Below are 57671 nucleotides of genomic sequence, written 5' to 3'. Positions count from 1 at the left end.
TACCCAGGACGTGTAGATTCTCCACCTACATCGATAATTTTTGCTCCTTCAGCCACCATTTTTTTCGCTTGAGTAACAGCAGCCTCCACATTGTTATACTTTCCTCCATCAGAGAAAGAGTCTGGGGTAACATTTAGAATCCCCATAACAAATGTTTCTTGTCTATAGTCTAATGTAATACCATTAATCGTTAATGGTTTCGTATATTTTTCTAGCATGTAAACGCTCCTTCTATCCTTGTTCCACTTCTTGAACAAATGCGCTATGCAAAATGGTATAAATAGGTCCTTTATTGCCTAAAAATCGCTGGTTCGCCAAGCTACTAATAGGCACAAGTTCTTGTACTGAATTGGTAATGAAGCATTCCGTACTTTGTAGTAAATCCTCTTTTGTATAAAAGCCTTCCTGTACATCAAGGTTTAGCGCACTAGCCTTTTCTATAACCCATGCACGAATAATTCCTGGTAAAATACCTGTCTCCAAAGAAGGCGTATATAGTATATCATTTTTTATCCAAAATATATTTGATGTCACACCTTCAGCTACATAGCCTGATTCTGTTAAAAAGAAACCTTCTTGTTGAGCCAGTGATGGCATTTCAAAGCGACCAAGCACGTTATTGCCGTAATGGTGCGATTTAACACGAAATGCTTGTTCAGGTGTATTGCGAGGTATGGTAAGCCATTGTGCAAACTTTTCAGTACCACGCGGTGTGTCTTGAAGTTCCTTGCGAAAAATGATGATATTAGGTTGTCTATATTCTGTTGGCTGTAATCCAATATTATGTTCACCCGCAGATACATTTAAACGGAAGTAACCATCCTGACCGCCAGCAAGTTGATTTAGTTGTTGCACAGCCTCAAGTAATACACTTTCAGGATAGTTTAAATGAATGTGATATTGTGATAAAGCATGCTGTAATCTTTCCATATGTGCTTCCCAGTAAAATACCTGACCACCATATGTTCGGAACGTTTCAAAAAATCCTAATCCATATAAAAATCCATGATCAAATGGCGAAATTCTCAGATCCTGGGCCGCCATATAGTTTCCGTTCATCCAGCACTGCATCTATTTCACTCCTTCTATATACATTTCTATAAATTGGCGAAGAAGTTGTTTCCCTTGCTCTGTCATAATGGATTCCGGATGATATTGTACACCCTCAATAGGATATTCCTTATGACGTAAACCCATAATTTCTCCTTCTTCTGTCCAAGCTGTTACTTCTAGGCACGCTGGTAATGTCTTCTTTTCTACAATAAGAGAATGATAGCGAGTTGCTTGGAATGGATTTGGCATGCCTTTATGCAAACCTACTTCGGCATGCAGCACGGGTGAAGTCTTCCCATGCATTAAACGTTCCGCTTGTATGACTTGGCCACCAAACACCTGTGCAAGCGCCTGATGTCCAAGACAAACCCCTAAAATTGGAATATTTCCCGCGAAATATTTAATAATGTTCAGGCTTTCTCCCGCCTCATTTGGACTACATGGCCCTGGAGAAATAACAATCATATCTGGCGCAAGTTGTTCTATTTCTTCTACTGTAATAACATCATTACGTTTTACTACTATGTCATGACCAAATTCACCCAAATATTGGACGATGTTATAAATAAATGAATCATAGTTATCGATCATCAAAATCATATTACTCGCTCCTCTGCCATTGCCTTTGCCTGCCACATTGCTTTCGCTTTATTTAAAGATTCCTGATACTCTCTTTCCGGAACAGAGTCAATGACAATGCCTGCTCCAGCTTGAATATGCGCAACCCCATCTTTTACAAACGCTGTACGGATTACAATATTAAACTCCATATCACCTGTAAAGCCTAGCCAGCCGATTGAGCCTGTATATAAACCACGTCGTACAGGCTCTAATTCTTCAATAATTTCCATAGTGCGGATCTTTGGCGCTCCTGTAATTGTCCCACCTGGAAACATTGCACGAATAACATCTGCATTCGTTTTACCTTCTGCTATTTCTCCACGCACATTCGAAACGATATGCATAACATGTGAATAGCGCTCAATGACCATAAACTCATCCACTTCTACTGTTCCATAGGTGGATACGCGTCCTAGATCATTGCGCTCTAAATCCACTAACATTACATGCTCAGCACGCTCTTTATCATTATCAATTAATTCTTGAGCCAACGCTAAATCTTCCTCTTCGGACTTTCCTCTTGGTCGAGTGCCTGCGATTGGTCTCGTCGACAACTCATTGCCTTGACGCTTGACTAGTAACTCTGGCGATCCCGAAACAACGGAAAAATCAGGTGCTTCAATATAAGCCATATATGGTGACGGATTAAACGCTCGTAGTGCCTCATAGACATCTATTGCAGGTGCATTGAGTTTCTTAGACTGACGAACAGATAAATTCACCTGAAAGACATCACCTTGCGCGATATACGTTTGTATTTTTTTAACCGCTGCCTCAAAATCGTCGCCTGCAAATGAAACAAGCAACTCATTTTCATCATTCTTAACTTCTGTAGCAGTTGTTTTCTCAAATTTGCGCGCATCTAATCCAGCCTGTGCTGCAACCTGCCAGATGTTAGCCCATTCTTCCAAATTAACCTCATTTTCTTCTAACTTCATAAGTGTCACTGTATTCGTTTGCACATCATGTACTGCCCAGCAATCAAAGATATAATAATAGATATCTGGCACTTGTAAATCATCTGTTGCCGTATTAGGAAGCTCCTCAATTTTACGAGCGTAATCATACGACACAAAACCAATAGCCCCTCCCTGAAAAACAGGTAGCTCTGTATTATAAGAAACCTGATACTCCGCCACAAGCTCTTCTAGTAAATCAAGGGACTCACCTTGTAAAACTTCCTGTCGGCCATTTCTCCAATTTACGAAAAGCCCACCCTCTACTGATCGTGCGGTAGCTAATGGATTCCACGCAGCTATTGAAAAATGTCCACCACGTCCACTCTCTAAAAACACATGCGCTTGCTGCGTCTCTGTCTGCCTTTTATAGCTATAAAAAAATGAATCTGCATCCATCGTTAATGTTCTTGTACGTATTGTTTTCAAGTTATTTTCCCCTTTAAACATATGATGTGATTCCATCTTAACTTGATTATTACATAGAAGCGAATATTTTTATAATTTTCATAGTGCCATAGTTTTCACACTAAAAAAGGGCCCCTTTATAAAGGAGCCCTTACATAAAAAATTGAATTAGTCTTCAAATTGATATAAAGGTGTTGATAGATAACGCTCACCATTAGAAGGCACAATAGCAAGGACATTCGAACCCTTACCTAAACGTTTTGCCGCTTCAATTGCTGCATAGATTGCAGCACCAGATGAAATACCACATAGGATTCCTTCTTCACGTGCTACTTTACGTGCTACTTCAAAAGCAACCTCATTTTCAACAGGGAATACTGAAGAATAGACTTCCGTATCTAAAACTGCTGGTACAAATCCAGCGCCAATTCCTTGTATTTTATGAGGACCTGGTTGACCACCAGAAAGAACTGGTGAATCCTTTGGTTCAACTGCAATTATTTCAATGTTTGGATACTTTTCTTTTAAGACCGCACCCGCACCAGTAATTGTACCACCTGTGCCAACACCAGCTACAAAAGCATCAAGTGTTAAGCCATCAAATGCTTCTACAATTTCTGGGCCTGTTGTTAAACGGTGAATTACCGCGTTCGCAGGATTTGTAAATTGTTGTGGTAGGAAGTAGCCATGTTCTTCAGATAGTTCTTCCGCTTTAGCAATTGCACCTTTCATACCTGCTGGACCAGGCGTTAATACAAGCTCTGCACCATAAGCACGCAATAAATTACGACGCTCTAAGCTCATTGTTTCTGGCATAACTAAAATGGCTTTATAACCTTTGGCAGCGGCAATCATTGCAAGACCAATACCTGTATTACCAGATGTCGGCTCAATAATTGTACCACCAGGTTTTAATGTCCCGTCTTTTTCCGCCGCTTCGATCATTGCTAAAGCCAGACGGTCTTTCACTGAGCTTCCTGGATTAAAATATTCTAATTTTACATACACAGTACCTTCATTTTCACTTGTTGCATGGTTTAATTTTACAATTGGTGTTTTACCAACTAATTCAGCTACCGAGTTTGCTAATCTACTCATTTACTAATCCACTCCCAATCCCTACTATTTTTATAGGTTTTACTTATTTTGTATTTTATCAATTTTTCCATTCGATTGTCAATAAAATAAAACTATTATTTTCAGAATATTTATCATTGCTTTGAAAAGGAAAAATCTTATGCTCACTAAAGAAAAAGAACCTGCATTTATTGGGTAATTCACTACGAATGCCTGTAAGTTTGATCAGACTCATTGTACCCCGCAAAACCTGCAGACTCTTTTCATGTATTATTTTTCTTTTTTAGTCTCTCCATAATACCAAGTAGCATCAAATTCAGACCAAAATGCTTCTGGCGTTACAGATTGCGGTAATTGCTCTAAAGCTAATTCTCGCTCAATATGTTCTTTCACATCGTCATATGTAAAGGATTGTCCTTCTAATACCTCTTGTACTTGAACAATGCCATAATGACCATTATCTAACTTAAAGGCTTTACTTACCTCATTTGCCTTTAGTGATTTTACAGTATTAATAATTGCAGGGTCTACATTTTCCTGATTTTCTGTAAGGAAACCAATATCCCCTCCTAAACTCGCTGAGGCACTATCAACAGAAATTTCTCGTGCCAGCACTGTAAAGTCAGAGCCATTTTTCAATTCACCCAGTGCCTCATCAGCAGCTTTTTTTGAATCGACCTCAATAAAATTCGTACGATAGCTTGTTTTTGTATTATATAAGCCTTGATTTTCTTCATAATACTTTTCAACGTTTTCTTCCTCTATCACTACATCTTTCGTGAGTACCTTATCCAATATAAGCTGTGATCGAATCTTTTGGCGTAGTTGCTCTGCCGAAAGATTTTGCATGGCTGTATCAAACTTATCTTGAGCAGATCGCATTAACGCTAATTCAAGATCAATTTCTTTATCAGTAACTTTAATTTTATATGTTTTTGCAGCTTTTTCCATTACCGTTTCATTTACTAAATTTTGGAGTGTTTCTTTACCATATCGTTCTTCCATAGCAATCATCCACTCTTGGCGTGTGATAACATCCCCGTCAATGGCAGCGACTTGTTCGTCGCTACCAATTTCCTGACCTTTGTTCGGGATCAACCAACTAATGAACCATAATATATTTCCTAATAACAATACGGCTATGACAGCTAAAGCAGGCTTTGTCTTTAAACGACGTTGCAATAAAGGAGTTTGGTTTGGTGTTACATTGGTTGAAGGTCGACGATTACGCGTTGAGCTCATCGATAAACCCTTCTAGCTCATCTTTAGAAAAGCTATATGTCTCTAAGCAGAAGTGACATTGTGCCTCTGCACCGCCGTCCTCATCAATCATTTCTCTAATTTCTGCTGTTCCTAGACCTAAAATTGCCGCACCAAACCGCTCTTTTGAACATTGACATTTAAATTCAACTGGCATGGAATCTAAAATTTGTAGATGTCCATTTCCTAATACAGCTTCTAAAATTTGCTCTGGTGTAAAGCCTTTTTCAATCATTTTTGAAACAGGCTCTATTGTAGCAAGGTGTTGCTCAATTTCAGTTATCGTTTCTTCCTCACAGCCTGGCATTAATTGAAGTATAAATCCGCCGGCTGCAAGAATAGTGTTGTCTGGATTAACTAATACGCCTAAACCTACAGATGATGGTACTTGCTCAGATGTAGCAAAATAATAAGTAAAATCTTCAGCAATTTCGCCAGAAACAATTGGTGTTTGTCCTGAAAACATATCTCTTAAACCAAGGTCTTTAACAATCGTAAGAGCACCTTCTGTTCCAACACCTGCTCGAACATCTAGCTTACCTTGCTCGTTTAAATCAAAGTGTACATGAGGGTTTGTCACAAATCCACGCACTTCTCCATGTGCATTACTATCAATTACCATTGGGCCAATTGGACCGTTGCCCTCAATTTTAATAGTGATTTTCTCTTCACCTTTTAGCATGGCTCCCATCATAACAGCCGCTGTCATTGATCGACCTAAAGCTGCCGATACAACTGGCCATGTATCGTGACGGCGTTGCACTTCTCCTACTGTGGCTGTTGTACGTGCTGCAAACACACGAACCTGTCCATTAAATCCTAAACCTCTTACTAAATAATCACTCATAAATGGAATGTCCCTCATTTCCTATTGGTTACGTTTATAGAGCTTATATAAACCCTTTAATGTTAAAAATGGATCTACAACATCTATAATTTGTGTCTCCCCTGCGATTAGATTTGCTAATCCACCTGTAGCAATAACTAATGGCTCCTCTTTACTTTGTGCTTTTATACGATTAACAATGCCCTCAACTTGCCCGACAAAGCCATAAAAAATTCCCGCCTGCATGGCAGAAACGGTCGTTTTCCCCACGATATGTGTAGGTCGAACGATTTCAATACGCGGCAATCTTGCAGCCTGTGTATAAAGAGCCTCTGTAGAAATAGTGATGCCTGGCGCAATAGCTCCACCCATGTAATCGCCCTTTTCGTTCAAATAACAAAAGGTTGTTGCTGTCCCAAAATCAACGATGATACAAGGAGCCTTATATAAATCTAGAGCTGCTATGGCATTCACTATACGATCAGACCCAACCTCACGTGGATTTTCGTATTTAATATTTAAACCTGTTTTCACACCTGGTCCTACTACCAAAGGCTTTTTTCGAAAATACTTCTGACACATCGCCTCTAGTGAAAACATAATTGGTGGCACAACTGAGGATATAATAATGCCTGTTATTTGTTCAAATGAAATGCCTGCATGATTAAAAAAAGAAAGAACTTGCATAGCATATTCATCTTCTGTTTTATGGAGATCCGTCACCATACGCCAATGGAAGGCTAATTGATCGTTGTCATCATAGACACCTAATACAATATTTGAATTCCCTGCATCTAAAACTAAAATCAAAAATGACACCTCCCATATCGTCATTGTAACTTTGGCAATCCCCATATTACAATATTCTCTCTAACTTGAATGAGGATAAAACACTTTAGAAAATGATACCATACTTTTTATCTTGATTCAGCAGATGTTGTTTGTACTGTAGAGATAGTCTTAGGTACAACACCTTCTACTACAGGTGGAGATCAATACCTATATTGTTTGTCAAAATCAATTGAAAATGTTATCAATCTTCTTTAAAAAGAGGCCCCCTAAATATGGTAGCCTCTCTTAGAAATCATTTAAAATTAAATTTTTCTGGATCTGGACCACAACGTAGTCCATCGTTCATTGCATCTAACTGTGTCATTTCCTGCTCAGTTAACGTAAAGTCAAAAACAGCTAGGTTTTCAGCCATACGTGCAGGTGTCATCGTTTTTGGAATCGTAACAACATCATGTTGCACATCATAGCGTAATACAATCTGTGCTGGCGTTTTGCCATATTTAGATGCTAGCTCTTGAATCAATGCCTCTTCCAGTAGTGAACCATTCATCAACGGAGACCATGCCTCCACCTGTATGCCCTTATCCTTACAGTAGGCACGTACTTCCTCCTGTATTAAATGCGGATGGAATTCAATTTGATTTATAACAGGGACGACAGTCGTTTCCTTCAAAAGGCTTTCCAAATGGTGTACATGGAAATTACTAACACCAATTGAACGTACTCGACCATCTTGATAAATCTTTTCTAGTGCTTTATAAACTTCAATATAATTTTGGTCTATTCCAGGCCAATGTACTAAATATAAATCCAAATAGTCTAATCCAATTTTTTCTAGACTGCTGTCATATGCCGCGAGTGTTTCTTCATAGGAAAGTCCATCGTTCCAAACTTTTGATGTTATAAATAATTCTTCTCGAGTTACTAAGCCTTCTTCAATGGCTGCACGTATTCCTCGTCCAACACTTTCTTCGTTGCGATATACTTGTGCTGTATCAATACTACGATAGCCTTTTGCTATAGCTGTTTTGACTGCTTCAGCTAGGTCATCTCCTTCGGGTACTCGAAAGACACCATAACCAACCAAAGGCATTTTAAGACCATTATTTAATATAACATTTCCCATGTGTGTACACTCCTATCTGTTTTGGCTAACAAATACTACATCTCTCTAAATGGCAGAGTTGTATGCAGCTTGTCTTTTTACTACTCTATCCTAATGCTTATTAGTAAGAAAAGGCAAAGAAAAAGACTGCTTACTGTACTAGTAAACAGTCTTCCCTATTTTTAATCACGTTTTTCATCGATACCCTTAGGTGCATCATTCGGTTCTTTACGTTCTTTTGCTAAATCCAAAGTTGTTGGATTTGACTCTTTACTTAGTAGTTCTTTTTCAACAACTGGTTCGCCAATAGTATCTAATGTAGGCTTTGCTTCAATCTTTGGAGTGTTCTCCTCAATTTTTTCTGCAGCCTCTGGTTCTGGTAACACACCATGGTCACGTAAATGCTCAATTTCCTGTGCATTTAATGTTTCTTTTTCCATTAGTGTATTGGCAATTAAATCAAGCAGGTGACGATTTTCCGTAAGGATACGCTTAGTACGCTCATATTGTGTATCAATAATTTTTTGCATTTCTTTATCAATTTCATAGGCTATTGAATCAGAATAGTTCTGGTCAGAATTAAAGTCGCGGCCAAGGAATACATTACCACCTTGACTTGAGCCAAATTGCATAGCTCCAAGATTCTCACTCATTCCGTATTCAGTAACCATAGCACGGGCAATGCTTGTAACCTTTTGGAAATCGTTATGTGCTCCAGTAGAAACTTCACCAAGAACAATTTCTTCAGCTACACGGCCACCTAGAAGACCTGCAATACGATCTAAAAGCTCTTGCTTTGTCGTAAAGAAGCGCTCTTCCTTCGGTAACATAATCGCATATCCACCCGCTTGCCCACGAGGAACAATTGTTACTTTGTGTACTGTATCAGCCTCATCTAGCTCAAGACCAACGACTACGTGGCCAGCTTCATGGAAGGATACCAGTTTCTTCTCTTTAGCAGAATATACGCGACTTGCTTTTGCAGGACCAGCGATTACTCGGTCTGATGCTTCATCAATATCTGCCATATTTATAGTGCGCTTACTTTTTCGAGCCGCTACAAGCGCCGCTTCGTTGAGTAGATTTTCTAAATCCGCACCTGAGAAACCTGGCGTACGTTGAGCAACAGCCGCTAAATCAACTGTATCTGCTAAAGGCTTATTACGTGCATGTACTTTAAGAATTGCCTCACGTCCTTTTACATCAGGATGCCCTACTGTAATTTGGCGGTCAAAACGACCTGGACGTAATAATGCTTTATCTAAAATATCCGGGCGGTTTGTAGCAGCAATGATAATAATTCCTTCATTGGCACCGAAACCATCCATTTCAACTAATAACTGGTTTAATGTTTGCTCACGCTCATCATGGCCTCCACCGAGACCAGCACCACGTTGACGACCTACTGCATCAATCTCATCGATAAAGATGATACATGGAGCATTTTTCTTAGCATTTTCAAATAGATCCCGGACACGAGAAGCACCAACACCGACAAACATTTCTACGAAGTCAGAACCTGAGATAGAGAAGAATGGAACACCTGCTTCACCTGCTACTGCTCGTGCAAGTAATGTTTTACCTGTACCTGGAGGACCTACAAGTAAGATACCCTTTGGAATACGGGCACCAATTTCAGTGAATTTGCGGTGGTCTTTTAAGAATTCTACCACTTCAACAAGTTCCGCTTTTTCTTCATCAGCACCTGCTACATCTGTAAAACGTACTTTTTTCTTTTGATCATCATACAGTTTAGCTTTACTTTTACCAAAGCTCATCACTTTATTACCGCCACCCTGAGATTGACTCATTAGGAAGAAGAATAAGAAAATGATGATAATGAAAGGAATAATTCCTGTAAAGAATTGAATCCATCCACTTGTTTCTGGTGCTGCTAAAAAACTAATATTACTATTTTTATCCTTAGCAGCTTCATCGATGCGGTCCATTAAAGATTGGTTTTCACGAGGGATGTTTGTAGTAAAACTTTCCCCTTTTTCATACCCCTTCAATGTTCCTTCAACGACGTAAACTGATTTATCAGGTTGAATTGTAGCACTTGTTATTTCTTTCTTATCTAGAGCTTCTTGAAACTCATGATAAGTTAATTCTTTCGTTGGTGAGTTTCCACCATTGAAAGTACCAAAAATACCGATAATCACTAGGAAAATCAGTAAATAGAATATGGTATATCGAAATATTCGATTCATCTCCAGCCTCCTCATTACAAACAGAAAAATTATAAGTAAAATCTTAACATATCATGATTTCATCATACAACGAAAAGCCCTACTTAAAAAATGTTTCGTTCACTTATTGCCGTTATCACAACAGTTTTTAGGCCATCTTTATATGTCCCAGCGTAATTGTACCTGTTCCTCGGGCTCGATATAGCTAAACATTGTGTCAAGATTTTGAATTATGTTAAACATAACTAAAATACGTGACTTGCGCTGGAGACCTTTACTTTTCATAGCTGGTCTTTTCTATCTTAGAAAGAATATACCTCAGGCTTCAAAATACCAATATAAGGTAAGTTACGATATTTTTCAGCGTAATCTAGGCCATATCCTACAACAAAGCCATCTGGTACTTCGAAACCAACATAGTCAGCAGACAAATTCACTTTTCGACCTGATGGTTTATCAAGTAATGTAACAATTTTAATGGACTTTGCTTTGCGATATTTAAATAAATCTACTAGATAGCTTAAAGTTAAACCACTATCAATAATGTCCTCGATAATTAATACGTCACGTCCCTCAACGCTTGTATTCAAATCCTTTAAAATCTTCACTTCACCAGATGACACGGTAGCATTACCATAGCTAGACACATCCATAAAATCGAGTTCGATGAAAGAATCGAAACGTTTCATTAGGTCTGTCATAAATGGCATTGCCCCTTTAAGTACGCCAACAGCTAATGGAAATGCATCTTTGTACTCCTCTGTTAGTTGCGCGCCTAAGTCTGCAATTCTTTCTTGCAATTGTTCTTCTGTAATCATAATTTTTTCGATGTCGTTTTGTAACATATCGATTCCTCCTCGTGATGTATCAAAAAATCTTCACCCTATTTCGGTGAAATATTTTACAAAGACCTTAGTCTACGATGAGCACTGTATCATCGTTTGGTTGCGGAGTGGTTGAAAAAAATATTCCCATACGCACACCAATTACCGCTACCACCTCATCAGATTGAGAAATCAGTAACGGCCAGCTATTTCGCTCATTTAAAGGAATCTTTTCATCTATAAAAAGGCGAGATAAGCGTTTTGGCTGATCCATTCCTTTTAACAGCATTCTATCTCCATCCCTGCGTGCCCGAACATAGAGCGGTAGGTGGAGTTTGCTAGCGTTAAAATAAAAAAGTTGTGCAGTATCCGTCAGCAATTCAGACGATAAATCATGCAAATTGACTACGCGTAAGCGCTCACCATTTGTCAGTGTTGTCCAGCCATTAGCAGTCGTAATAACCTGTTTCTCAGGAGAAGCTAGGCCTTCTAACGGCTCCTTTTTCTGAATCGTTAAATTTCCATAACGGCGAACTGCTAGAAAATCTTCAGGTAAGTGAATTTCAGCATACCCTGCTGTTGTATCACAAAGCTTTAAAATTGAAGTCAATAAGGCATAACTTTGTATCGTATTTGAATCTTTGTAAAGATAGTTTAATAGTATTAAAATGAGCCTCCTTTGTAAAGCAAGTGGTATCAATTGAAATGCTTCAATTTCCATGCAATATGTATTTTCATTATTTCTTATGATGATTTTGGAAAATACATCTTGGGCCAATGTCATTAAAAAGGTATCGTCTTCTTGTAATTGCTTTGTGAAATGGGTCACCTGTTCAGTCACTCGCGGATTCTCTGCCTCTAGTAAAGGCACCACATGATGTCTAAAACGATTACGTACATAGGTATCTTTAGAATTGCTAGCATCTTCTCGATAATCTAAACCTTTTCTAAGTAAATATTCCCCTATTTCAGACTTTGTAACCGTTAAAAACGGACGAATTAATGATTTTCCTCCAAAATTTCTTTGTGGACGTATGCCCTGCATGCTATTCATTGTTGCATTTTTTGTAAGGGCCATTAATACTGACTCCAGTTGGTCATCCGCATGATGTGCAGTTACAAGCTTATTAGCATTTGTTTTTTGCAGCACTTCTTTGAAAAATTGATACCTTTCCCTACGACAAATTAACTGTGTATTACCATTTTCCTGTGCCAATATTGTAGGTATTGGAATTTCCTTGGCATGTAAGTAAACACCATTAGCATCACAATATTTTTGAACAAAAGCCCTATCCTCAGCAGAGGCTTCTCCTCTCAACATATGATCAACATGTACCGCTTCCACCTGAATGTTCCACTGCTCCTGTGTTTGCATAAAGTAATGAAGTAAAGCCATAGAGTCTACCCCACCCGAAACGGCGATGAGAAGATGGTCGCCTTGCTGTAATAATTGCTCTTCTTCTATAAATGTTTTGACCTTTAATTCAAATGACAAACGCTTCTCCTCCCCTTTTCGTTGTTAGTTTAAGATGATTTACTCATTGAATACTGAGCTGGTCTAAAGACAGCCCATGTCGGTACAACATGTGTCACCTCTAGCATTAATACTGTACAATCATCTTCTATTTCAAAATAACCTTGGAATGATTGCATAATGGTTGTTAGCTTTTCCTGAATCGTTTTATTTGTACTTGCTACCTGCTGTGCGTAAGCTAAAAATGTTTCCTCTTGTTCATCCCAATCAGCTACACTTGAGAACAGTCCATCTGAATGCATTAAAATAACATCACCTGCCTTCAGTTTTCTTTTTTCAGCTTCGACTGCTGAAATAGATAAGAATCCTACAGGTGCTGCATTACTTTCAACCTTCAGTACCTCTTTACCACGTAAAATGTAGGTTGACATTCCACCAGCCTTCCACGACCACAAATCTCCGTGCTGTAAATCGACAAGTGCAAAATCAAGGGTTGCATACATATCATCTTGCTGCTTTAATGCCATGACATAATGGAGCGTATGCATCGCAGTTTCGGGATTCATATTGTAATTTAGACACTCTCGCATTAAATGGATCAATTTTCTACTTTCATGTTGTGCTTCTTTACTTTGCCCCATACCATCAGACAGCAATATCGCAAATAACCCTGGATGCAATTGGAAAAGAGCATGAGAATCACCGGAATATAGTGTTGCATCTTTAGACATGCTATATATATCATACTCTACTTCAAAGCTAATAGCTGATCTAAAGCAAATTTGAACATGACGAAATGGTATTTCACAGGCTACTACTTTTTCAATTTCAAAAGGTTCATCAAAAATTTCATAAAGAATCGGCAAAATCATACGTTCAGCTAATGTTGTATCCTTCTCCCAGTTGACACGCGCTGGTGCTAAGGCACAAACAATCTTTCTCGCCCCAGGCTTATTGCTTAGGACATCAAGTTGAAAGCACTCAATATTGGCTTCCTTTAAGCGTTCAACAATGTCCTTCTCAACACTTACAAAAGAAATTGTATCTTCCTTCATCTCAGCAATTAATTGATTTAAATGATTGCTCATATCACGCAGTTGTAGGGCAATCATTTTTTTACCATGGAAATATTGCCCGTTGATTCGTTCTCTATAAAGTTCTGTATCCAATTCCTCAAAGATTTTCGTGGACTTCACACATTTATAGCGGATTTGTTCTTCAACACGATGAATAGCTGATTCCTTGCCTACGCCTTTCATATGAAACCAATCTGTCATCAGCTTGTCCATACCATTATTTTGCGCACCCCAACAATGATCATAACGGAAACAACTTAAACAAGTATTCATTGGTGCTACTTCCTTCGCAGCTTCAACTGGTGCTGTCATAAAGCGATCAAACACAAGTTCCTTCATGAATTGCACAAAATGCTGAAAGTGCTCTAATTTATACGTTACATGTTCTGTTAACCAATTCTGTCGGGCTAGTAAAACCTCCTCTCGTTGTGGAAAGAGCTTGTCCCTTACCTTATCTGAATATTTCTTTGGAATGGTTAGAAATAAAATACTACCAATGGCAATTGAGGTGAAATAAACACTATCCAAGGGCAATGTGGCGTCATAAAATAAAAAAAATACACTAGGTAAAATACTACCAATAGCAACGCCAAATCTACCGCCTTTCGCTCCCATACCCGCACATAATCCAGTTAAGGTAGCCACCGAAAGCATACCGGTAAACGAAAGCTTGGCCACACCAATAAGCGTTCCTAGCACTGCTCCAATGACAGTTGCTAACGGCACACTTCCAACCAATGCGCCAAAACAAATAAAGAGCTGCAGTAAAAAAATAGGGAGTGAAAAATAGCTTATTACAACCGTTTGCATTCCAGTAAGCATGGCTGCAAAGACGACTAATCCTGAACCTAGCTTTTCATATGTCCAATGCGTCGTAAACCATTCATACGAATTAACAAATAATACTTGCATAAACAATGTCATAATAAGAGCTAAAGCTGCTTCACAGCCCACATAAAATTGTACAAGCACTGGTGGTAAGCCTTGATACATCACCCCTTGCCACATTATTTGTACCAGTAATACAGCTAAAGACACCGCAATACTTTGGGGCAGTTGCCAGTAACGAAAACGCATAATACATTCATACAGGATAATTTGTAAAGCGAGAATTAGGACTTGTCCAAAGCCTAGGAAAAAGCAACCCGCTAAACTCCCAAATAATACGAATTTGGCATACTCCCTATATTTTGTTCGAATAATGGCCCAAAAAGGAACTGAGAACGGTACAGCCGCTTCAAATACAACAGATTGAGCCAAGAAAAAGGCGGTTAAAAAAAAGAGAGAGCCTATTAGGATCTGCTTCTTTTTCAAACCTATTTTTTGGTCATCTACATTCGTTGTATTATACCATTCAATACTTGTCATTTAACTATCCCCTTTCCGCACTTTTGGTTATTATAAAAAATTATGTGTGGAAAGATTGTCTGACGTTGACAGAAAAAAATATAAATATTTCGACTAATAGCTATTCATAAATACGAGAATTGGCAACAATTTCTACAGTAAAGGGCGTTTAGTTAATATTAATATCGGAAAATTCAATTATTTAATTCGTAAAATAGTCATTTACTATTCATCTTAAAGCCTAGTTTGAAGGGATTTCACGTACTATTAATGGTTTGATTCAACTCTTCTCTAGGATATATTTCTACGTAAGAACAAAAAATCCGCTAAAATATTCTTCTCTAGTTAAACACCTGAAATATCTTTAAATATTTTTTATAAACCTACTTGACACTAGCACGATTGGCTTGTATTATTTAACTTGTTGCTTAAACGACATGCGGAAGTAGTTCAGTGGTAGAACACCACCTTGCCAAGGTGGGGGTCGCGAGTTCGAACCTCGTCTTCCGCTCCATTTCTAAATTTGGCGGCCTAGCTCAGCTGGCTAGAGCGTACGGTTCATACCCGTAAGGTCGGGGGTTCGATCCCCTCGGCCGCCACCATAGTAGGCCCCTTGGTCAAGTGGTTAAGACACCGCCCTTTCACGGCGGTAACACGGGTTCGAATCCCGTAGGGGTCATCTCAAATAGGTATCTCAGAACTAGATTCTGAGATACCTATTTTTAATTTATCCATCTATTTATACCATCTATCTATTTCTTTGCAAATTCTATCCGTCCGCTCAAGTAAAGCTATGTGACAGAATATAAAAGTATGGCATACTAGTAAAAATAACGTTTTTAGGAGGTTTAATTCCCTTGAGTGCATTAACAAAAGCTGCTTTAATTTGTGGAAGTGGCTCAATGATTATTCTTATTTCAATTCTAATAAACTTACCGTTTTTTGTTCAAATAATCTTATTGCTTGGTGGACTAGCTGTGAGTGTATATGGTGTTGCTTTACTTGTCAAAATGGTTATCCATCCTGTGAAGAAAGAATCCATTGGTTCTACCGATGAAAAAACGATAACACCCACAAAAAAGAAAAAGAGACCTTCTTCTACTTTATAGGTATATTAAAAAAGGGAGTAGCTTTTTAAAAAGCCACTCCCAACTCTATTTCATACACTTTTTCTACGATTAAAACAGTCAGCAAACTACCCTCTTCTAGCTCCGCGACCTCCGCGTTTTGATTCTGTAGCACGTTTAAGTGTTGCTAGACGTTCATCACTATCTTTTAAGAAGCGTGCCATTTTTTGCTCAAAATTTTCTTTTGGCTGGTGGCGTTCGTTGCGATCATTGGAACGATTATCACGACGTGGACGTGCTGGACGCTCTGGTCGCTCTGGTCTTTCAGCTTGAGGCTTTGCTTTACGGATTGAAAGACCAATCTTTCCGTCCGCTTCAACATTCATCACTTTTACTTCAACTTCATCTCCAACTTTTAGATGCTCATTGATATCTTTTACATAATTGTCAGCAACTTCACTAATGTGAACTAAGCCTGTTTTGCCATCTGGCAGCTCAACGAATGCTCCAAAATTTGTGATTCCTGTTACTTTACCTTGTACCTTGCTGCCTACTTCAATTGACATAAAAAAAATGCTCCTCCTTAAAAATTAAGCGACTCTTTTGAGCCATGTAATCAATTTAATCAAACTTTTTACTGCAATAAGCTTCTCTTTTCATTATATATAACAATAAAAGAGTGTCAACAATACATAGCTTTTCAGTCGTCTTTTTTATCTTCCTTATCTGGAATGATGAAAATAATCTCACCTTTTTCCGATAAATAGTACTCTTTTCTTAATAGCTTCGCGATATATTCATCATCCTGCAATTGTTTGATTTTAAGATTTAATGTATCTTGTTCTTCTTTCAATTCAGTGAGATGCTGATTCGCTTCTTCCTTGGATTTCTCTTTTGCTGCTAATGTTTCATTCTGATGTGACAGCACATTTAAGAGAAGAGCAATAATAATGACTGGTACAATCGCAAAAAAGACAATACGACGCATCTTACGCTTTCGAGCCTGTTGTTTGCGATTTATAGCTCTATCCGTGTTACGGACATAGTCATTATCAAGCTTAGTGAAGTTTTGGGATTCATCATTTGATGAATGACGTCTAGTCATGTCCGCACCTCCGATAATTATTGTTGCTTTTTATTATACTTCAAATATCGTAATTTTTTAAAAAAAGTGTAGGACAAATACGAATAAATTTTGACAAAAGGTCTTATAACAAACATAACAATATTTATTAATAATTGCAAAATTTGGCGAATAATCGTAATTATGAAACGTACAATGAACCAAAAAGGTCTCCATGTTATATTCACCAAAATTCTAGCAACGAAACGTAAAAAGGTTTGAAAAAATGATTGATACAAAAAAATTCCGGCTATTTGCGCTAGCGGGTCGTAAGCCCGCCAAGCGCCATCTTTTAGCCAAAATAATAAATAGTATGTCAACCCTCCAAGTAGAATCCAAGTTATTAACTCAACAACCATCATCCACTTTCGAAGGCTTGACCTTTTTGGAGTTGAAAAAACAATGAGCCTTATACTATCAATTATGAAACCAACTGCTATACCGCTCAAAACCATGACAATTAATTGATAAAATTGTTCACTGACAATCATCCAAATAACTTATGAAGGAAACCTTTCGAGAAGCCACTTTCCTCCTCGTCGTACTGTAAGGTTTTTACAGTTCCTTCAAGTGTCAATAATCCTTTGTCAACATCTAAATGAACGATATGCAGTTCCTCTCCACGGATTAACAAATGCCCTTGGGACGTCTTAATGAAAAACTCTTCCTGATCAAAGCGTTCAATTGATTTTACAGAAGTCATGTCCATTCTTTTACGATTACGAATCGTTAAAATATGCTCTCCAGATGGAATTGTGTAACGATTACTTTCTTGATGTAGCGTCATTTTTTTCCTCCTTTAGTCGTCCTAGCTTCTGTTCACTTTATGCGGACAACCTTCAAAGCATGACAACTTTATTTAAGTTGTGTCATACTTTCACCTACAAAAAGAAAGGCGGGACAACATTAGGAGGGCTAGAAAATAAATTTAGCTTTTATTCCTCATCGTCAATAAATTCAGGCTCAATCTTTTCAAGTCGTTCTTCTTTCAAAATGGTAAACATTTTTGCTGCATCTTCTTTTTTCACAGTCTCACGTATTTCTTCTACACGTGCTGTTACTATTTTTTGACCAAATCGGATAGCAAGCTCATCACCAGCTTTCACTGTACTACTTGCTTTTGCAATCTTTGCATTGATTGTAATACGTCCTTGATCGGCCACCTCTTTGGCTAAAGTACGACGTTTTATTAAACGGGATACTTTTAAAAACTTATCTAATCTCATAATCTTACTCCTTTTCTAGTTGCTTTGCTTCATTCCAAAATGCATCTAATTGTTCTAAAGTAAAATCGGAAAATGGTTTTCCACTTGCCTTTACCTGTTGCTCAACATAGCCAAAACGTTTTGCAAATTTCTCATTTGCATGTAGCATGGCTTCTTCTGGTGATAATTTATAGAAACGTGCTAAGTTTACTAATGTGAACAATACATCGCCAAATTCATCAAGACGGGACGCATTAGAGCCTTTCGTCACCTCATGGCGAAATTCCTGCCATTCCTCGGTAAATTTATCCCATGCTCCCTCCACATCAGGCCAATCAAAGCCCACTTTTGCAGCTCTTTTTTGATAATTGTAGGCTGTCTGTAATGCCGAAGATGCTCTATATTCTTCGTCTAGTAAAGGTTTATCGCTCGTTCCTTTTTCCTCAGCTTTAATAGCCTCCCAATTAGCCACAACACCAGCTGCGTCTTCTACCGCAACATCCCCAAAAACGTGCGGATGGCGGCGAATCATTTTTTTACTAATCGAAGCTAACACATCTTCAAGTGTAAAATAACCTTGATCTTCTCCAATTTGTGCATGCAAAAATACTTGTAACAACACATCACCAAGTTCCTCAATCATAGCAAAATCATCCTCAGCATCAACCGCAGCCAAGTATTCATGTGCTTCCTCAAGTAAATATTTTTTCAATGACTCGTGTGTTTGCTTTTGATCCCAAGGACAGCCATTTGGGCCTCTCAGCGTTGCAATGATTTGACGGAATGTTGTCCAATCTCTTAATGACTCCTCCTGTGTTTTTACAGGCGGTACATAGACTGTTGTTAAATTATTTACTTCTACACTTTGATCGAGTTCATAGAGTGGCACTGTGACAATCTGTTCCTGTGAAGATCCAGCCGCTGTCACAACTGTCACAGGATACTCATCATCATATTTCTCCATCAACGTTAGCTTCACTTCTGATGCACTGAATGTATCGTATACTTGAGCAATCAAGATATGCTGACGCATGTTAATGTCATGCATTGAAAAGCTAGTACCATCAAGTAATTGAAAGCCTTCAATTGGATCTATTTTTAATGCGCCAAAAATGGGATCTAAGAAACTCTGACCACCCTCAATGACTAACTCAATTTTCCCTTCATTTGCTGCTGCAATAAGTAATTGCACTGTTTGCTCTGCAACTAGTGGATGCCCTGGCACAGCATACATAACATCCTCAACAGCGGTAGCTTCTATAAGAGAATCAGCTATTTCTGCATACACAGGTTGAAATGTATCGTGTTTTTCATAAACGTCGTCAAAACTTTCAAATCCCACACCCTCTGCTGCTAATTCCTCTAAAACCGGATGATCCACTGTTCGTACATATAATTTTTTAGCAGCCTTTAATTTTTTATAAACACCCATTTGCAGCTGATTAAAGTCACCTGCACCTAAACCAATAATTGTTAATGTATTCAATATTACACCTACTTCCTTGAATTTAGCCAAAGTTGGTAAACAGCCATTCTACGTCCAAACGGCAGTAAATACCATTCTTTTTCTATTAGTACTCTTTTCTTTGCAATAATTGTTAGCATAACAAACGCCCCAATAGATACTGCTGTCAAACCCGCCACCATGGCTATCATACGTGAAGACATCAAATGGTTTAGCAAGGACGATACTAGCTGTAACCATATAAGAACGACGATTGTCATACTGAAGGAGGCTATACCTACTTTTTTATAAAATGCGCCTGAAGCTAATTGAATGCCAGTCAATGTTTTTAAATAAATAATTAGCAAGGCTGCTGTTAATAATAATCCTATATCATTTGCGATGGCAGCTCCTAGTACACCTAATCCACCAATTAAACGTACATTTAATATAATTTTTACTAGAAAACCGATTATGAGAAATAAAGCTGGTTTTTTTAATTTTCCATAGCCTTGTAAGATCGCTGTAAATGTAAGGATAATCGACAAAGGGACAATTTGAAATACATAGACAATCAATACCTCCGATAAGGAATTGGTTTTAAAAAGCATTTCATTTAAATAAGGCATAACTAGCATTAAGCCTAGTGCTGCAGACCAGCCGAACAGGACGGATGCTTTGTATGTTAATTGTATGAATGGCACTGCACTACGTCCCGCCTGTTTTTTCGACAAATGGGCGACAAGTGGCACAATGGCCAACGACAATGAGGATGCAATGACAACACCTAGTTGAACTAACGGTTGTCCTCGATCATAAATACCCTTCGTTTCCTTTGCAATTGTAGGAGTCATGCCATTATCAATTAATGAAGAATAGATTGTAAATGAATCGACCAATTGATAGCCAAGTAGTAGTAGACCACTCATACTGACACTCAAGCTGAGCCAAGTGACCTCTTTAATGATAGGTAAACTTGGATTACGTTGTAGGTGCTGTTTAACTTGCAATAGACCAAATCGTTTATATGAGATAGAAGCAAGTAATAGCAAGGCTGTAATTTCTCCAATTACTGTACCGATAACAGCCATTCTTCCTGCACCATAAAGAGATTTAGTCGTTGTCATAATAAGAAAGGTACCTGCTAATATGACAGTTACTCTCACTGCTTGTTCAAGTACTTGGGCATAAGCAATAGGCTCCATAATTGCTCTAGATTGAAAGCTACCTTTTAAAATAGCCAGCGCCGGCATAACCAATACTACTAAGGAGCCTGTACGAATAAGTGGTGCTAATTGAATATCTCCCATTAAATGGGCAATCTTTTCAGCACCTCCAAATAAAATGGCAAAAAACAGTAGTGATAATACCGTTAAATACCTGAAAACTACCTGTGTTATAGTGCGACGTCTTTCATCACGTTCTATTGTATCAACAATACAATCATTGTCTGCAAGCATTTTAGAAATGGCTATAGCAAAGCCACTAGATGTCCAAACAACGAAGATTGAAATAACTGGATATACCTGTTGATAGATATAAAAGCCTTCATCACCTACTAGATTTTGAAAAGGCACACGGTAAATGGCACTAAGAACTTTTACAATAAGGGCTGCTATCGTCAATAAGGCGGCACCTTTCATGTAGCTTTTCATACCAAAACGTTGCGACATAAATTGCCCTCTTTCCTTCTTAACAATGCCAATAGTATAGCATATCTTAAAAGTTTGACGTGCAAGGTGGCACTACAGTTCCTATAATGATTCATCCTTATGTACGCAAAAAAGTTATTGTTCAGCCTTATAGGTCATCGCAATAACTTTTCCATGCATTAACTATTCATTTGTTTTGCTAAGAAGTTTGCAGCTGTTTCCACTACTTTGACTTCTACCTCACCAACAAAGTGTACTTTAGACAAGACGATAATACAGCCTATTGGGTCACCGTTCACCATAATAGGGGTCGCACAATAGGATTTTACTTGCTCATATTGTCCAGGGACAATTTCAATCGTTGTCTCCATTTTTTCTATTTTTGTGGAGCGCTCGTCCATAAAGCTTTCCGCAAAGGACGTAATGCGACGATTTATATATTCCTTTTTCCCGATCCCTGCAACAGCGATTACTTCATCACGGTCAGTGACAAATGCTGGTGTGCCCATCGTTTCATAAAGTGTTTCAACATATTCTCTTGCAAATTCGCCCAAATCATTAATGGGAGAATATTTCTTTAAAATGACTTCGCCTTCACGGTCCGTATAAATTTCTAGCGGGTCGCCTTCACGAATACGTAGCGTCCTACGAATTTCTTTTGGAATAACTACACGCCCTAAATCATCAATACGACGAACAATTCCTGTTGCCTTCATTCTAATGCCTCGCTTTCGCTACAATGAAATTTTTATTCAATGATAGTATGGTTTTTATTTGAGCAATCTATGCAAAAACTGAAGAAAAAGGATTTCACAACCATTAATTTTTTTCAAAAACGGTATTACATCAATCAACTCCTTATTAGATTACCCAAGGAATAAGTTTCTATAATTAATTCATAAAAAATATTGGAAAAAATCAATTATTCCTGTGAGCAAATACGTAAGAGATGGTAATTACTGAAGCAACATCAAAAAGGCTATTCTTCTCTTTTACAGGAAAAGATAAAAATAGCCTTTTAACTACTATTGCTGCTTTTTTGCTTTATCAATCATTTGCATTAGTTCTTCCAACATATCAAAGGGTTGATATTTCCCACTCTTGCGTTCATCTATTGTTAATTTTAACTGCATACCATCCATACCAAAACCAACAGCACGCTCGAATTTCATCGATTCTTCAATAATCTTACTGCCATCGACACTTGCCGTCCCTTGTTCTGACAATAGTATTGTAATAAGCTTTTGCTTCTCCTTTACGGATACTACTCCCGCACCTAAACCCCAAACTTTCATTCGTGCTATTCGAAGTAAACGCTCTGTTTCAATTGGAAGATCGCCAAATCGATCCTCTAATTCCTCCATGATTTCTTCATACTCCTCCACCTGATCCATGGCTTTAATTCGTTTATACATTTGGATCTTTTGATAACCATCTGGAATGTAAGCGTCTGGAATATACGCATCAATACTCAGCAAAATTTCAATATCTGGCTTTTCTTCTTTTTTCACGCCTGTTTGACGTTCCGCGATGGCATCCTGAAGCATTTGTGAATATAAATCAAAGCCAACTGAATCAATAAAGCCATGTTGCTGCGCTCCAAGTAAGTTTCCTGCGCCCCGAATAGATAAATCTCGCATCGCAATTTTAAAGCCTGAGCCAAGCTCTGTAAATTCTTTAATTGCTTGTAAACGTTGCTCCGCTACATCTGTCAGAACTTTGTCGCGTTGGTACATAAAATATGCATAGGCTACTCTGTTAGAACGTCCAACGCGCCCGCGCAATTGGTAAAGCTGGGCTAGGCCCATGCGATCAGCATCATGGACTATTAATGTATTTACATTCGGTATATCCACACCTGTCTCGATAATCGTTGTCGTAACAAGCACATCATAGTCGCCCTCTAAAAAGGCTAAAATTACGGATTCTAGCTCTGACTCAGTCATTTTTCCATGAGCAAAGCCTATCCGTGCTTCAGGGACTAGCACTTGAATCTCCTCAACCCTTCGAGCCATATCCTCTACCCGATTATATAAATAAAATACTTGTCCGCCACGTGCCATTTCCCTCTCAATAGCTTCTCGTACTAATGCACCGCTGTGCTCCATCACATATGTTTGAACTGGGAAACGATTAGCAGGAGGCGTCTCAATAACTGATAAATCCCGGACCCCTACCATGGACATATGAAGTGTCCTTGGGATAGGTGTAGCTGTTAAAGTCAAGACATCGACATTTGTCTTTAACTGCTTAATTTTTTCCTTATGCGTCACACCAAAACGTTGCTCTTCATCCACAATTAGCAGACCAAGGTCTTGGAAAATTAAATCTTTAGATAAAATACGGTGTGTTCCAATAACTATATCGACTCGGCCCTCTTTTAAGCCCTTTAAAGTAGCTGTTTGCTCCTTTTTTGTCCGGAAGCGAGATAACAATCCAACATTAATGGCAAAGTCCTGAAAGCGCTCACGAATAGTCTCATAATGTTGCTGGGCTAGAATGGTTGTAGGGACAAGAAATGCCACTTGCTTTCCATCTTGAATAGCCTTAAATGCGGCACGAATGGCTACCTCTGTTTTACCATAGCCTACATCACCACAGACTAAACGGTCCATAGGGCGTTCACGTTCCATATCTCGTTTAACTTCAACAATTGAACGTAGTTGATCTTCTGTTTCTTCATAAGGGAACATCGCTTCAAAATTACGCTGGTCATCGTTATCAGGTGTAAAAGCATGCCCTTTCTCTGCTTCACGCTTTGCATACAACTTTATTAAATCATCCGCAATATCCTGTACAGCAGAGGATACCTTTGCTTTCGCCTTTTTCCACTCTGCGCCACCTAATTTATGTAGCTTTGGTTCTCGATCCTCTGACGCCACATATTTTTGAATTAAGTCTATTTGCTCTACAGGTACATATAATTTATCGTCTGCACGATATCGAATATGCAGGTAATCCTTATGTGTACCATTAACCTCTAATGTCTCTACACCAATATATTTACCAATCCCATGATGAACATGTACAACATAATCACCTGGCTTAATTTCCGTATAACTTTTAATACGTTCAGCATTGGTCATTTTTTGTGTGCGTGCTTTTTTCTTTGCCTGCTGTTTAAAGAGCTCGTCTTCTGTTACAATTGCTAAACGCTGTAGGGGCAATTCAAAGCCACTCGACAAGCCACCATCTACAATATAAATACCAGGTTCTGTTGGCTCACCTATCGCTGTATGAATATCGTATTCTTCAAGCATTTGCTGAACTCTTTTCACTCGTTCTTTATCCCTTGCTATGATGAGAACTGTAAATTTGCCAAGTAACCAGCGTTCAACCTCACTTTGAAGCAAGGACATTTGTCCATGAAATTGCTGCATTGGCTTGCAAGAAAAGTTGGTTGTTTTAGTAAACGTAATCCCTGCAAATGTTCGCGAAAATAATGAAAATGAAAGCTTTTGTTGTGACAACATCGCCAATATTTCTTTTAATGAGAAGGCAGGTTTGACATCATGAACCATTTTCCCCTCTTCGATTAAAGATAAAAACCATTCATCTTCTTCACGTTCCCATGCATCCATTACCTCTTGAATACGACCAAGCTCGTCAAAAAGTACGATACCATCATGTTCAAAATAATCTCCCAAAAAGGCTGTTTTATCGTATAATAACGAACCATATTTGTTTACAAAATCAGGTAAATCCCCTTGCTGTAGCAACTCAATATCATATTGAATATGCTGATACAGAAGTTCCTTTGTCTCCTGCTTTTTTACCTTTTTTAGGCTGGCTGCTAATGCCTCTTCTAAACGGTTTGCTAATGCCTGTCTTTCTGATTTCGTAAGAATGACCTCTGAAGCAGGAAGAATACGAATTTTTTGTAATTTATCTATAGAACGTTGGTCATCTGCTGAAAATGTTCGTATGGAATCAACCTCAGTATCAAATAATTCAATACGAATTGGTGATTCTAAATAGGGTGGATAAATATCTAAAATTCCTCCACGTAATGCGAACTCTCCAGGTGATGTCACCATTGAATTCCGTACATAGCCCATCTCTACTAATGTTTGCAACCATTTATCAATTTCAACATCTTCGCCTAATGCGGTTTGTAAAAAATAATGTAGCCAATGTTCTTTTGGTTGCATTATTTTACGTAGACCAGCCACAGGTATTACATATACGGCTTTCTCACCTCTAGCTAAGCAATCGAGCGTCGCGATTCGCTCCGCACGAAGTTCTGGTGAAGCCACAGAAAGATCAGCTGCAATAAATTCATCCGCAGGGTAATAGTGAACATGTTCCTCGCCTAATAGTCCAGCAAGCTCATCCACCATTTTTTGTGCCTGCAATAGATTAGGAGAGATAATGTAGATTGGTTTCTTTACATATTCAAATAACACATCCACCATTACTGGGCGTGCGCTTCCTGTTAAACCTGTTATAAGCTGTGATGCAGTTTGACCGCTCTGAATTTCCTTTAAAAATGATGTAATATGTTTATCTTGCGACACAAGCTGTCGTAAAACCTCCACAGTCAAAAGCTCCTTTCAGCATAAATTCTATATTTTTATTTCTATTATTCTAGTGTTTTTTTACATATCTCTATTAATGGCTGTTTTATGAAATGGAAAAAGCCTTGAACACACATAAGTGTGTCAAAGCATCCTTCCAATTATTGAATCCATTTATTGAGTGCGTGATAATCTGGATATTGTCTCAGCGAATCCTCACATTGCTCACAAATGCAGTGCACAGTCGTTTGACCATGTTGATCTTTCTCAACATAATCATCCGCTTCTCCCAATTCGAAAATATGCAACTTTCGAATTGTATCATCTGCATCAAATGGTAGTGTCCCTATTTCTACTTCACAATGCCGACATCGATAGCGAACTGACATCTCCAAATCATCCTCCTTTAAGCAACTTTCTACTTAAAGTATAGACATTTATAAAAGGGATTATGCACTTTTCACTGTCATCATCATTGCAATAACTTGAAAATTAGAGAATTAATTTTTACCTGTAGCTAAAACTATTCACTACAAATATTAGCTGTAATAATAGTGTAAGGCAGTTCATTACTTACCTTACACCATGCCAATTATCCAAAAACTTTAACAGAAATTTTATTACTTCCATCTATTTGCTTGCGTTAAAGTGATTCATCACATCAAGAAACGGCTTTGAAAGAGATGCTTCAACAGCGTTTACAGAATTTACAATGGCGTCTTGCATAAGAACTTGGTCTTCCTTCGAAAATTTAGCTAACACATAGTCTGCTACCTTCATGCCCGCTGGTGGACGATTAATGCCCACTCGAATACGATTAAATTCCTGAGTACCTAAATGTTGAATTAACGATTTAATGCCGTTATGTCCACCTGCACTCCCTTTTTGTCGTAGACGTAATTTACCTGTCTCTAAATCCAAGTCATCATAAATGACAATTAAATCTTCTACCTCTATGTCAAAATAATCCATCAGCGGACCAACACATTCCCCTGATAAATTCATATATGTTAATGGTTTAACAAGTAGAACCTTTCCCTCTGGTCGATGTACAGTCGTGTACATCCCGTTAAATTTTGAATTTGTTAAAGGTGTTCCCCATTTTTCTGCTAACGCATCAATAACATCAAAGCCAATATTATGTCTTGTATGCTCATAAGGTTTACCTGGGTTTCCTAAACCAACGATAATTTTCATAAGTACCTCTCTTCTTTCAAATCTAATAGTCATTATTTTACCATATAGCACACCTAGAAAGCATTTTGTACAATTGTTAATAGGCATAAAAAAATAAGGCTAACAAGAAAGCTATAGCCTTCTTATTAGCCTTACGTCATTTACTATTATACTGACTCTTGCTCTTCTTCACTTTCCGTAGTCTCTTCCTCTACAGAAACAGGCGCCACAATGGTTACTAACATATAATCATCTTCACTAATAATTTCAACAGATGTAGCATCGCGAATATCTGCTACTGTTAGGGATTCCCCAATTTGCAACGATGAAATGTCCACATCAATTGATTCGGGTAACTCAGTTGGCTTTACTTTTACTTTTAATTCTAAGTTAGGCTGCATTAGAATACCGCCCTCACTCACACCAACTGACTGTCCAAGTAATTTAATCGGGACATCAGCTTCTAACTCTTCCGCCATATTAATGGCTAAAAAGTCAATATGATTTACTTCATCTTTCAATGAACATTGCTGAATCTCTGACACAACAGCATTCACCTTTTTCCCCTCTAACTCTAGCGAAAATACACTATTTTGCCCATTTTTTTGAATGGACTTTTTGAAATCTTTTGCAGCAATAGAAATTGGGGTTGAATCTACTTTGTAGCCGTAAATAACTGCAGGAATGGCTCCCCCTTTTCTAAGTTGGGTTAATGTTGAACGATGCCCAGTTTCGCGCTTTGTAACACTTAATACTGTACTCATACTTCTTTATTCCCCTTCCAAGAAAATTATTTACGCCTCAACAATAATTCGTTGTAGGCTATGATAATACTTAGCTCTATTTGTTTAAGGTAGAGTAAATATTATTAAGTCACATTCTTATTATACCCCTTTGTGAGAAGGCTCACACATAAAACACTCATCTATTTCTTGGTCTTGATGAAACAGTGTCCAATTTATATAGAAAAGACCAATCTACTCAAAGAATAGATTGGTCTTATACTTACAATATTTATTAATCAAATAAAGTACTTACAGATTTATTTTCATAAACGCGAGAAATAGCATCCGCCATTAATTTAGCTACAGAAAGCTCTGTAATTTTTGGAGATTTTTTCTCGTCTGAAAGCTGAATTGTATTTGTCACCACTAATTCTTTAATAGCAGAGTTTTCAATTCGTTCAATTGCTGGACCAGATAATACAGGGTGTGAACAGCAAGCGTAAACTTCTTTTGCACCAGCAGCACGTAACGCATCTGCCCCAATTGTAATTGTACCTGCTGTATCAATAATATCATCAATTAAGATTGCCACTTTACCATCAACATTACCAACAATGTTCATCACTTCCGCAACGTTTGGTTTCGGACGACGTTTGTCAATAATTGCAATCGGTGCTTTTAATCGTTCAGCCATTTTACGAGCACGTGTTACCCCACCATGATCTGGTGAAACAATAACGATCTCATCGCCTGGAATACCTTTAGATTTGAAGTAATCAGATAGTAATGGTACTGCCATTAAGTGGTCGATTAGGATATCGAAGAAACCTTGGATTTGAGGTGCGTGTAAATCTAATACGATAACACGTGTTGCACCAGCAGTTTCAAGTAGGTTTGCCACTAATTTAGCTGTAATTGGCTCGCGCGCTTTTGCTTTACGATCTTGGCGTGCATAACCATAATAAGGCATTACAACGTTTACTGTACGAGCAGATGCACGTTTAACTGCATCTACCATAATTAAAAGCTCCATTAAATGTTCGTTTACAGGTGCAGAAGTAGACTGCACGATAAACACATCACAACCTCGAATACTTTCTTCAATGCTAATTTGAATCTCTCCATCACTGAAGTGCTTAACAGAAGATTTACCTAACTCTACGCCCATTTCCTGCGCAATTTCTTGAGCTAATGGATTATTAGAATTAAGTGAAAATATTTTTAATTGTGAGTTTGCATAATGATACGGCATGATGGCCTCCTGTTTAGTTGATAATTATTTTGAATTTAATTTGCTTACATAATTCGGTTTGTTTTCTTGTCTTGCACGAGCTATGGCAAGTGCATCTTCAGGAACTTCTTTTGTAATTGTAGAACCTGCTGCAATAAATGAACCTTTTCCAACTTTCACTGGCGCTACTAAGTTAGTATTACATCCTACAAATACATCATCTTCAATAATCGTTTTGAACTTGTTTTTTCCATCATAGTTTACTGTAATGGAACCACAACCAATATTGACGTTACTACCGATCTCGGCATCGCCAATATAACTTAAATGTGAAACTTTCGAGCCATGATCTAGCTTGCTTTTCTTCACTTCTACAAAGTTACCAATTTTCACATGACTACCGATGTCTGAAAGTGGTCGAATATGAGCAAATGGCCCAATAGCAGTATCCTCTGCAATAGCGCTTTCACGGACAACTGAAGAATGTATAGTTGTACGATCACCAACGCGGCTATCTATGATTTGAGTGTTTGGCCCGATAATACAATCTTCACCGATCACAGTAGTACCTTCAATCATTGAGCCAGGTTGAATCACTGTATCACGCCCAATAACTGCATCTGCACTAATATGTGTTGTTTCAGGATGAATAATTGTTACACCATTCCGCATATGCTTCTCGTTGATTCTTGTACGCATTAATGTCTCGGCTTGTGACAAAGCCACGCGATCGTTAACACCTAGTGTTTCTTCAAAATTATCAGTGACATATGCTTCAACAATATCACCTTGCTTTTGTAAAATTTCAATGACATCTGGTAAATAATATTCACCTTGAGCATTATCATTTTTCACAAGCTTCAATGTTTCAAATAATAATTTGTTATCAAAGCAATATGTGCCTGTGTTTATTTCTCTTACTGATTGCTGCTCTGCTGAAGCATCTTTTTGTTCAACAATTTGCTCCACCTGTCCGTTATTGCCACGTAATATACGGCCATAGCCAGTTGGATTTTCAGCAATTGCAGTTAAAATAGTTGCTTTAGCATTCGTTGCTTGATGATGTTCGAATAGCGCTTGCATCGTTTCAGGACGAATTAGTGGTGTATCTCCACATACAACTAACGTTGTACCTTCTTCATTACCTAAAATGGCCTCTGCTTGTTGCACAGCGTGCGCTGTACCTAGTTGTTCAGCCTGCAGCACATACTCACTTTTATCACCAAGCTGTTGTTGCACTTTTTCAGCACCATGTCCGACAACCGTTACAATGCGATTCACATCTAACGTTTGAATATGATCCACCACATGTTGTACCATTGGTTTCCCACATACTGGATGGAGCACTTTATATAATTTGGACTTCATACGTGTACCTTGACCTGCAGCCAAAATGACAGCAAAAACATTGCTCATCTGTAAGTCCTCCAATACGCTCATTTTCTCTTATGACTATATAGCAAAATTCATCTATTTTCAAGGCATGTAGAATTGACAAAAACATGAATTCCTAAATCCAATGCACCTTATGCTCGAATGTCATGAAGTATATCCTGAAATTGCTCATATTATCTTTTTATCAAAATAAAAAGAACCCTTCCAACTAGAAGAGTTCTTCCTATCTTTTTTACCATCAGTTTGTAACATATACTTAAAAAGTAAGTTATTTACTATTTATTACACACCGATTCCCTCTAATTCTTCCTCTTTACCAGCTTCCTCTACTTCACTAGAGTTATGATACTCGTTTAAAATGATCTCCTGAATTTTATTTCGAGTATCAGAATTAATTGGATGAGCAATATCTCTAAATTCCCCATCTGGTGTTCGTTTACTAGGCATAGCTACAAATAAACCAGTATTTCCATCAATGACACGAATATCGTGAACAACAAACTCATTATCAAGTGTAATGGAAGCAATCGCACGCATGCGACCATCCGTCTGTACCCGACGTAACCTCACATCAGTAACTTCCATTTTCTCACCACCTCTCTTCTTAGATGCCTAAATGAAAATATCATATTCTCAATTACCGAATATTTTCCTTTTCATAGTCTATCAAATTTTCTAAAAAATTTGAATACTTATTAGAATAATATTTTTTCTTATATACGTAATTTTTGACAATTGTTTGTCGGCGTAAAAAAACCCACTAAAAAGAATAAAGTTTCTCTTTAGTGAGCTTAATAAGTTTTATTTATTTTACGATTGCAATTACTTCGATTTCTACTTTTACATCTTTCGGAAGACGGGCTACCTCTACAGCTGAACGAGCTGGTTTATGATCACCGAAATGATTTGCATAAACTTCATTCATCGCTACAAAGTCATTCATATCTTTCATAAAGACCGTTGTTTTCACAACATTATCTAAAGAAGTTCCAGCTTCCGCTAAAACAGCTTTTAAATTAGCAAATACTTGATTTGTTTGTACAGTTATATCGCCTTCCACTAAATCACCTGTAGCTGTTAATGGAATTTGACCAGAGCTATAAAACATACCGTTAACAATAATACCTTGTGAATATGGTCCGATTGCTGCTGGTGCATTTGTTGTTGCTACTACTTTCATTTGTCATGTCCCCTTTTAGAAAAATAGTTACCTTCACTTAATGCAATTGTTCGATCTTTTTCATTAACTTCATGAAGCTTTACAAGCGAATAATAATCATCTACTAATGTTTCGTCCGCGTGCTCAGCCTCCACAAGCACTGCAATGCCTGCTAGCTGACAGTCAAACTCCTCTAAGAGGTTTTTCATGCCATTCATAGTACCGCCGACCTTCATAAAGTCGTCCGTAATTAACACACGTTGTCCACTCTTCATGCTTCTTTTTGATAATACCATTGTCTGAATTCTTCTGGAAGAACCAGATACGTAGTTAATGCTTACTGTAGAACCTTCTGTTACTTTACTATCTCTTCTCACAACAACCACTGGTACATTTAAATGTCTTGCAATGGCATGGGCGATGGATATCCCTTTAGTTGCTACTGTCATTATGACATCGATTTGTTGATCTGCAAAGGCAGAAGCAAAGACCTTCCCTACACGATTAATTAAATCTGGGTTTCCAAGTAAGTCTGTCATAAATAGGTAACCACCTGGTAACAATCGATCTGAATGTTCTAGCTCTGCTTTTAAATCTTGAATCACTAAACGTACTTCAGCCTCGGACATTTTCGGAATATACTTTACTCCTCCTGCAGCACCCGGCACTGTCATCAATAACCCGATTCCTTTTTCTTCGAATGTTTCTTTTACAATCGTTAAATCTTCACTAATGGATGACTTAGCAGATTGATATAGTTCTGAAAAATAAGTTAGCGGGATCAGCTGATGTGGATGTTCTAGTAAGTAGTACGTCATATCAACTAGTCGTTCACTACGCTTCCATTTCATGCGACCCTCTCCTAAACACGAATATTTATAGGTAAAATTAACACAAATTTGCGTTTCTAAGCAAGCGTATTTCGCTCACCTAAAATTCGTACTGCATAAACTTCCTCACAAAAACCACGTAAACCGTTATAAATGCGACTTACACGAGCTTCACTATCCACTAGCCCAAATACAGTTGGACCGCTTCCACTCATTAACGTGGCATCTGCCCCAAAGCGCTTCATTTGTTCCTTTAACATCACAACTTCTGGGTGTAGCTTAAATGTTACAGTTTCCAAAACATTTCCTAATGAAGAACATAATAGCTCATAATCTTTTTTCTCTATAGCTTGTATCATCTGCTGTGTATTGGGGTGTTGCAGTCCTTCAACCTTAAGACCCCCATAAACTTCTGCTGTCGACACACCAATTTTAGGCTTAGCTAGTACAACCCAACAATTAGGTGGAGCTGGTAATTCCTTTATTTTTTCGCCTCGTCCTGTAGCGAGTGCCGTGCCTCCGTAAACACAAAACGAAACATCCGAACCAATTTTAGCACCAAGTTCCGCTAATTCATCTATTGATAAACCTAAATCCCACAGTTCATTTAGCCCTTTTAATGTTGCAGCTGCATCACTACTACCTCCTGCGAGTCCTGCTGCTATGGGGATTTCCTTTTCAATCGTAATGGATACACCTTGTCTAATGCCATATGTATCTTTAATGAGACGCGCTGCCTGATAAGCAAAATTACGATGGTCATTTGGTACAAAATTATCTGTTGAAATTATTTGAATAACACCATCTTCTCGAGATTCAAGACTGATACGATCAGCTAAATCGACTGTTGTCATAACCATCTCCACTTCGTGAAAATTATCCGGTCTTTTATAAAGTACATCTAATGTTAAATTAATTTTTGCAGGCGCCTTTACATAAAGCATCTTTCTTCCTCCTTATAGCTACACGTATAAACAGTTCTTTTTTTCGCGCAAGATTATTCATTTTATTTTACCATACTGAGAATACGAAAATGGAAAAAAAGAACCGTTTACCCTATTCGGAGTAACGGCTCTCTCTCGTCAGTTGTATTTGTTGTGTCAGTAAGGATTTTCATCCCTGCTGAATGAAACTTTATAAGATGACTATTTTAGAAAAAACAGCCTACTTACGCTCTTGCTCACTACTTGCCCGTTCAGCCATTTCTATGGCACGTTTGACCATATTACCAGCATCACGAGCTTTTATGCCGCCCCAGCCTTCCTTTTGCACAACATCATAAAATCCAAGTTCTTTTGCGATCTCTTCTTTTAAACGAGGTGACATGATACCTTTTCTAGGCATATAAACTCCTCCTTTAACAACTGACGAATTTAGTATGCCCGTGAAAACGCAAAACACTCATGTATTTTTAATATACATGAGTGTTTCTAAAATATAGAAATAAGTACTAGAAACTATTTTGCGACAGCAGCCTTTGCTTCGTCTAAAAATGTAATCTCTACTGCTTCAGTTAAAATATCTGTGTAGCTATACGATACGCGCTTGCACGTATTGTCTTCTTGATCGAGCTCTACTACAAAGATGGCGCGATATGTCTCACGTAGTATCCCTGCACACTCAACCGTTTTCTTGCGACCACCGTTTGCTTTTAATTGCAAACGTTTACCCAAATGACAATCCAACGACTTTTTAATGTCCGCTAAAGTTTTTGGCATTTTCGCTTACACCTCACTAATAACAAGTATAAGCTAAAGGCCCAAAAATGTCAACAAAATATAATATTTTATCAGCCTCTTATAAAACTTGTCAACTTATTTTTTATAAAAAAATATATATTTTTTTACATATCCGAAAAATTGTTAACAAAAATTTTTACTTTGCAAAAACAGGATGCAGTGCATCCGCTAATTTCCCAAACTCTTGAATTGAAAGTGTTTCTCCTCGGCGAGTTGGCTCAATATTTGCTAACTCTAATGCCTGTAAAATTTGATCCTTTTGTGCCTTTCCATTTGGTAAACCAGATTGCAGGTTATTATAGATTGTTTTTCTTCGCTGTACGAATGAGGCACGCGTTACAACAAATAAAAAATCCTCATCTATTACTTTTACTGGTGGTTCCTCATGCTTGATAAGGCGAATTACAGCAGAGTCGACGTTAGGTTGCGGCATGAAAACTGTTTTTGGAACTGTCATTGCAATATCTGCTTTCACGTAATATTGTATTGCAATTGATAAAGAACCATATTCTTTCGTACCTGGCTTAGCCGTTATACGGTCTGCTACCTCTTTCTGCATCATCACTACAAAACCACGGATCGGTAATCGGTCATTGAGTAATTTCAGTAAAATTGGAGTCGTTACATAATACGGTAAATTTGCTACAACCATAATATCATCAATACCTGGCATCTCATCTGCAATTACTTTCTCCACATCTGCCTTAAGAATGTCAGAGTGAATGATAGATACATTATTATATGGACTAAGCGTATCTTCTAGTACAGGTAATAAACGTTGGTCAATTTCAAAGGAAACTACCTTTTTAGCGCTTCTCGCCAAATGCTCCGTTAATGCCCCAATTCCAGGACCAACTTCGATTGCGCCACTATTCTCAGTTAAATTAGCGTGACTCACTATATTTCTTAAAATGTTCGGGTCAATTAAGAAGTTTTGACCTAAACTTTTTTTAAATGAAAACCCATATTTTTTTAAAATTTCTTGTGTTCGAATTGGTGTAGCAATATCCTTATGCATCATTTTCCTCCTGATCTAACTGTGCGATAGCCGCACCAAATTGCTCCTCTGTAATCTGAAACATTTTCAATCTTTTATGAAGTTGTTTACCATTTGTAGCACCTATATTTAAGATTTCCCCTAGTCTATCACGACGCTGCTTTGATTGTGGATGTCCAATTAAACAAGCAGTCATTAAATCTTCCAATGTAATTACCTCTTCGTTTAGCCCCTCATGTGAAAGGGTATAGACATGTTGTAGTGCCTCACGTATATCATCATCAGCAGCATGCTCAATCCCTAACCCTTTACCGTTTTTAGCAATCGTTTTCGCTTTTGGTAAAAAGGCATGCTTCACCCCTTTTACACGCTCCTCGATAATGGCCCGTATACGACGTCCTGGATAGTCTGGATCAGTAAATACAATAACTCCACGTTTTTCTTGGGCGTGCTGAATTCGCTTTAACGTTTCTTCAGTAATTGCAGATCCATTTGTTTCTATAGTATCTGCTTGTACAGCACGTTTAATAGCTGTCGTATCATCTTTTCCTTCAACAACAATAATTTCTTTAATTTGCAAAAAGGCTCCTCTTTTCTATCTACCTTATCTTCTGACCATTTTACAACTGCTCTATACAATTTGTACAGGAATACTAGGTCCAGATGAGCTTATCTTATCTAACTTACTCTCTACATACCTTACCGCATCATTTGCTAAAAAATAATAAAGAAGCCTTCCCGCCAGTCAAAACAGGAAAGCTCCATTTGTGAAAAAACATTTTGATTAATTTTACAATTTTTTTAATTTAATACTTTAACGCGCACTTTCTTACGTCCCCAGTTACGTGCTTGGGCATCTGTTTGTACAAGTATGTCAATCTTATTACCCTTAATTGACCCACCAGTATCCCCAGCTATAGCAGTTCCATAGCCTTCTACCCAAACCTTTGATCCTAACTTAATAACAGAAGGGTCAACTGCGATCACCTTCAAGCCAGAATTTGAACGTAGGTTTATACCAGTTGCTGATGTACCAGTGCAACCGTTGCAATATGGTGTATATGCTGTTGCCGTTACATAAAATTCTTTACCGTTAGCAGGCTCTGCAGAACCACGTGACACAGTTGCTGCACTTGCAACGATTGTTTTTGTGCCTACTGCAACCACTTGTTTTTTCGGCTCTTTTAATACTTTCTCAGATTGCAGGTTTTTTGCCACAACCTTACCGTTTTCTTTGACAACTTCATACGTACGAGAAACCGAACCCTTCTCGCCCGTTGCTACTACTTTTTGTTTCCCCTTTTGCAATGAAGCATCCTGCTTCTTTTCAACTGCGAAATCTAAAGAGTCTTCCACTACATCGATAACCTTTTCTACGCGAACTACTGTGATTTTACTCTCCGGAGTAATAACGTTCTCCAGGTTATTTTCGACACGATCGAATTCATTTAGCTGAATTCCTTGTTGTTTTAAAAAGTTAGCGACCGTAGTCGAAGTGGACCATACTTGTCTTTTATTTACGCCATCGACAAGCGCTACTTGAAACGCTTTTTGAATATCGATTTTGTTTTCTGCTCCTACTTCAGTATCTAGACCTTGCGCTAAAGAGTCATGTTCAGATACTTTAATATTTGCTTCCTTCAAAATGTTCTTCACAAGTGTTTCAGTTGTCCAAACTTTTGACTGATTTCCATCAACTGAAATAGTTACTTCTTTTGCCTGTTCCCATGTAATTGCTAATCCATTAACAATTTTGGTGTTCAGAGAGGGTGAAATTTTGTCATGCTCTGCTATATCTATATTTTGATTTTGTAATAATTGTTCTACAGTTTTGGCATGTGTTGATACTTCGATTGTTTCTCCATTTGCTTCAAGCTTAACGGATTTTTTCGTACCTTGATAAAGCACGAAAGAGATTACAGACACAAACAGGACAAGTGAAATAATTCTTATCACTGTTTGCTTACTCCTCAATGATCCTAAGAACAAGTTTTTCATGGAATTATTTGACATGAAAAAACGCCTCCTTAATACAAGGTTGGATTATACGGACTAGTTTTGGCACTGTCAACCCGAAAGTATTTCTCTGAAAATTGACTTCTTGTTTTTTGCCAACCACAAACCCTGTATTGGAGGCATCTAAGCTAGTTAATTGTCAATCCCAAAAAAATTTTTCGCATTGGCTGTAGTTGCTTGTGCAATTTCCTCAATTGTCAACCCTTTCAAACGTGCGATTTCCTCAGCAACTAAAGGCACGAAAGCGGGTTCATTGCGTTTACCTCGATGTGGATGTGGAGCTAAATAAGGAGCGTCTGTTTCAATCATCAAGTGCTCAAGAGCAATTTCTGTCGCTACTTCCTTTGGTAGACGTGCATTTTTAAATGTCACTGGTCCCCCAAGACTAATCATAAAATTCATAGCTATACATTCACGCGCTGTTTCTACACTCCCACTAAAGCAGTGCATAACCCCCCCTACGGATGCAGCATTTTCTTCACGTAAAATTTGTACAACATCACCTGTTGCATCCCTATTATGAATAACGATTGGTAAATTGATCTTTTGAGCTAATTGAATTTGCTTGCGAAAAAGTTCCTGTTGAACGTCTTTTGGAGACTTATCCCAATAGTAGTCCAATCCCGTTTCACCAATGCCAACTATTTTTGGATGTGAAGCTAATTGCTCAATCCATTCTAAATCTTGTGGAGTACAATCAATAGCGTCTACTGGATGCCAGCCAATGACACCGTAAACAAAATCATATTGCTCTATTAATTGCATTGTTCTCTCAATGGTTTTACGGTCGAAACCAATAACTACCATTCTTTCCACTTTAGCTTCAAGAGCTCTATCAATCACTTCTTGAAGATCTTCCTCATACTGATCTGCGTTTAAATGTACGTGTGTATCTATAAACATCTTCATTCTCCTAACATTGATTTTATTAAAATTTATTATTTCATATTTTTCGTGATCATTACAATTTCATTACAAACTATTCGACATTGTGACATTCCACTTAATCGACATTACCTAAAGTAGTTCTTTAAACCCATAAAACCGTATTTTTTAAGCACCATAAATTATTTCGAAATAATTTAATTTCAATTTCTCTAACAGATTTGAAAAGCCTGCTGAATAATTTCTATTCAGCAGGCCTTCCTTAAGTTCATTACTTTACTTTTGCACCATTTTCCAGTTTAGGATCAACTGATGCTAATTTTAAAATTCCATCTTTCTCACCAGCTAAAATCATTCCTTGTGATATTTCACCACGTAATTTTACTGGTTTTAAATTGGCTACGACAATCACTTTTTGACCTATTAATTCATCTGGTGTATAGAATTTCGCAATACCTGAAACTACTTGACGTTGCTCATATCCTAGATCAACTTGAAGCTTTAATAATTTATCTGCTTTCGGAACCGTTTCACATGCAGTCACAGTAGCTACACGCAAATCAACTTTCATGAAATCATCAATAGTAATTTCAGGAATTTCTGGATTTTCTTCAGTTTTTGCTACCTTTTTAATTTCTTCATCCTGTGGTGTTTTCACAGAGCCACGCATTTCCTCGCGAATATAAGTAATCTCAACCTCATTTTCTAAGCGTGGGAAAATCGGTATCCCTTTTTCTACCACTTTAATGTTTGCTGGAATAGTATTGCCGAATGTTTCAATTGTATCCCATGCTAAGAATTTGTCATCTAATCCTAACTGATCGATCATACGTTTTGGAGTTGTTGTCATAAATGGTTGCAACATGACAGCAATTTGGTGTAAGCTTTCTGCCAAATTTCGCATAACTGCACCTAATTTTGGCTTGTCTGACTCCTCTTTTGCTAACACCCAAGGTTGTGTCTCATCTATATACTTATTTGTGCGTGAAACAAGCGTCCATAAGTCAGCAAGAACGACACTAAATTGCATTTTTTCCATACTTTCTTCATATTTAATACGTACCGACTCAGCTTGCTCTTTTAAAGCTGCATCAAATTCTGTCGGTTGAAGATTTTCTGTCGGAATAATACCATCAAAATATTTATTAATCATTGAAATTGTACGATTTAATAAGTTTCCTAAATCATTAGCCAGATCAAAGTTTGTACGTTCAATAAATGATTCCGGTGAAAATACCCCATCAGAGCCAAATGGTAATTCTCGTAATAGGAAATAACGCGTCGCATCTAGACCATAACGCTCGATTAACATTTCAGGATAAATTACATTGCCTTTTGATTTAGACATTTTACCGTCTTTCATCATAATAAAACCATGAGCAAATACCTTTTTCGGTAATGGCAAATCTAATGCCATTAAGAAGATTGGCCAATAAATCGTGTGGAAACGAACAATATCCTTCCCAACTACATGTACATCTGCTGGCCAATATTTATTGAATAATGATTCATCTTCTGATAGATAACCTAAGGCTGTAATATAATTCGTTAATGCATCAACCCATACATAAATAACATGCTTTGGATCTCCTGGTACTTTAATTCCCCAGTCGAAGGATGTTCTTGATACCGATAAATCCTCTAGCCCTGGTTTAATGAAGTTGTTAATCATTTCATTTTTTCGTGATTCTGGCTCAATGAATTCAAGGTTCTCTTCATAATAAGCTAATAAACGATCTGCATATTTCTTCATATTAAAGAAGTACGATTCTTCTTTAACCTTATGCACCGGACGACCACAATCAGGACAGTTTCCGTCAACTAGTTGAGTCTCTGTAAAGAATGATTCACATGGTGTACAGTACCAGCCTTCATATTCACCTTTATAAATATCACCATTATCTAAAAACTTTTGGAAAATCTTTTCGACAGCTTTCGTATGTCGATCCTGCGTTGTTTGAATAAAGTCATCATAAGAAATATCCATTAAACCCCAAAGTTTTTTCGCAGCATCTGCAATTTCATTTACATAATCTTGAGGATGTTTACCCGCTTCTGCTGCTTTTTCTTGAATTTTTTGACCATGTTCGTCCATTCCTGTTAAAAAGCGTACATCATAACCTTTTAAACGTTTATAGCGTGCAATAGTATCAGATGCTACTGTTGTATATGCCGTACCAATATGAAATTTCCCACTTGGATAGTAAATGGGTGTTGTTATATAGAATGTTTTTTGTTGTTCACTCACAAGAACTGCCTCCATTGTTTTACAATATACTTTCTATTCTAACGAAGTACGAAATTCGTTTCAATGAAAGTTTATTAAACGCGAAAATTGTCGAATAATATATTTAATCCATTAAATGACTTAAATAAGAACCTTTTTTACTATTAACAAAAATATTTATTAAAAACCTTTTAAAAAAATTAAAATACCTGCATTCTTCTCAAAAATTTTTTTTAAAAACCATAATAATAGTGCATTAATTAATTGACGTTTATGGCATTACTTGGTATGATAACTATCAGACAACGAAATAATGTCGAAATTTGACGAAATACCAATATAACTTTTATAAATTAGGAGGAAATCTATTATGAAATCAACAGGGATTGTTCGTAAAGTCGATGAGTTAGGTCGTGTAGTAATTCCTATCGAGTTACGCCGTACGCTAGGTATTGCTGAAAAGGACGCTTTAGAAATCTATGTGGATGATGATAAAATCATCTTAAAAAAATATATGCCTAATATGACATGTGCTGTTACTGGTGAAGTTTCAGATGATAACTTCCGTCTAGTTGGAGGCAAATTAATTTTAAGTCCAGAAGGCGCTGAAATGTTAGTTAAAGAAATTCAATCTAACTTAAAAAAATAATTAGTTACTCACCTAAATCAAAACAGTGATTTAGGTGTTTCTGTTTATTAATATAACCAAATTCTTAAGCCCTTATAATGTCCATGTCAGACCTTTCTATTTTAAGATTACTATTATTTACAATTATTATCAATTTAAAATTGTGTCTCAAAATTATTACTTTTCAACTTTTAAGTTTCGGTGTCATTAACAAATAAAAATAAAGAGCTACCCTAATAAGGTAACTCTTTACTATTATTCACTATGATATTCATTATAAACATCTCGCTTTGCCACTTGCCTTAACTTAGCTACTTCTTTAATGGCCTCTTTTGAAGATACATTCGATTGATTGATAATGAAATCCACATGTTCAACAATGGACATGTTTTGCCAATAGGCTTCTTCACGATCTTCCTCTTCTACACAGCTATTACCTTCAAGAACAATACAAAACTCTCCTCGTATTTCTTCAGTTTGTGACCATTCTACAGCTTCAGACAAAGTACCTCGTAAAAACTCTTCAAACTTCTTTGTCAGCTCTCGAGCTAAAACAATACGACGTTCTCCGAGTATAGCTTCCATATCTTTTAATGTATCCTTTAAGCGATGTGGTGCCTCATATAGTAAAATCGTTTCTTGGCGTTTTTTTAATTGTTCTAATTGCTGGCGACGTTCCTTTTTTCCGCGATTCAAAAATCCATAAAAGAAAAATGGTTGTGGCGATAACCCAGATGCAATTAATGCTGAAATTGCTGCATTAGGCCCTGGTACTGGTACAACAGAAAAGTTTTGGGCAATTGCTTTTTCCACTATATCTGCACCTGGATCAGAAATACAAGGTAAACCTGCATCACTTACTAATGCAATTGTTTTTCCTTCTTGTAGTAATGTTAATAATTTTTCTCCACCTACGGCTATATTATGCTCATGGTAGCTGATTAGTGGTGTGTCAATCTCAAAGTAGTTACACAGCTTTTTGGTGTTTCTAGTATCTTCTGCAGCGATTATATCTGCTTCTTTTAAAATGCGAAGTGCACGCACACTCATATCCTCTAAATTACCAATAGGTGTTCCTACCAGATATAAACAACCTGTCTGATCGTGTATTGTACTTTTTTGTGATTTCACGATTCACCCCTCCTTATATAATTAATTTTCTGTGTTCTTGTTAATTGCTTAAAGGCATATTCAGCACGCATTGCTTCTTGCTTTGTCTCGAATATTTCTTTGTAAATACATTTCACTGGACCTCTAGCTCTTGTATATTTTGCTCCTTTACCAGCGTTATGTACAGCAACACGTTTTTCTATATTATTTGTATACCCTGCATAAAGAGTTTGATCAGCACACTCTAACACATAAAAGTAGTGATTATTGCTCTTTTCCATAAAGAATTTCTCTCACTTCTGTCGTGTATTCATTATTGGCATCATAAACATACAACGGTGGCAGAATTTTTAAATCAGGCTTGCCATCTTTTATTCCTTCTATTAATAATGTATTCGCCTCTTTTCCTTCCTTCGGATAAATGAGCTGCATCCGTTTAGGCTCTATGCGATTTGCTCGCATAGCTGTCACAATATCTAATAATCGCCCTGGTCGGTGGACAAATGCGGCCTTGCCCCCTTGCTTTAATAATTTACTTGCTGATTGAATCGCTTCTTCCAATGTTAAATACAATTCATGGCGTGCAATGGCATGATGCTCACTAAGATTTTTATCACTTGCTTCATGTGCTAAAAAATAGGGTGGATTACAGGTAACCACATCATACTTTTCAATGCCAAGTTGTTTCGGTATTTCTTTAACATCTCCAAGAATCATTTGAATTTGCTGTTCTAGCTGATTGTAACGGATACTTCTCTCTGCCATCTCAAACAAACGTGGCTGAATTTCTACTCCTGTTATCTGTCCCTTTGTACGTGCACTTAAAAAAAGTGGGATCACACCATTTCCTGAGCATAAATCAACAATTTTTCCCTTATGATAAGGAATACTGACAAACTTCGAAAGCAATACTGCATCTAATGAGAACGAAAAGACAGAGGGACTTTGAATAATACGTAAATTCTCAGCCAACAAATAATCTAACCGCTCGTCACCTTTTAGCCATTTTTCCATGCTTACTCCTCCTACGCTACAAAACAAAAGACTGACACCACCGTAGCGGGAATCAGCCTTTTATTACACATTTTGTTTATTTAAAAATGATAGACAAAACAGACAATCCTCACCCTTACGTGAACTTCCAAAATGAACATGGCAAACATGGAAGCCCTCTTGGTAGAGGCGAGCTAAGTTATCATATCCCTCACCAATATCTAGCGGACTCTCTTTCTTTACTTCAGCAGCTTGTACGGAGTTTGTATTAGAAAGTAGTTCTTCTAGACGTGTACGTAGGTGATGATTTTCTGTTTCAAGCGCCTTATGCTCTTCCATCATTAACGCTACAAATTGTTTCAATGCACCAAATTGCTCCTGCATTGCTTCGAGCTGTTGTTCGAACTCCATAACGGTATCTAAGAAATTACGGTCCTTCACCCAAGCCACCTCGTTAAATTCTCTATCTTAAATAAGATTTTTTTCGCATGCTAGCAGTTCTTCTAGTGTATACTCAACTGTGCGTTCCTGCTCATGTAAATATACTTGAATAAGTCTTTCCAGCACATTTAGCCCTACTACTTTCCCTCGGCCATCTGGTGTCATTGTTATCTCACCAACATCTGGCATGCCCTCTTTTGCTTCTTCATATTCATCATTTTCATACTTTAAGCAACACATTAAACGTCCACAAAGGCCAGATATTTTTGAAGGATTTAATGATAGGTTTTGATCTTTAGCCATTTTAATCGAAACGGGCTCAAAATCACCCAAAAATGTAGAACAACAAAGCATTCTACCACATGGACCGATACCACCTAAAAGCTTGGCTTCATCACGCACACCAATTTGACGAAGTTCAATACGTGTTCTAAAAACCGAGGCTAAATCTTTTACTAGATCCCTAAAATCAACTCGTCCTTCAGCTGTAAAGTAAAAAATAATTTTATTACGATCAAATGTATATTCAACATCTACAAGTTTCATTTCTAAATTATGCTCTATAATTTTAGTACTAGCGAGCTCAAATGCACGCTTTGATTCCGCTGCATTTTCCTCTACTTGTATACGATCACGATCATCTGCTGGTCTGAGTACTTGTTTTAGTGGTAATACAACATCATTATCACCCACAACTTTTTGAGGAACAACTACTTTTCCATACTCTACACCGCGGGCTGTCTCTACAATAACATATTGACTATCCTCTAGTAGAAATGATGCCGGATCAAAATAATATATTTTACCCGCCTTTTTAAAGCGGACTCCTACTACATTATACAAATGTATATCCCTCCTGCAGATTTAGCATTAACTGCTCCATCAATAACGTCCTATTCATGTTACGCTGTAAAGAGGCGCGTGCTTGTAAAATAGATTCCATCTGATTTGATAATCTTTCATAAGTGGAATATAACGCAACTTCTTTAAATAATGGTAACATGTCTGGATAAGTACAAGCTGCCTCGGGATTAGCTTTTATTGACACTATATCACGGTAAGCAAATAGTAGTAAATCCAATGCTTGCTCCATCTCGCTTTTTTCTTTAAAGTGAGGCAACCACTCTTCATGCACAATAAGCAATGCTTCGTGTACATTTTGCCGAATGGCCTCTACTAATTTTAACACTGTTTTTCGAGCGAGTGCAAACTGCTCATCATTTGCTAAAAATATCGCTGTTTCGAGCTCATTTGTCATCATGCTTACTGTTGAGGCCATTGAATGAGAAATATTATTTTCCTGTAAATGCTTCAACAAAACATGACGTGGCATTTTTTGAAATTTGATATGTTGACAACGAGAACGGATAGTTGGAAGAATTGACTGCATTTGCTCAGTTAGTAATATGGCAGTTACTTCTCCTTCTGGCTCCTCTAAAAATTTAAGTATCATATTTGCAGAGGCTGTATTAAGACGGTCTGCATGATGAAGCACATAAATCTTACGTCCTTCTTCTACACCCACCATTTTCATTTCTCCGATAAGTTCTCGCATCTGATCAATTTTTATGAATTGACCATCTGGATAAATTTGATGAATATTTGGATGATTTCCCGAATCTACACGTTTGCAATTTCGACATGTTTCACATGGAACATTTCCACTTGGTTGCTCGCATAACATTAATTTGACAAAAAAGTGCATAATATCTGCCTTGCCTGTCCCTTTTTCGCCATCAAAAATATATGCATGTGCTAATCTATTCTTGTCAAATATTGTTTGAAGCTGCTTCATTACGACTGGTTGCAGTGTGAGTAGCTCTTCAACATTCTTGGCCATACATTTAAATTCCTTCCTGTCTCTATAACAAAAGGTGATACTATTTTTGCACTTCTTGTAAAGAAACATTACAGTTGTTTACTTTAATGGCGAGTAGCCACATCAACATTTGAAAAAAGCCCGCGCCTAAATGAGAACGAGACACGGGTTTTACATATATAAATTAATTAGTAAGCCTTTAATTTCACCGATTTTATCAAGAAGATCTATTGCTTCTTTTTCTTCGTCTAAGAGATCCTGTGCAAGCTCGACAAGACGTGTATCAATGGTTTCAATGATTTTCAGACGTCTTCCTTCACCAAAACGATTCCAAGTATGTGATTGTTTTAACTCCATACCATGTTCTACTGTCTCTTGTAGAAATCGTTTAACAAGCATTTTAAACCTAGCAAGTTCTCGTAAATTACGTGATCTAGCTACTCGGTCCCCTGCAGTAGATATATCCCCTAACAAACGTGTGAGTTGTTCTGTTTGCAGCTTATTACCTTGCTTGACGACCATATCTCCAAATCGGTTATTTTGATTATTATTTTGTAGTGGCTCTTTGCGATTTGTATTTACCCCGACACGTATATCTTGATTAATCTTCAAGCTGGTTTCGCCCCCACAATTTTCATCTATTCTCCTAGGCATAATCGCTTTTAAATAAAATGTTTAATAGTAACAAATAATCAATGCTTTAGCTTCGGAGGCTACTTTTTAAAAATGATGGAATTGTTCAATCGGTAAAACAAATACGGTAGCTCCTCCCACCTCTACCTCCACAGGGTAAGGTATATAGGAATCAGCATTTCCTCCTAACGGAGAAACGGGTGCAACCATTTGCTCTCTTGCCCGACAATTATCCCGAATAATATCTAAAAGTTTGGGTATGAGAGAGTCTTCAGTTCCTATAAGAAATGTCGTATTTCCTGAACGTAAAAATCCTCCTGTGCTCGCTAATTTAGTTGCGCGAAACTGATTTTTCGTTAAAGCATTTGATAAGCGGCTGCTATCCTGATCTTGCACTACAGCTACGACTAACTTCATTCGCACTCACCCCTTTTATAAAATTCACCTAGATAGATTTCAATTCTATTCTTAAGCCTTAGCTTATAAATATTTATCTTAGTTCATCGGAAGTTTAAACTTCTGTTAAACTAGAGGAACATCATCATGTTGACACAAAAACTCTATAAGAAAGTTTTAAAAGAGACATCTACAAGGTTCCCTAAACACATAATGTATCTACACGAAGGCGTGTCAGACCTAAGAGGTACTTTTACCAATGATGCCCTCTTAGTGAAGATAAATTAATGGATAGTATCATTATATCACATTGTTGTAGACAACTTCATGCATTTACTGCATTGCTTCCAATAATAATGACCATACATCTTCCACAACATTTTCAATATCTTGATCCGCGTTGACTACACGTATTCGCTCTGGATACTGCTCTACTAATTGTAAATATCCTTCACGTACCTTCTGATGAAACGCCAAGCTTTCAACATCTAAGCGGTTTACTTCCCGATTGCCAGTTGCATGAATACGCGCTAAGCCAACCTCTGGAGCAAGATCAAATAGGATGGTCACGTCAGGTAATTTCTTTCCAATAGCAAATTCATTAATAGAAAGCACCTCATTGACACCTATACCTCTTGCATATCCTTGATAGGCTAAAGAGGAATCGATAAAACGGTCACATATCACTAACTTCCCTGCATCTAATGCAGGACGTACTTTTTCAAAATAATGCTGACTTCTTGCTGCAGCATATAACAATGCTTCTGTTCGTTCATCCATAGCAGTATGTGCAGGATTTAAAATAATCGTTCTTATTTTTTCCGCAATCTCAATTCCACCTGGTTCTCTTGTTGCTAGAACTTCAATATTATTTTTTGTTAATCGCTCTGCTATCATTTGAATGACCGTTGTTTTCCCTGCTCCCTCTGGTCCTTCAAATGTAATAAATAAATTGCTATTCATGCTGTTATTGCCTCCAACTATTTAATAACCTGAATCATTTTTTCTGCTAAACGATGATTCCCCTGGAATGTTGCACCTGCTGCTAGTAGCTCTTCCAATTGACTTAACTTAGCTACTGTTATTCTTTCTCCTGGTACTAATAATGGTATACCAGGTGGATAAGGAATGATCATATTCGCTGAAATTCGCCCCATTGTACGCATATATGGTAACCATTCTTTCTTTAATGATGCAACCTCATTAAAAGTATATACAGGCTCAGTAATCGGTACAAAATGATAGGCTGTTTGAGAGGCCGTTATGCTATCTGATTTAGCTGTGTTTAGTAACGTTGTTATAGCCTCTTTTATACGAACCCTGATTTCAGCAAATGGGTAGGTATGTCCTTGCTTCAGCAAAGGTAACACAAATAAAACCTGATTGGCATCTGCAAGTTCTCCATACACATGCTTTGCCTCTAATGCCTCCTGTAATTGAAAGCCACTATAACCATTAACACGTAACAATACTTTAAGTGGATCATCTACTTCAATTACTTCTAATGTTCCAATTGCTCGTAATGCATCTACCCATTGATTCTTTTTTTCTATTATATATGCCCCATCACTCTCCATATATGTCTGTACATAATAGCGAGCATCATCTAATGATGCTAATAATAAGTAAGATGGACTACTAGATTGTAACATGCGTAAGTAATGATGTATTTTGTCAGCCTCTATCAATTCCGACTTAACATGCATAAATGAAGCCATCGTCATAGCAGGTAGAGTCTTATGAGCTGATTGCACAACAACGTCTGCACCAAGTGTCAATGCAGATGGCTGAAATAGCGTACATGCATTAAAATGAGCGCCATGTGCTTCATCCACCAATACAGGTATTCCCTTCTCATGACAATAAGCAATTTGTTGCTGTATGTCATTCGAAGTCATCCCATAATAAGTAGGATATGTTAAAACGACTGCTTTCGCCTCTGAATAATTTTCTACGGCTTCTTTTAAATCTCTATAAGTTACATGTGTCGCCGACATTGTCCGTTCATCCCATAGCGGAGACACAAAAATTGGCTTAGCCCCAACAAGTTCAATAGCATGGAAAATTGATTTATGTGCATTACGCTGAACAATAATGGTATCGCCTTTGTTACAAGTAGCATAAATCATTGCTAAATTGCCAACAGTAGACCCTCCTACTAAAAAGAAACTCTTTGTTGCTCCATATGTATCTGCCAATAAATTTTCGCCTTCTAATATCATTTCCTCAGGGTAATGTAGATCATCTAATCCAGATAACTCCGTTACATCATAACGCATTACATCCTTAAATGCTTGTGGAAGGTGGGATAGTTCGCCATGCTTATGACCTGGGACATGAAAAGAAATATTTTGTTGCTGTCGAAAACGTTCTAACCCTTCTATAATTGGTTTTTTCTTTTGCAAAACAAACACCCATTTTCGTTAGATTCTCTTTTAATTATACGAAATTATAAGGAGAGAAAAAAGCTATCCCTCCGCTAGGTAATCCACTTTTTATTTAATAAACAAACCCTTTCATCAAAATTAACCACAGCTTGATGGCATTATCGTTGACGCCTCACTCAAAAATAGAGTCATCTAGACCCAAACCATCTTTTTTTGCAGCAGTAAGACTTACTTATTAAAATAAAATCGATTATTGCTGTTCTCTGTCAAAATCGGTTCACCAATATTTCCATATAACTAATCTTGTAATGCTTGAATGGCCATTGCTTCCACTAATTGCTCAACCAGTCGAGGTACAAAATTATCTAATACTGGATTCATCATTCCTGCTAAAAATCCACTAGCTTTCATTGTTAAATTACCAGTGAGTTGTAGTGAATCATTTTGATCTTGTATGATTTCAAAAGAGCCATTACCATTTATCGGATCAGATAAACCCTCTAAATCAAACTGTATTTGATGAGCTTCTGATTTTTGTACTTTAAGTTTTACTTTAACAGCTTTCTGAATTAAGCCAAAGTCTCCTTGGAAGACCCAGATCATATCATCTTCATTTAGTAATTCGTGATGTAAGTAACCTGGTATTAAAACTGCCCATTGTTCCTTATTATGAATAAAGCCCTCTAATTTATTTTTCTGTATATTGATTACCTTACTATATTGTCCTGTTGCCATTCTATTACACCCCTTTGAATATTTTGATCACTCTATTAAACTTTAACATTTTCCAAATTTCAAAACACACAAAAAAACCACTGATTTCTCAGTGGTTACTTTTTTGCCTAGCGACGTCCTACTCTCACAGGGGGAAGCCCCCAACTACCATCGGCGCTAAAGAGCTTAACTTCCGTGTTCGGTATGGGAACGGGTGTGACCTCTTTGCCATCATCACTAGACTTTGTATTTAATTGAAAGATTCCTGGCGCGTAAGCTGGATATGAACAGCATGGCGCGACTTTATACCCGCGAGATTGACGGTAAAACGCATTACTACAGTGTGGCCCCGCGTTTCTGGGTACCGTATGACACGGTGTACAGCGTCGAGAAAAATGAAGATCGACGGACAGCCGAACGCTTTCAGAAATGGGTGGAAATGGGCGTTCTGACCGTTACCGATGGTGCGGAGGTGGATTATCGCTACATCCTCGAGGAGGCCAAAGCGGCGAACAAAATCAGCCCGGTCAGTGAGTCACCCATCGACCCCTTCGGGGCGACCGGGTTGTCACATGACCTTGCTGATGAAGACCTGAACCCCATCACTATCATTCAGAACTACACCAACATGTCCGACCCGATGAAAGAGCTGGAAGCGGCAATTGAATCGGGGCGCTTTCATCATGACGGCAATCCCATCATGACCTGGTGTATCGGCAACGTGGTCGGCAAAACCATTCCGGGTAACGATGATGTGGTGAAGCCTGTCAAGGAGCAGGCGGAAAACAAAATCGATGGTGCGGTTGCACTGATTATGGCGATCGGTCGGGCAATGCTCAAAGAACCCGACGATTTCCTTTCATCTCTTGATCCGGACGATGATCTCTTAATTCTATGAAATCACTAATTGCTGATGTTATCGGGCTGGCTGGTTTTGGCCTGCTTACGTGCGGGTTTTACCTGCAGTTTGGTATGGCTCCGGCTCTGATGCTGTCCGGCGGTTTACTGCTGGTGGGCGCACTGGCTATGGCCAGAAGGGGGACGCGTGCTGCTTGATGCTCTGTTCAGAAGTAAATCACTGGAGAATCCTTCCACCCCGATAACCGGGGATGCCGTTGATACTGATGGGCTGTTCCGGGCAGACGTTTATGTCAGTCCTGAAACTGCGATGAAACTGGCTGCGGTGTATTCCTGTATCTATGTCCTGTCTTCCAGCCTTGCCCAGATGCCGTTGCATGTTATGCGCAGGCACAATGGGAAGGTTGAGCCCGCACGCGATCATCCGGCGTTTTATCTGGTTCATGATGAGCCCAATACCTGGCAAACCAGTTACAAATGGCGCGAACTGAAGCAACGTCACATCCTTGGCTGGGGGAATGGGTATACCTGGGTGAAACGTAATCGTCGCGGTGAAGTCATATCCCTGGATTGCTGTATGCCGTGGGAAACGACGCTGATGAATACTGGTGGCCGATACACCTACGGTTTGTACAACGAATATGGGGCGTTTGCGATCAGCCCCGACGATATGATCCACATCCGAGCGCTGGGTAATAATCAGAAGATGGGGCTGAGTCCGATTATGCAACATGCCGAAACAATAGGCATGGGGATGAGCGGTCAGAAATACACAGAAAGCTTCTTCAGCGGTAATGCCCGTCCGGCGGGGATAGTATCCGTTAAAAGCGGACTCAATAAGGACAGCTGGGGCTGGCTTAAAGATCAGTGGCAGAAGGCATCGCAGGCGTTACGCAGCCAGGAAAACAAAACCATGCTGCTGCCAGCCGATCTGGATTACAAGGCACTGACTGTGTCGCCAGTTGACGCTCAGATCATTGACATGATGAAACTGAACCGTTCAATGATTGCCGGTATTTTCAATATTCCTGCGCACATGATTAATGACCTCGAAAAAGCCACCTTCTCCAATATTTCTGCGCAGGCGATTCAGTTTGTCCGCTACACGATGATGCCGTGGGTGATGAACTGGGAGCAGGAGCTTAACCGTCGCTTGTTTACCCGCGCTGAGTTAGCCGCCGGGTATTACGTCAGGTTCAATCTGACGGGGCTTTTACGCGGAACTCCGCAGGAGCGCGCGCAATTCTATCACTTCGCTATTACCGATGGATGGATGAGCCGTAATGAGGCCCGCGCATTCGAGGATATGAATCCGGTTGAAGGGCTGGATGAGATGCTGGTAAGCGTGAACGCTGCTAACCCGGCAGGAGATTTTAAGCCCCCAAAAAACGATGAGGGAAAAACCAATGAATGACCGTGAAATCCGTTGTTACAGCGGTGAGGTGCGTGCTGAGAGGCATGACGATAACCCGGCGCACATTATCGGTTATGGATCGGTGTTTGACTGTCGTTCTGAGCTGATATTCGGTTCATTCCGCGAAATCATCCGGCCCGGCGCTTTTGACGATGTGCTTGGTGATGATGTACGCGCACTGTTTAACCACGATCCTAATTTTATTCTTGGGCGTAGTGCAGCAGGCACGCTGAATCTTTCAGTTGATGAGCGCGGATTACGCTATGACATCCAGGCTCCGGAGACACAGACCATTCGTGATCTAGTGCTGGCCCCGATGCAACGTGGAGATATTAACCAGTCATCTTTCGCTTTCCGTGTCGCCCGTGACGGTGAGGAGTGGTATCAGGATGAGGATGGGGTTGTTATTCTGGGCAAAGAAGTGGTATACTGTAAGTGGTTTAGTTAATGGTCCACTGAGACCGCGTACGCATAGTCGTACTCTGTATGTGCCCTAACCATAGCGTGCATACATTTCAGAAGCTTGTTCATACAAGCAACTGTGGCAACCTTATCTTTCTTAGGGATAGGTTGCTTTTTTAATTTGTAGTAATAATCGACAATATGATTAGGAGCTGCGCGTTGCTGGCGAATCATATTTCGAATGGTGAAGAAAATAATTTTCCGTGCTTTGGGATTACCACGCTTATTGATGCGGTCTTGGCCAGTATACTTACCTGAATGATATCGTCGGATGTCAATTCCGACAAAGGCATTCAATTGTTTATGGGTTTTAAATCGTGTGATATCTCCTAATTCACCGAGCAATAAAGCGGCTGTGAGTGCGCCAATCCCAGGGAACGTTTGGTACAACAAAAAGCAAGGAGAGCCTTCGGCTTTTTTGATCATTTGTGTCGCCAGTGCTTTTTTTTGTTCGAGTAAATCTTGGAGAAGTTCGGCGTAATAGATCGTTTTTTGACAGTGGATACTGTCTTTTTCAACAGCTGGATAGGCACACTGTGCATAGTGGATGATTTGATCTGCCTTTTGCTCGGCACGATTCGCGGAGATTTTTTTCCGTGTTTCGTTGATCAGTTTATTTTTTATTTTTGTCCGAGTAGATGCCAATACAAAATCTGGATGGGGAAAAAGACGGATCAATGTCAATGCGTAAGGGGTCAGCCTGTTTGAAAAGAACTGTTCAAGCTCTGGAAAAGTCAATTGAAGGCAGTTGTGTAAATCCATGCGCAGACGAGTGATTTTCTTCTCAATTTCTTGATAAAAACGGGCTAAATCGCGCATCTCTAAGTAAAAATTGCTTTGTACTTCTTTTGGCTGACGTTGATTTTTAAGATGAGTCTGTGCGAGCCGGTGGGCATCCGATTTATCTGTTTTCCAACTGCGTAAGGTGCTTTCTTCCATCTGTTTTTTCGCCTCTAACGGGTTTAACAAACAGTAAGGAAAGTGATGATCTTGAAAGAACTTTTCGACTGGTCTGGAATAAATCCCCGTTGCTTCAAAAACAATCAATGGACGTTCAGGCAAGTGCTGGATCTCTTCGAGTAATGCATGAAATCCTCTTTGAGTGTGTTCGATCTCGTCTTCAAATAAGCAGGTGTCGTCTTTGTATAGGACACTGTAGCTGTGTCCCATTGAAACATCTAATGCAAGAATGTAAGGCATTTGTTTTCCTCCTTTTTAAGTTTTGAAAGAACTTTACTGCTTCATTTCGATTCCAATTTCCTATACACGGGCTCATGGCCCCAACATACGTAAACCTGATTCTAAAATGACAGTAAAGAAGTTCGGTTTTTGATAGGGACTCGTAGTCCTCAAGGCTTTGTTCGAACTTTCTTTCACTCTTCACTATAATCTAAAAATAGAAAATAGAGGAGAACATCATTCGTCAATGATGTTCCCCTCTAATCTTAGTATGTTTATTGTATTAGAAACGACTTTCCTATTGGCTCGCTTTAAATTTCTTGAAAAATAAATTTCCTTCAGCAGTTAAGCGAACACCTCTGTTTTCTGGATTCAATGTGATATATTCTTTCTCTTTACACCATCGGAAAAACGCGTTCCCGAGATTTCCTCCTAAATGAAATGTTCGTTCTGTCCAATCTAAGCAAGGTTTCACAAATGCTCCAGATTGTTTTTTCAGTGCGTCAATATCTATTCCTAAGTCTTTGAAATAACAAACGCCTTCTTCTGTAAGTTCCACATGATGGTTTTCCATCACAAGATAGTTGTTGTGAATGTCACTTTTCTATTTAAATGGCAAAAATTTTTAGTATTAAATGACAAAAGCTACCAATTTTTGGTAGCTTTTTATATACCTATCACTAAACTATCTCTTGCTGCTTCGACAACTTCTACAGTAATCTTATCTATTTGATTGATTCTTAAAATACGATCAATCTATGCAAATAAACGATGAATAAGCCTAAAATTTCCTTTTGTAATTTTAATGATAGTTGTGATAGCCTCATAATCAGAAAAATCTTCTAACTTAATATCAATTCCTAAGTCTGACCACTTGTATTTCAAAATATGATGTGTTTCATCCTTACTAAGGTTATCAAATTCATGAGCAAATCCTATGCGAGAGTAAAGTTGCGGATAACGAGACAACCTTTTTTCAATACCAGGCATACCGTTAAGAACCATTGCCAGATCATTTCTATCATAAATATCTCTTAGCTGTTCTAAATGCTGAAGCTTTAAACGATCAATTTCATCGACAATAATTAAATCAATTGCTTCATAGGTTTTAGGCACAGAAGGATCTTCTTGATTGTATTTTAGTACCATATGCATTGCTTTAGTCAGACCTATTCTACTAGTTATTGTGTTAATATCAGAACTGACACGAGACATCTTTTCAGTTGGTGCAGTATAAAAAACTTTATTTATACTTAATATTTCATCTGTTGCATTTTTTCCAATATCATCAGCATGATGATAGGTAATTTGTTCTCTTTACAATAGGAAACAATTTTTCGAGATAATGTCTTTGTACTTATTTTTTTGTGTCTCAATACAAATTCTTCTATTTTTTGTCTAACTTCTTCTGAAACCCTAATTTGCTCAAAATCAGTTCGTATCTTCCTAATTAAACCAACTAGACCATCATGTTCATATTTTTGTACCCAGCGATAGAGTGTACGAGTAGGTACTTTATTTTTAATAGCTATTTCTTTTATCGTTTTTGTTTATTAAGATAAGGCTCAATAATTTTATATTTTTTCATCGCATCTATTCTTTGCTGTTCTGAAAAATTAGTGAGCGTTTGTTTTTCCATCTTTTCCCTCCATTTTATCTAAATAACGATAAATCGTTGTTCGAGAAACATTCCAACGTTCGGCAATAGTTTTAATAGGTGTTCCACTATCAACTAGAGTCTTTAATAATTCTAAGTCTTGTGCTTTTAATTTTTCAGGACGTCCTCCAAATCGCCCTCTTGCTCGAGCTGCTGCTCGTCCTGCTGCGGATCTTTCTAAAATCAGGTTGCGTTCAAATTCTGCGAATGCTGCAAACAAATGAAACATTAGCTGACCAGTCGAACTAGATTTATCCATTGTAATATTTTCCTGAAGACTATGAAAACTTACGCCGCGTTCATTCAATCGATTGACAATTGAAATCAAATCTTCCATATTCCGTCCTAATCGATCCAATCGCCAAACGACAAGTGTATCGCCAGAGCGAACAAAATCAATCGCCATTTCTAATCCTGGTCGATTACTTTTTGCCCCACTCATATGATCGGTAAAAATTTTTTCACAACCAAATTTATTTAGGCTGTCTTCTTGTAAATCCAAATTTTGTAAACCAGTAGATACCCGGGCGTATCCTATTTTCAAAAAAATCACTCCCTCATTAATTTTATTGTAACATAACTTTATACCGATGGTATAAATGAACATAGATTTTGATATGGGTTTATGAACACATAATAGAATCAAAATTATAGAAATAAGATAAAAAAATAGACTGTTCAGAAACGCCTGATTTTCTGTCCACTCTATTTATGAGCTTCTTTCAGTATAGAAATAAAATAGTGAATATAAAGCAAATAAATATAGGATAGGTTTTACTTATTCTTCACTGCTACTATTTTACTAGGAAATCCTACGACAATTTTGAGATTGCTTTTTTTCTTCTTGAAGACAAAAAGATGCACTTATATACAAATAAAAACTCCCTATATAGTAGTTAGGGAGTTTTATATCATATCAACGCATCATTGATATGATTTTACTTTTATGTGAATATCATACGATATTATCAATTATATTGTAAAGCATTTCCACGTGACAGTTTCCCATCTTGCATGGTGTAAACTTGGTCGACTTTGTCTAGTAAACGTAGATCATGGGTAATCATAACCACACCTCGATTATACTCGTGAGCAATTCGTGCAAGTAGATCAACAACTTGATGCGCACGTTCTGTATCAAGGCTAGCTGTGGGTTCATCAGCTAATATGATGCTTGGGTTATTATATAATGCGCGAGCAATTGCTGCTCTTTGTCGCTCTCCACCGGATAAATCTTTCGGATAAGATCGTAATACCTTGTTTAGATCCAGCAGATCTAATAGTTCTTCACGATTTATTTTTTTTGAATTTGGCTTGTCTAAACGATCTATTAAATCTAACTGTTCTTGAACATTCAAAAATGGAATCAAATTTGATGCTTGTAAGATAAAGCCAAATTCCTTAAAACGCAAAGTTGTTTTTTCTTTTTCAGTCATTTGTGTTGTTTCTTTATTTTCTTAATTGTCAAATTAAGTTAGACAGATCATCAATACTTACGTAACTCAAAAATACTTCCAAAGGTGTTCGATAATCCAGTGATTTTCTAGGAATATTATTTCGTTTAGATGCGACAGATTGAATAAAAAATTCATTATCGCCTCGAATGCATCAAAAACGGTTAGGACAGCCTTTTCCTGTAAATCGTCTGTATAAGCAGCAACACGATTCATCCCGATATTTGTTTGTACAGTATCCAGTAAGGTTAATCCTGCAAATACTTTTTTATATGTGTCTTGATGCTCAAAACTCTTCCACTGCTGAATATCTTTACTCACTGCAATTTCTTCAGGAAACCAAATTTGCTTCCATTGCTGATCCCAAAAAATTTGAGCAAGTTCACTTGTAGCCTTGTTCCAGTTGACTGCCTCATACACTATATTTGACATGCTACACACTCCTCTAAGCTTTGTAATCGTTGACGTATATAGTAAACACTCTTAATTCCCTTAGTCCAAGCATAAATGTAAACTTTAGCTAGTTGTTCTGTTGTCCATTGATCCGTTACATATAGTGTCATTGAAATACCTTGGTCAACATGTTTTTGTGCCGCAGCATATAAATCAATTAATTTATAAGGGTTAACATCGTATGCTTCTTGATATAAATGCATATTGTCATTAGTCATATATGGCATAGGGTAAATTGTACGACTATCAGCATAATCACGAATTTCTACTCTTTCAGTAATCGGAGACATTGATGCTGTACAACTTCGAATATAACTGATACTTCCTGTAGGTGCAGTAGCTAAACGATATGAATGAAATAGACCATATTCCATTACTTCTAATTTAAGTTTCTTCCACATCGCAGAAGTTATAATTGGTACGTTACCTAGTGCTTTTTGCACTTTCTGATTTGGTAATGTGTCTTCTTTGGAAACATAAGCATCAAAGTATTTGCCATTTGCATATTCACTCTTCTCAAATCCAAAGAAACTTTCACCTTTTTCTTTAGCTAACTCCATTGATGATTTAAGTGAGTAATAGTTCAACGCTTCCATAAAATGATCTACAAATTTAATCGAATCAGGAGAGCCGTACATAATATCTTGTGTTGCTAAATGACCATGAAGGTTCATAAC

At 37.9% G+C, this 57671-nt stretch carries 60 protein-coding genes, 3 tRNA genes, 1 rRNA gene and 3 pseudogenes (2 of these 67 cut by a window edge); 8 read left to right on the top strand and 59 right to left on the bottom strand.

Going from position 1 to position 57671, the window contains the following annotated elements; all coding sequences use genetic code 11:
• The 13 genes from folP to QH639_RS18635 form a co-directional block, all read right to left on the bottom strand.
• Nucleotides 1–218, bottom strand: partial view of a dihydropteroate synthase gene (folP, locus tag QH639_RS18695; RefSeq protein WP_131522622.1) — the start only. 637 nt of this gene lie to the left of the window's left edge; 218 of the gene's 855 nt are visible here — the first part of the coding sequence; its start codon is at nt 216–218; its stop codon lies off the left edge, out of view.
• A gap of 13 nt (nt 219–231) precedes the next feature.
• Nucleotides 232–1071 carry an aminodeoxychorismate lyase gene (gene pabC / locus QH639_RS18690; protein ID WP_281114979.1) on the bottom strand — a complete coding sequence of 280 codons (840 nt, stop codon included), beginning with the start codon at nt 1069–1071 and terminating at the stop codon, nt 232–234.
• Nucleotides 1072–1653: an aminodeoxychorismate/anthranilate synthase component II gene (gene pabA / locus QH639_RS18685; protein ID WP_281114978.1), complete on the bottom strand. Its 582-nt coding sequence runs from the start codon at nt 1651–1653 to the stop codon at nt 1072–1074.
• Nucleotides 1650–3080, bottom strand: a complete 1431-nt coding sequence (pabB, locus tag QH639_RS18680) for an aminodeoxychorismate synthase, component I (RefSeq protein ID WP_281114977.1) — start codon at nt 3078–3080, stop codon at nt 1650–1652. Before pabB ends, pabA begins: the two co-directional genes overlap by 4 nt.
• A gap of 126 nt (nt 3081–3206) precedes the next feature.
• Nucleotides 3207–4136 (bottom strand): cysteine synthase A, encoded by a 930-nt coding sequence (gene cysK / locus QH639_RS18675; RefSeq protein ID WP_004229133.1) that lies wholly within the window; start codon nt 4134–4136, stop codon nt 3207–3209.
• Between the two features lie 249 nt (nt 4137–4385).
• A complete protein-coding gene (locus QH639_RS18670) occupies nt 4386–5357 on the bottom strand; it encodes a peptidyl-prolyl cis-trans isomerase (RefSeq protein WP_131522618.1) in 972 nt (323 codons plus the stop codon).
• Nucleotides 5341–6222 (bottom strand): Hsp33 family molecular chaperone HslO, encoded by an 882-nt coding sequence (hslO, locus tag QH639_RS18665; RefSeq protein WP_009373570.1) that lies wholly within the window; start codon nt 6220–6222, stop codon nt 5341–5343. Before hslO ends, QH639_RS18670 begins: the two co-directional genes overlap by 17 nt.
• A gap of 21 nt (nt 6223–6243) precedes the next feature.
• The gene (locus QH639_RS18660; RefSeq protein ID WP_131522617.1) at nt 6244–7011 is read right to left on the bottom strand and encodes a type III pantothenate kinase; all 768 of its coding nucleotides are present in this window, start codon (nt 7009–7011) and stop codon (nt 6244–6246) included.
• Nucleotides 7012–7285: 274 nt separating this feature from the next.
• On the bottom strand, nt 7286–8119 hold the full coding sequence (locus QH639_RS18655) for an aldo/keto reductase (RefSeq protein WP_281114976.1): 834 nt from the start codon (nt 8117–8119) through the stop codon (nt 7286–7288).
• A 161-nt stretch (nt 8120–8280) separates the two neighbouring features.
• Entirely contained in the window at nt 8281–10308 is a 2028-nt protein-coding gene (ftsH, locus tag QH639_RS18650) for an ATP-dependent zinc metalloprotease FtsH (RefSeq protein WP_131522615.1), read from the bottom strand.
• 281 nt (nt 10309–10589) lie between these two features.
• A complete protein-coding gene (gene hpt / locus QH639_RS18645; RefSeq protein ID WP_004229145.1) occupies nt 10590–11132 on the bottom strand; it encodes a hypoxanthine phosphoribosyltransferase in 543 nt (180 codons plus the stop codon).
• A 67-nt stretch (nt 11133–11199) separates the two neighbouring features.
• Nucleotides 11200–12606 (bottom strand): tRNA lysidine(34) synthetase TilS, encoded by a 1407-nt coding sequence (tilS, locus tag QH639_RS18640; protein WP_237899008.1) that lies wholly within the window; start codon nt 12604–12606, stop codon nt 11200–11202.
• A gap of 29 nt (nt 12607–12635) precedes the next feature.
• Nucleotides 12636–15029 carry a SpoIIE family protein phosphatase gene (locus tag QH639_RS18635; protein ID WP_237899002.1) on the bottom strand — a complete coding sequence of 798 codons (2394 nt, stop codon included), beginning with the start codon at nt 15027–15029 and terminating at the stop codon, nt 12636–12638.
• Between the two features lie 418 nt (nt 15030–15447).
• Between QH639_RS18635 and QH639_RS18630 the strand changes: the two genes are divergently transcribed.
• From QH639_RS18630 to QH639_RS18615, 4 genes are all read left to right on the top strand, one after another.
• Nucleotides 15448–15522 (top strand) — tRNA-Gly (locus QH639_RS18630).
• A gap of 11 nt (nt 15523–15533) precedes the next feature.
• Nucleotides 15534–15610, top strand: a tRNA-Met gene (locus tag QH639_RS18625).
• 5 nt (nt 15611–15615) lie between these two features.
• Nucleotides 15616–15687 (top strand) — tRNA-Glu (locus QH639_RS18620).
• Nucleotides 15688–15865: 178 nt separating this feature from the next.
• Nucleotides 15866–16117: a hypothetical protein gene (locus QH639_RS18615; RefSeq protein ID WP_131522612.1), complete on the top strand. Its 252-nt coding sequence runs from the start codon at nt 15866–15868 to the stop codon at nt 16115–16117.
• An 86-nt stretch (nt 16118–16203) separates the two neighbouring features.
• Here the strand turns inward: QH639_RS18615 and QH639_RS18610 are convergent, their stop codons facing one another.
• The 25 genes from QH639_RS18610 to metG form a co-directional block, all read right to left on the bottom strand.
• The gene (locus tag QH639_RS18610) at nt 16204–16641 is read right to left on the bottom strand and encodes a S1 domain-containing RNA-binding protein (RefSeq protein ID WP_048395331.1); all 438 of its coding nucleotides are present in this window, start codon (nt 16639–16641) and stop codon (nt 16204–16206) included.
• Between the two features lie 134 nt (nt 16642–16775).
• A complete protein-coding gene (locus QH639_RS18605) occupies nt 16776–17180 on the bottom strand; it encodes an FtsB family cell division protein (protein WP_131522611.1) in 405 nt (134 codons plus the stop codon).
• Nucleotides 17181–17197: 17 nt separating this feature from the next.
• Nucleotides 17198–17689, bottom strand: a complete 492-nt coding sequence (gene yabQ, locus QH639_RS18600) for a spore cortex biosynthesis protein YabQ (RefSeq protein WP_131522610.1) — start codon at nt 17687–17689, stop codon at nt 17198–17200.
• Complete coding sequence (gene yabP, locus QH639_RS18595; protein ID WP_004229167.1) at nt 17686–17985, bottom strand: sporulation protein YabP; 300 nt, start codon at nt 17983–17985, stop codon at nt 17686–17688. The genes yabQ and yabP overlap by 4 nt, the downstream gene beginning before the upstream one ends.
• 148 nt (nt 17986–18133) lie before the next feature.
• Entirely contained in the window at nt 18134–18424 is a 291-nt protein-coding gene (locus QH639_RS18590; protein ID WP_131522609.1) for an RNA-binding S4 domain-containing protein, read from the bottom strand.
• Between the two features lie 4 nt (nt 18425–18428).
• Nucleotides 18429–19889 carry a bifunctional methyltransferase/pyrophosphohydrolase YabN gene (yabN, locus tag QH639_RS18585; RefSeq protein ID WP_131522608.1) on the bottom strand — a complete coding sequence of 487 codons (1461 nt, stop codon included), beginning with the start codon at nt 19887–19889 and terminating at the stop codon, nt 18429–18431.
• An 8-nt stretch (nt 19890–19897) separates the two neighbouring features.
• On the bottom strand, nt 19898–21520 hold the full coding sequence (locus tag QH639_RS18580; RefSeq protein ID WP_237898997.1) for a putative polysaccharide biosynthesis protein: 1623 nt from the start codon (nt 21518–21520) through the stop codon (nt 19898–19900).
• Between the two features lie 158 nt (nt 21521–21678).
• Nucleotides 21679–22215 carry a stage V sporulation protein T gene (gene spoVT / locus QH639_RS18575; RefSeq protein ID WP_004229174.1) on the bottom strand — a complete coding sequence of 179 codons (537 nt, stop codon included), beginning with the start codon at nt 22213–22215 and terminating at the stop codon, nt 21679–21681.
• A gap of 309 nt (nt 22216–22524) precedes the next feature.
• A complete protein-coding gene (mfd, locus tag QH639_RS18570; RefSeq protein WP_281114975.1) occupies nt 22525–26037 on the bottom strand; it encodes a transcription-repair coupling factor in 3513 nt (1170 codons plus the stop codon).
• Nucleotides 26038–26177: 140 nt separating this feature from the next.
• Complete coding sequence (locus QH639_RS18565; RefSeq protein WP_016993788.1) at nt 26178–26405, bottom strand: anti-sigma-F factor Fin; 228 nt, start codon at nt 26403–26405, stop codon at nt 26178–26180.
• A 241-nt stretch (nt 26406–26646) separates the two neighbouring features.
• The gene (pth, locus tag QH639_RS18560; protein WP_016993791.1) at nt 26647–27213 is read right to left on the bottom strand and encodes an aminoacyl-tRNA hydrolase; all 567 of its coding nucleotides are present in this window, start codon (nt 27211–27213) and stop codon (nt 26647–26649) included.
• Between the two features lie 146 nt (nt 27214–27359).
• On the bottom strand, nt 27360–27956 hold the full coding sequence (locus QH639_RS18555; RefSeq protein WP_131522605.1) for a 50S ribosomal protein L25/general stress protein Ctc: 597 nt from the start codon (nt 27954–27956) through the stop codon (nt 27360–27362).
• A 253-nt stretch (nt 27957–28209) separates the two neighbouring features.
• Nucleotides 28210–29169, bottom strand: coding sequence for a ribose-phosphate diphosphokinase (locus QH639_RS18550; protein ID WP_004229183.1), 960 nt, complete (start codon nt 29167–29169; stop codon nt 28210–28212).
• 24 nt (nt 29170–29193) lie between these two features.
• On the bottom strand, nt 29194–30564 hold the full coding sequence (gene glmU / locus QH639_RS18545) for a bifunctional UDP-N-acetylglucosamine diphosphorylase/glucosamine-1-phosphate N-acetyltransferase GlmU (RefSeq protein WP_281114974.1): 1371 nt from the start codon (nt 30562–30564) through the stop codon (nt 29194–29196).
• Nucleotides 30565–30825: 261 nt separating this feature from the next.
• A complete protein-coding gene (gene spoVG, locus QH639_RS18540; RefSeq protein WP_004229187.1) occupies nt 30826–31128 on the bottom strand; it encodes a septation regulator SpoVG in 303 nt (100 codons plus the stop codon).
• A 220-nt stretch (nt 31129–31348) separates the two neighbouring features.
• Complete coding sequence (locus QH639_RS18535; RefSeq protein ID WP_004229189.1) at nt 31349–31723, bottom strand: RidA family protein; 375 nt, start codon at nt 31721–31723, stop codon at nt 31349–31351.
• On the bottom strand, nt 31720–32553 hold the full coding sequence (purR, locus tag QH639_RS18530) for a pur operon repressor (protein WP_004229190.1): 834 nt from the start codon (nt 32551–32553) through the stop codon (nt 31720–31722). Before purR ends, QH639_RS18535 begins: the two co-directional genes overlap by 4 nt.
• Nucleotides 32554–32609: 56 nt before the next feature.
• On the bottom strand, nt 32610–33476 hold the full coding sequence (gene ispE / locus QH639_RS18525) for a 4-(cytidine 5'-diphospho)-2-C-methyl-D-erythritol kinase (RefSeq protein WP_131522603.1): 867 nt from the start codon (nt 33474–33476) through the stop codon (nt 32610–32612).
• A 220-nt stretch (nt 33477–33696) separates the two neighbouring features.
• A complete protein-coding gene (locus QH639_RS18520) occupies nt 33697–33876 on the bottom strand; it encodes a small, acid-soluble spore protein, alpha/beta type (RefSeq protein ID WP_004229193.1) in 180 nt (59 codons plus the stop codon).
• 113 nt (nt 33877–33989) lie between these two features.
• Nucleotides 33990–34250: a biofilm formation stimulator Veg gene (veg, locus tag QH639_RS18515; RefSeq protein WP_004229199.1), complete on the bottom strand. Its 261-nt coding sequence runs from the start codon at nt 34248–34250 to the stop codon at nt 33990–33992.
• 157 nt (nt 34251–34407) lie between these two features.
• Entirely contained in the window at nt 34408–35289 is an 882-nt protein-coding gene (rsmA, locus tag QH639_RS18510) for a 16S rRNA (adenine(1518)-N(6)/adenine(1519)-N(6))-dimethyltransferase RsmA (RefSeq protein WP_048395444.1), read from the bottom strand.
• The gene (gene rnmV / locus QH639_RS18505; protein WP_131522702.1) at nt 35282–35848 is read right to left on the bottom strand and encodes a ribonuclease M5; all 567 of its coding nucleotides are present in this window, start codon (nt 35846–35848) and stop codon (nt 35282–35284) included. Before rnmV ends, rsmA begins: the two co-directional genes overlap by 8 nt.
• A 221-nt stretch (nt 35849–36069) precedes the next feature.
• Nucleotides 36070–37281, bottom strand: a complete 1212-nt coding sequence (locus tag QH639_RS18500) for a resuscitation-promoting factor (RefSeq protein ID WP_131522703.1) — start codon at nt 37279–37281, stop codon at nt 36070–36072.
• A gap of 135 nt (nt 37282–37416) precedes the next feature.
• Complete coding sequence (locus QH639_RS18495) at nt 37417–38187, bottom strand: TatD family hydrolase (RefSeq protein ID WP_131522704.1); 771 nt, start codon at nt 38185–38187, stop codon at nt 37417–37419.
• Between the two features lie 253 nt (nt 38188–38440).
• Complete coding sequence (metG, locus tag QH639_RS18490) at nt 38441–40432, bottom strand: methionine--tRNA ligase (RefSeq protein ID WP_284705956.1); 1992 nt, start codon at nt 40430–40432, stop codon at nt 38441–38443.
• A gap of 334 nt (nt 40433–40766) precedes the next feature.
• Between metG and QH639_RS18485 the strand changes: the two genes are divergently transcribed.
• The gene (locus QH639_RS18485; RefSeq protein ID WP_004229214.1) at nt 40767–41045 is read left to right on the top strand and encodes a transition state genes transcriptional regulator AbrB; all 279 of its coding nucleotides are present in this window, start codon (nt 40767–40769) and stop codon (nt 41043–41045) included.
• Nucleotides 41046–41279: 234 nt separating this feature from the next.
• Here QH639_RS18485 and rsmI read toward each other — a convergent pair whose 3' ends face one another.
• From rsmI to rrf, 12 genes are all read right to left on the bottom strand, one after another.
• Nucleotides 41280–42155 carry a 16S rRNA (cytidine(1402)-2'-O)-methyltransferase gene (gene rsmI, locus QH639_RS18480; protein WP_131522706.1) on the bottom strand — a complete coding sequence of 292 codons (876 nt, stop codon included), beginning with the start codon at nt 42153–42155 and terminating at the stop codon, nt 41280–41282.
• Nucleotides 42152–42415 (bottom strand): GIY-YIG nuclease family protein, encoded by a 264-nt coding sequence (locus tag QH639_RS18475; protein ID WP_004229219.1) that lies wholly within the window; start codon nt 42413–42415, stop codon nt 42152–42154. The genes rsmI and QH639_RS18475 overlap by 4 nt, the downstream gene beginning before the upstream one ends.
• Nucleotides 42399–43148, bottom strand: a complete 750-nt coding sequence (locus tag QH639_RS18470; RefSeq protein WP_131522707.1) for a tRNA1(Val) (adenine(37)-N6)-methyltransferase — start codon at nt 43146–43148, stop codon at nt 42399–42401. Before QH639_RS18470 ends, QH639_RS18475 begins: the two co-directional genes overlap by 17 nt.
• 63 nt (nt 43149–43211) lie before the next feature.
• On the bottom strand, nt 43212–43568 hold the full coding sequence (gene yabA, locus QH639_RS18465; RefSeq protein WP_004229222.1) for a DNA replication initiation control protein YabA: 357 nt from the start codon (nt 43566–43568) through the stop codon (nt 43212–43214).
• Nucleotides 43569–43595: 27 nt separating this feature from the next.
• Complete coding sequence (locus tag QH639_RS18460; RefSeq protein ID WP_048395431.1) at nt 43596–44411, bottom strand: PSP1 domain-containing protein; 816 nt, start codon at nt 44409–44411, stop codon at nt 43596–43598.
• Nucleotides 44404–45408, bottom strand: coding sequence for a DNA polymerase III subunit delta' (holB, locus tag QH639_RS18455; RefSeq protein ID WP_048395429.1), 1005 nt, complete (start codon nt 45406–45408; stop codon nt 44404–44406). Before holB ends, QH639_RS18460 begins: the two co-directional genes overlap by 8 nt.
• A 150-nt stretch (nt 45409–45558) precedes the next feature.
• Nucleotides 45559–45999: a YaaR family protein gene (locus tag QH639_RS18450; RefSeq protein WP_131522709.1), complete on the bottom strand. Its 441-nt coding sequence runs from the start codon at nt 45997–45999 to the stop codon at nt 45559–45561.
• 108 nt (nt 46000–46107) lie between these two features.
• Nucleotides 46108–46437 (bottom strand): cyclic-di-AMP receptor, encoded by a 330-nt coding sequence (locus tag QH639_RS18445; protein ID WP_004229230.1) that lies wholly within the window; start codon nt 46435–46437, stop codon nt 46108–46110.
• Between the two features lie 312 nt (nt 46438–46749).
• Complete coding sequence (tmk, locus tag QH639_RS18440) at nt 46750–47379, bottom strand: dTMP kinase (RefSeq protein WP_131522710.1); 630 nt, start codon at nt 47377–47379, stop codon at nt 46750–46752.
• A 17-nt stretch (nt 47380–47396) separates the two neighbouring features.
• Nucleotides 47397–48821 (bottom strand): aminotransferase class I/II-fold pyridoxal phosphate-dependent enzyme, encoded by a 1425-nt coding sequence (locus QH639_RS18435; RefSeq protein ID WP_284705957.1) that lies wholly within the window; start codon nt 48819–48821, stop codon nt 47397–47399.
• A 279-nt stretch (nt 48822–49100) separates the two neighbouring features.
• Complete coding sequence (locus tag QH639_RS18430) at nt 49101–49538, bottom strand: SRPBCC family protein (RefSeq protein WP_237898987.1); 438 nt, start codon at nt 49536–49538, stop codon at nt 49101–49103.
• A 105-nt stretch (nt 49539–49643) separates the two neighbouring features.
• A 5S ribosomal RNA gene (gene rrf / locus QH639_RS18425) occupies nt 49644–49759 on the bottom strand.
• Between the two features lie 50 nt (nt 49760–49809).
• On the opposite strand from rrf, the gene QH639_RS18420 reads away from it, so the two are divergent.
• The 3 genes from QH639_RS18420 to QH639_RS18410 all read left to right on the top strand — a co-directional run bounded on the left by QH639_RS18420 (nt 49810) and on the right by QH639_RS18410 (nt 52237).
• Nucleotides 49810–50415 (top strand): terminase TerL endonuclease subunit, encoded by a 606-nt coding sequence (locus QH639_RS18420; protein ID WP_281114973.1) that lies wholly within the window; start codon nt 49810–49812, stop codon nt 50413–50415.
• Between the two features lie 147 nt (nt 50416–50562).
• Nucleotides 50563–51789 carry a phage portal protein gene (locus QH639_RS18415; RefSeq protein ID WP_152071518.1) on the top strand — a complete coding sequence of 409 codons (1227 nt, stop codon included), beginning with the start codon at nt 50563–50565 and terminating at the stop codon, nt 51787–51789.
• Entirely contained in the window at nt 51782–52237 is a 456-nt protein-coding gene (locus tag QH639_RS18410; protein WP_281114972.1) for an HK97 family phage prohead protease, read from the top strand. Before QH639_RS18415 ends, QH639_RS18410 begins: the two co-directional genes overlap by 8 nt.
• Here QH639_RS18410 and QH639_RS18405 read toward each other — a convergent pair.
• From QH639_RS18405 to nrdE, 9 genes and pseudogenes are all read right to left on the bottom strand, one after another.
• On the bottom strand, nt 52234–53451 hold the full coding sequence (locus QH639_RS18405; protein ID WP_281114971.1) for an IS110 family RNA-guided transposase: 1218 nt from the start codon (nt 53449–53451) through the stop codon (nt 52234–52236). The two genes, QH639_RS18410 and QH639_RS18405, sit on opposite strands and share 4 nt — an antisense overlap.
• Before the next feature lie 277 nt (nt 53452–53728).
• Nucleotides 53729–53989, bottom strand: a complete 261-nt coding sequence (locus QH639_RS18400) for a hypothetical protein (RefSeq protein WP_002344568.1) — start codon at nt 53987–53989, stop codon at nt 53729–53731.
• 107 nt (nt 53990–54096) lie between these two features.
• Nucleotides 54097–54738 (bottom strand): annotated as a pseudogene (locus QH639_RS18395) (AAA family ATPase).
• A complete protein-coding gene (locus QH639_RS18390; protein WP_233274053.1) occupies nt 54684–54956 on the bottom strand; it encodes a helix-turn-helix domain-containing protein in 273 nt (90 codons plus the stop codon). Before QH639_RS18390 ends, QH639_RS18395 begins: the two are co-directional and overlap by 55 nt.
• A 90-nt stretch (nt 54957–55046) precedes the next feature.
• Nucleotides 55047–55631 carry a recombinase family protein gene (locus QH639_RS18385; protein WP_002308171.1) on the bottom strand — a complete coding sequence of 195 codons (585 nt, stop codon included), beginning with the start codon at nt 55629–55631 and terminating at the stop codon, nt 55047–55049.
• Between the two features lie 424 nt (nt 55632–56055).
• Nucleotides 56056–56523, bottom strand: coding sequence for an ABC transporter ATP-binding protein (locus tag QH639_RS18380; RefSeq protein ID WP_281114970.1), 468 nt, complete (start codon nt 56521–56523; stop codon nt 56056–56058).
• 28 nt (nt 56524–56551) lie between these two features.
• Nucleotides 56552–56680: pseudogene (locus QH639_RS18375) on the bottom strand (IS30 family transposase); the annotation flags it as partial.
• Between the two features lie 56 nt (nt 56681–56736).
• Nucleotides 56737–56973 (bottom strand): annotated as a pseudogene (locus QH639_RS18370) (ribonucleotide-diphosphate reductase subunit beta); the annotation flags it as partial.
• Nucleotides 56961–57671: the 3' portion of a class 1b ribonucleoside-diphosphate reductase subunit alpha gene (nrdE, locus tag QH639_RS18365; protein ID WP_281114969.1), read on the bottom strand. It continues 1383 nt past the right edge of the window; the window shows 711 of its 2094 coding nt (coding positions 1384–2094); the start codon falls outside the window, past its right edge; it ends in the stop codon at nt 56961–56963. The pseudogene QH639_RS18370 and the gene nrdE, both read right to left, overlap by 13 nt.

It is taken from the genome of Lysinibacillus sp. 1 U-2021 (assembly GCF_029916965.1).
GTDB classification, from domain to species: domain Bacteria; phylum Bacillota; class Bacilli; order Bacillales_A; family Planococcaceae; genus Lysinibacillus; species Lysinibacillus capsici.
Note: the sequence above shows the minus strand (reverse complement) of the source record. Positions and strands in the feature narration are given on the sequence as shown.

Bases quoted from the DNA above. Each gene is read 5' to 3' on its own strand.
- QH639_RS18580 (WP_237898997.1), bottom strand. From the start codon at position 21,520: ATGTCGCAACGTTTTGGTATGAAAAGCTACATGAAAGGTGCCGCCTTA.
- QH639_RS18535 (WP_004229189.1), bottom strand. From the start codon at position 31,723: ATGAAAGTAGTAGCAACAACAAATGCACCAGCAGCAATCGGACCATAT.
- QH639_RS18470 (WP_131522707.1), bottom strand. From the start codon at position 43,148: ATGGAAAAATGGCTAAAAGGTGACGAGCGGTTAGATTATTTGTTGGCT.
- spoVT (WP_004229174.1), bottom strand. From the start codon at position 22,215: ATGAAGGCAACAGGAATTGTTCGTCGTATTGATGATTTAGGGCGTGTA.
- yabP (WP_004229167.1), bottom strand. From the start codon at position 17,985: ATGACGCTACATCAAGAAAGTAATCGTTACACAATTCCATCTGGAGAG.
- QH639_RS18380 (WP_281114970.1), bottom strand. From the start codon at position 56,523: ATGACTGAAAAAGAAAAAACAACTTTGCGTTTTAAGGAATTTGGCTTT.
- QH639_RS18410 (WP_281114972.1), top strand. From the start codon at position 51,782: ATGAATGACCGTGAAATCCGTTGTTACAGCGGTGAGGTGCGTGCTGAG.
- QH639_RS18565 (WP_016993788.1), bottom strand. From the start codon at position 26,405: ATGTCAGTTCGCTATCGATGTCGGCATTGTGAAGTAGAAATAGGGACA.
- ftsH (WP_131522615.1), bottom strand. From the start codon at position 10,308: ATGAATCGAATATTTCGATATACCATATTCTATTTACTGATTTTCCTA.
- pth (WP_016993791.1), bottom strand. From the start codon at position 27,213: ATGAAAATTATCGTTGGTTTAGGAAACCCAGGTAAACCTTATGAGCAT.
- QH639_RS18430 (WP_237898987.1), bottom strand. From the start codon at position 49,538: ATGGCAACAGGACAATATAGTAAGGTAATCAATATACAGAAAAATAAA.
- metG (WP_284705956.1), bottom strand. From the start codon at position 40,432: ATGGAGGCAGTTCTTGTGAGTGAACAACAAAAAACATTCTATATAACA.
- QH639_RS18605 (WP_131522611.1), bottom strand. From the start codon at position 17,180: ATGACTAGACGTCATTCATCAAATGATGAATCCCAAAACTTCACTAAG.
- QH639_RS18550 (WP_004229183.1), bottom strand. From the start codon at position 29,169: ATGCCGTATCATTATGCAAACTCACAATTAAAAATATTTTCACTTAAT.
- QH639_RS18635 (WP_237899002.1), bottom strand. From the start codon at position 15,029: ATGACAAGTATTGAATGGTATAATACAACGAATGTAGATGACCAAAAA.
- QH639_RS18420 (WP_281114973.1), top strand. From the start codon at position 49,810: ATGGCGCGACTTTATACCCGCGAGATTGACGGTAAAACGCATTACTAC.
- QH639_RS18495 (WP_131522704.1), bottom strand. From the start codon at position 38,187: ATGTTTATAGATACACACGTACATTTAAACGCAGATCAGTATGAGGAA.
- hslO (WP_009373570.1), bottom strand. From the start codon at position 6,222: ATGAGTGATTATTTAGTAAGAGGTTTAGGATTTAATGGACAGGTTCGT.
- QH639_RS18405 (WP_281114971.1), bottom strand. From the start codon at position 53,451: ATGCCTTACATTCTTGCATTAGATGTTTCAATGGGACACAGCTACAGT.
- QH639_RS18445 (WP_004229230.1), bottom strand. From the start codon at position 46,437: ATGAAGTTAGTCGTAGCTGTAGTGCAAGATCAGGATAGCAGCCGCTTA.
- holB (WP_048395429.1), bottom strand. From the start codon at position 45,408: ATGGCCAAGAATGTTGAAGAGCTACTCACACTGCAACCAGTCGTAATG.
- QH639_RS18555 (WP_131522605.1), bottom strand. From the start codon at position 27,956: ATGAGTACAGTATTAAGTGTTACAAAGCGCGAAACTGGGCATCGTTCA.
- rsmA (WP_048395444.1), bottom strand. From the start codon at position 35,289: ATGCATAAGGATATTGCTACACCAATTCGAACACAAGAAATTTTAAAA.
- cysK (WP_004229133.1), bottom strand. From the start codon at position 4,136: ATGAGTAGATTAGCAAACTCGGTAGCTGAATTAGTTGGTAAAACACCA.
- purR (WP_004229190.1), bottom strand. From the start codon at position 32,553: ATGAAATGGAAGCGTAGTGAACGACTAGTTGATATGACGTACTACTTA.
- QH639_RS18485 (WP_004229214.1), top strand. From the start codon at position 40,767: ATGAAATCAACAGGGATTGTTCGTAAAGTCGATGAGTTAGGTCGTGTA.
- hpt (WP_004229145.1), bottom strand. From the start codon at position 11,132: ATGTTACAAAACGACATCGAAAAAATTATGATTACAGAAGAACAATTG.
- QH639_RS18500 (WP_131522703.1), bottom strand. From the start codon at position 37,281: ATGTCAAATAATTCCATGAAAAACTTGTTCTTAGGATCATTGAGGAGT.
- pabB (WP_281114977.1), bottom strand. From the start codon at position 3,080: ATGTTTAAAGGGGAAAATAACTTGAAAACAATACGTACAAGAACATTA.
- spoVG (WP_004229187.1), bottom strand. From the start codon at position 31,128: ATGGAAGTTACTGATGTGAGGTTACGTCGGGTACAGACGGATGGTCGC.
- veg (WP_004229199.1), bottom strand. From the start codon at position 34,250: ATGCCAAAAACTTTAGCGGACATTAAAAAGTCGTTGGATTGTCATTTG.
- ispE (WP_131522603.1), bottom strand. From the start codon at position 33,476: ATGCTTTATGTAAAGGCGCCTGCAAAAATTAATTTAACATTAGATGTA.
- QH639_RS18670 (WP_131522618.1), bottom strand. From the start codon at position 5,357: ATGAGCTCAACGCGTAATCGTCGACCTTCAACCAATGTAACACCAAAC.
- tmk (WP_131522710.1), bottom strand. From the start codon at position 47,379: ATGAATAGCAATTTATTTATTACATTTGAAGGACCAGAGGGAGCAGGG.
- pabC (WP_281114979.1), bottom strand. From the start codon at position 1,071: ATGCAGTGCTGGATGAACGGAAACTATATGGCGGCCCAGGATCTGAGA.
- pabA (WP_281114978.1), bottom strand. From the start codon at position 1,653: ATGATTTTGATGATCGATAACTATGATTCATTTATTTATAACATCGTC.
- QH639_RS18590 (WP_131522609.1), bottom strand. From the start codon at position 18,424: ATGAGATTAGATAAGTTTTTAAAAGTATCCCGTTTAATAAAACGTCGT.
- glmU (WP_281114974.1), bottom strand. From the start codon at position 30,564: ATGAGCAATGTTTTTGCTGTCATTTTGGCTGCAGGTCAAGGTACACGT.
- QH639_RS18610 (WP_048395331.1), bottom strand. From the start codon at position 16,641: ATGTCAATTGAAGTAGGCAGCAAGGTACAAGGTAAAGTAACAGGAATC.
- QH639_RS18655 (WP_281114976.1), bottom strand. From the start codon at position 8,119: ATGGGAAATGTTATATTAAATAATGGTCTTAAAATGCCTTTGGTTGGT.
- yabQ (WP_131522610.1), bottom strand. From the start codon at position 17,689: ATGATTGTCAGTGAACAATTTTATCAATTAATTGTCATGGTTTTGAGC.
- QH639_RS18475 (WP_004229219.1), bottom strand. From the start codon at position 42,415: ATGGAAAAGAGCAATAATCACTACTTTTATGTGTTAGAGTGTGCTGAT.
- QH639_RS18520 (WP_004229193.1), bottom strand. From the start codon at position 33,876: ATGCCTAGAAAAGGTATCATGTCACCTCGTTTAAAAGAAGAGATCGCA.